Here is a 56,811-nt window from a genome sequence, read left to right as displayed (position 1 = left end):
GCCAAGGGCATCTTCGTCGACCTGCGCGACGACCAGACCGGCACCGCGACCCTCGTGGTCGAGGACGTGACCGTGCGCGGCGTCGCCGGCTACGGCATCCACATTTCCGACTGCACACTGGCCGACGAGTGCGGCGGCGGGCAGACCGGTGACGGCGACGGCTCGGATGCCGGGATTTCCGTGACCCTGCGCGATGTCACGATCAACGACGTGGGCAACGGCACCTTCGACGGCGACGGCCTGCGCGCGGATGAACGCGGGGCGGGCGGCATCTCTGCCCTGATCATCGGCTCGACGGTTTCCATGGCCGGGGCCGATGGGATCGAGCTGGACGAAGGCGGCGCGGGCGACGTGGTCGCCACGATCATCGACACCCGGCTGGTGGAGAACGGCGCCTATTGCACCCCTGCCCTGTTCAAGGACGCGATCCCCGACCCCGACGAGGCCGAGTTCGAGCAAGGTGCCGCGGCCGAGGCCGACATCCCCGGCCCTGTCACCGGCACGCCTGACGACACCTGCATCGAACGCGTCGTGGACCTTCACGATGACGGCAGCGTCGAGGCCTACGAATTCGGCCTGGACCTGGACGACGGTATCGACTTCGACGAAGGCGGCGCCGGGTCGATCCACGCGGTCTTCCTGCGCTCGACCATCTCGAACAACCTCGACGAGGGCGTGGATTTCGACGAGGCCGGCGACGGCGCCATCGACGCCCGGTTCATCGACACGGTCGCCGAGGGCAACACCGATGACGGCTACAAGAGTTCCGAAGAAGATGCCGGGTCGGTCACGGGCCTGATGCTGCGGTCCTCGGCCATGGGCAACGGCGGCAAGGGTGCGGTCTTCGAGGAAGAGGGCGACGGCGACTTGGGCGTTACCGCCGAGGCCTCCTCCACGGCCAACAATGACGACAGCGACGACACCGGCATCGAGGCCGTTCAGGAAGACAGCGGCACCGGAACGCTGAAACTGACCGACAGCGACCTGGTCGACGGCACCGACCTCGACGGTGTGGAACTCCGGTAGCGGGAACGGGGCGGCCCCGGCCTTGACCCCGGGGCCGCCTGCCGCGTCACAACTCGCGGAACCTGTGAACCGGACCCCGATCGTGCGCAGGGGCGGCGCGATGGACGGCCCGACGCAACCGGTTCAGATCGGTCTTCGACAGGTCGGTGACAAAGCGCAGCGCGACGCCCGGCGCCGTCACCCGCACCACCCGTGCCCCAAGCCGCAGCGATGTCGCGACCAGGTCGACCCTGTCGCCCGTGTCCAGCCCCCGCGGGCCTGTCACGAACGCCCCCGTCCGGCTGACGTTGACGACACGTGCCGGGTGACGCGTTCCGCCACGTACGAGCGTGACGCCCAGGTCGCTGGGAAGCCTTGGCGGGCGGTACTTCATGGTGTGGCCTTTCAAGAGAGGAGGCATCTCCACGTCTCGATAGACCGGCGGAGTAACGGCCGGGTTAAGGCACCCGGACCGCCATGGCACACCGCGCGGGATCTGCCCGAAGCCCCTAGAGGAACACCCGCTCGACCACCCAGTAGGCACCGATGAGGGCGATGCCGACGCTGGCCGGCATGGCCACCATGTGGCGGTAGGTCTCGTACCGTTCCACCGCACAGGAGGCCGCCGCCAGCCCGGCCAGGGCCGCCACCATGAACAACAGCGGCACATAGGCCTCGATCGCCGATGGCCCCATGGCGCTGACCGGGATCACGAGGAGCGGGACCAGGACGACAGCAACCAGCAGGTAGACGGCGGCCGCCACCAGGTTGCGCTTGCCATCCTCGGACAGGCGGATCGCCGCGAAGACCAGCACGAAGGCGAGGGCGATTACCAGCAACTGACCCACCTCGACCCCCAGGTTGAAGCCCAGCAACGCCGGAATGAAGGCGCTTTCGGGAATGCCGTACTCGCCCAGGACGCTGGCAAAGCCCAGACCGTGCAAAAGCCCGAAGGCAAAGATGATCGCCGGGCGCCAGGGGTTAAGGCCCCGGCTGAAGATGTTCTCGACCGCCACGTAGACGATCGAGGCGGCGATGATCGGCTCGACCACGCTGCCCGGCACGTTGACGTAGCCCAGCGCCGCCAGGGCAAGGGTGATCGTGTGTGCCGCGGTGAAGGCCGTGACCTGCCAGATCAGCGGTCGCAGGCGCGTGGACAGGAAGAACAAACCGAGCACGAAAAGGATATGGTCCAGCCCCATGGGCACGATATGCTCCACCCCCACGGGGATGTAGCGGGCGAAGGCCTGCCAGCCCGACAACGCTTGGCCGCCCGCCAGGGCGACCTCTTCGGACAGGCCGCCGGAGAGGTAGCCGTCCCAGCCCTCCTCAACACCCATCTGGCGCAGCACCAGCACACCATAGCGGGCTGGCCAGTCGATCTGCACCGCCTCGGCGCCATCGGGCAGCGCCGCCGAGACTGTCAGCGTCGAATTGCGCGGCAGGTCGGGATTGCCGACCTCGGGCACATTGACCCCGTCAAGGCGCAGATCAACCGGCGCACCGTCCACCAAGATGCGCATCTCCTCGGCCATGGTCGGCCAGAAAACCCGCACGCGCTCGGCCATCTCGCCCGGCGGCAGGGCGCGCAGTGTATCGTAGTCATCTGAATTCTCCGCGGCGTTGGTATCTTCGAGCCCCTCCAGGTCGATCCCGGCGACGTAGCTCTCCAGGTTGCCCTCCAGCGCGAAGGTCAGTCGGCCCTCGACCACCTCCATGTCGCCGATGGTCGGCAGAACCTCGTGGGCGCGCGACGGCCCGCCGGCAAACATCACGACGCTTGACACAAGCGCCAGCAGCGTCAGTTTCAACCCAGTCCAAGCGGAGGCTGTTATGCGCATTCTTACCCTCGTTCTTGCCCTTGCGGCGGGCCCGGCCTTCGCTCACGAACTCTGGCTGGAACCTGCTGATTACGCGGTTGAACCCGACGGTATGGTGCGGGCCGAGATTGTCAACGGCGAAAGCTTCGAGGGGGCGCGGCTGGCCTACCTGCCGCGTCGCTTCGACCGCTTCGAGATGGTGCTGGGCGAAGTGGCAGAATCGGTACAGAACCGCCCCGGCGCCCGACCTGCGCTGGACGCGGCCCCCCTGGGCGAAGGGTTGCATATCCTCGCCTACGAGGCCAGCACCGCACGGGTCAGCTACGCTACGCTGGAGGCATTCCGCAGCTTCGCCGAGCACAAGGATTTCGCCGGGGCCATCGCCGCACACCGCGCCCGCGACCTGCCCGAGGAGGACTTCGGCGAGGCCTATTCGCGCCACGTCAAGGCGCTGGTGGCCGTGGGAAGTGGCGCCGGGCAGGATCGGCAGCTGGGCCTCGAGACCGAGATCGTGGCCCTCGAAAATCCCTACATCCATGACGGCGATGCCCTGCCGGTGCAGGTTTTTTACCAGCAGGCCCCCCGGGCCGGGGCGCAGGTGGAACTCTTCGAGAAAGCCCCCGATGGCAGCGTCGAGATCACCTATCACCGTACAGACGCGCGCGGGATCGTTCCCCTGCCCGTCACGCCCGGCCATGCCTACCTGGCCGACGCCGTGGTGTTGCGCGAACCCGACGCGGACCTGGCGCGGGACCGCGACGTGGTCTGGGAAACCCTGTGGGCAGCCCTGACCTTCGCCATCCCCGAGTAGGCGTCTTCTGGCCTCAAATATCCTCGGGGGTGAATTGGCCGCAGGCCAAGAGGGGGCGGACCGCCCCCTGCCCACTTGCCCTGCGTGCGCAGCACACCGCGTGACAACGGTTGACCCCCGGCGCGGCGCGCGCAATAGCTGCGCGCCATGACGACACCCGACATCCTCTGCATCGGTTCCGTCCTGTGGGACATCATAGGGCGCGCGCCCTCCGCGATGCGGGTCGGGTCGGACGTGCCGGGCCGCATCACCCGCATTCCCGGCGGCGTTGCCATGAACATCGCCATGACGCTGGCCCGCTTCGGCCTTCGCCCGGCCCTGCTGTCGACCGTGGGCCGTGATGCCGAGGGCGCCGACCTTGCGCGCGAGGCCGCGCGGCTGGGGCTGGAGACGGGCACGCTCTACCGTTCGGAGGACCTGCCGACGGACAGCTACATGGCCATCGAGGGCGCCAACGGGCTGATCGCCGCCATCGCCGACGCGCATTCCCTGGAACAGGTGGGCGACAAGATCCTGCGCCCGCTCGCCGACGGGCGCCTGGCCAGCGAGGCCGCCCCCTGGGCCGGCCCCGTGGCGCTGGACGGCAACCTCACCCCCGACCTGCTGGCGCGGATCGCGGCCTCGCCCCTGTTCCGGGCCGCCGACCTGCGCGTGGCCCCGGCCAGCCCCGGCAAGGCGGAGCGGTTGCTGGCGCTGGTGGGCCATCCCTCGGCCACCTTCTACGTCAACCGCGAGGAGGCGGGCCTGATCTGCCGGTCGGGCTTCGAGGACGCCGCCGCCGCTGCCCGCGGCCTCGTCGCGCGCGGGGTCAACCGGGCGCTTGTCACCGATGGCGGTGACATGGCCGCCGAGGCGCACGGTGACACCCTGCGCCGTGCCCGCCCGCCCGCGGTACTGGTGACCCGCGTCACGGGCGCGGGCGATACCTTCATGGCCGCCCATATCGCGTCCGAGGTGCAAGGGATGGCCCCCGAGGCCGCCCTTGCCCGGGCGCTGGAGGCCGCCGCCGCCCATGTCTCAGGAGAAAGCCCCCAATGATCGACCTGCAGTCGTCCCCCGAGGTCACCGAGGCCCAGGCCCGTCGCCGGCCCGTCGTGGCGCTCGAAAGCACCATCATCACCCACGGCATGCCGTTTCCGCAGAATGTCGATACCGCGCGACGGGTGGAACAGGACATTCGCGACGCGGGCGCGGTTCCGGCGACAATCGCCGTGCTGGACGGCGTCCTCCATATCGGCCTGACCGACACCGAGCTGGACCGGCTGGCCAATGCGGAGCACGTCGCCAAGCTGTCACGCGCCGATCTGGCCGTCTGCCTCGCGGCGGGCGGCACCGGGGCGACCACCGTCGCAGCGACCATGATCGCCGCGCATCTCGCGGGGATCGCCGTCTTCGCCACCGGCGGGATCGGCGGTGTTCACAAGGGGGCGGAGTCGAGTTTCGACATCTCGGCGGACCTGCAGGAACTGGCGCAGACGCCGGTCACGGTCGTGGCCGCGGGGCCCAAGGCGATCCTCGACATCCACAAGACGCTGGAAGTCCTCGAAACCCTCGGCGTGCCGGTCATCGCCTACGGCCAGGACAGCCTGCCTGCCTTCTGGTCGGCCACCTCGGAGGTTCACGCACCGCTTCGGCTGGACAGGCCCGACAGGATCGCCGCGGCCCATGCCATGCGCGCCGACATGGGCCTGCCGGGCGGCCAACTGGTCGCCAACCCGATCCCGCAAGAGGACGAGATCCCCGCCGCATCCCTCGCGCCGATCATTGCCCGGGCCCAGGCCGAGGCCGAGGCGCAGGGAATCGCGTCCAAATCCGTGACGCCCTTCCTGCTGGACCGCATCTTCGCGCTGACCGACGGCGCCTCGTTGACCGCGAACATCGCGCTGGTGCGCAATAATGCGCGCCTTGCCGCCGAGATCGCCAAATGCCTGTGCAACCCCGGGTCGTGAAGGGGCGGCGGCGTTGTTGGTGCATTGCCGGACCGGGTCTCATCGCCTACATAATGCGCAACCCCTAGCATGAGCGACCGCCAAAGTGACCAAACCGTCAACAGAGCCCCACCGGCCACGCGGCAGCCTGATTACGGGCCTGCGCAACAACTTCATTGCCGGGATCATCGTGATCGCGCCCATCGGGCTGACGGTCTGGCTGATCTGGACGCTGATCGGCTGGGTCGACGGCTTCGTGTGGCCCTTCGTGCCCCAGGCCTACCACCCCGAGGAACTGGTCAACCGGCTGCTGGGCCATGTCAACGATTTCGGCCGCGCCGACCCGACCCATCCCAACTACGTCGAGATCAACGTGCGCGGCGTCGGCGTCGTCATCTTCCTGATCTTCACCTTCATCGTCGGCTGGATCGCCAAGGGGCTGATCGGGCGGTCGTTCCTTGCCTGGGGCGAGGGGCTGGTCTCTCGGATGCCGGTGGTGCGCTCGGTCTACAATGGCGCCAAGCAGATCGCCGAGACCGTGTTCGCCCAGACCGAGACCAGCTTCGACAAGGCCTGCCTGATCGAGTATCCACGCCGTGGCATCTGGGCGGTCGGCTTCATTTCGACGGAAACCAAGGGCGAACTGGTCGACAAGGCGGGCGTCGGTCCGATGATCTCGGTCTTCGTGCCGACCACGCCGAACCCGACGTCCGGGTATCTCCTGTTCTTTCCAAAGCAGGACGTGATCGAGCTTGAGATGACGGTGGAGGACGCCGCCAAGCTGGTGATCTCGGCCGGGCTGGTCTACCCGGGTGAAAAAACCGTCGAAATGCCCGAAGCTCTGGACCAGTTGGCCGACCGCATCGGGCATCACCGCCAGGACGACTGACGGCGGTGCCCGCTCCGACGGCGCAGGGCTTGATTCCTATAGCAAAATCCACAACCCTGCGGGTGCCAATGCAACCTAGAAAGGGGTATAACATGACCTTGTTCAAAAAGACCGCCGCCGTGACGCTTGCCGCCACCCTGAGCGCGAGCACCACTATGGCCGGTGGCATGGCACCTGCAGTCGAGATGGAACCGGTCGAGGTCGTCGAGGAAACCACCGGCGGGTCCAGTTCCAACCTGATCATTCCGCTGATCCTGATTGCCCTGATCGCTGCGGCCGCAGGCGGTTCCGGTTCGGTGCAAGAGTAACCTGGGCGACCGGACAACGATCATTGAACCGCGTTTGGGCTGGTTCGCCGGATGAGCGGGTCAGCCCTTCCGGTCAGTCCTGGCCGAGACACACGCCTTTGGTTTCCCCCGTGGTCAATAAAAGATTTGGAAGATTCCGGTTTCGCGGTAGTATCCCCTATTCTTTACAGATTGAGGGGATAACATGACACACGTAAAGTCGATCGCCGTCGCGGCCATGATGGCCGCAATGACCGCAACCTCTGCCAGCGCGGGCGGCATGGCTCCGGCCATCGAGATGGAACCTGACGAGGTCGTCGCGCAGACCGGCAGTTCCTCGGCCAACCTGATCATCCCGCTGATCCTTATCGCCCTGATCGCTGCGGCAGCCAGCAGCAGCAGCAGCGGCGGGACCAATGGCATGTATTACCCCGGGAACGGAGCATAGACCGCCGGGTACCGATAAATCGGTCACATTGCAGTCGGGCGGGCCGGTTTGCCGAAAGGCGGGCCGGCCTTTCCTTTTCCGGGGGATCTCGAGGCGCGACCCGGCAGCGGGATAGAGCGGCCAGACCATGCAGGAAGGCCCGCCACTGACCCGTCGGACCTGTTTGCGGGAATCGGACACGGAAGATCTCGCGCACCGGGCCGAGCACCTTCCCACAAAGAAAAAAACGCCGGCACAAGGCCGGCGTTCAGTTATTGAGGCAGGTTTCATACAGGCAAGAAACCTATCGAGCAGTGCTCTCTTTATAAGCAATCCGCCGCTCCGATCCAAGCTAAAAGTTTGAAAAGGCAGACTGCGGCCTCTACGCTTTGACCCAAGGCACAAAGGCAGCAGAGGGATTGTCCACGAAATGAGACCAGAGTTTTTCGCGCGGCCCGGCCGAATCCTTGCCATTGTCGCCGCCACGCTGCCGGCCATGATGGCCACCGCCGAGCCCCGGCATGGCATAGCTATGTATGGCGACCCCGACCTGCCCCCAGATTTTGCGCATCTGCCCTATGCCAACCCCGACGCACCGCGCGGCGGCGAACTGGTCACCGCCAACGTCGGCAACTTCGACAGCCTCAATCCCTTCGTCCGCAAGGGCTCGGTTCCCTGGCAACTGCGGTTTCTGGTCGGCGAAAGCCTGATGGCCCGTTCCCTGGACGAACCCTTCTCGCTTTACGGTCTTCTGGCCGAATCGATCGAGACCGGGCCGAATCGGCAATGGGTCGAATTCACCCTGCGCTTGGAAGCGGAATTCTCTGACGGCAGCCCGGTCACGGTCGAGGACGTGATGTGGTCCTACGAGACGCTGGGCACCAAGGGGCATGGTCGCTACGCCGGCTTCTGGTCCAAGGTGGCGTCCATGGAGCAGACCGGGCCACGTTCGGTCCGGTTCACCTTCGAGACCGAGGATCGTGAGCTGGCCCTGCTGGCCGGTATGCGTCCAATCCTGAAAAAGGCGCAATACGAGGGCATCGATTTCGCCGAGACGGACGGGTTCGATCATATACCCGTGACCTCGTCGCCCTACGTCATCAGCGACTTTGAGCAGGGCCGTTTCGTGGAATTCACCCGCGACCCGGACTACTGGGGCGAGGGCGTGGTCCCGTTTCGCACCGGCACGCACAACCTCGAAACCCTGCGGATCGAGTATTTCGGCGATGCCACCGCCGCCTTCGAGGCCTTCAAGGTCGGAACGGTGAACTTCAACCGCGAATTCAACGTGGCCAAGTGGGACAGCCAGTACGACTTCACCGCCATCAAGACCGGCGACGTGGTGCGCGACGTGCTGCCGCATGAACGCCCCTCGGGGATGACCGGCTTCGTGATGAACACCCGCAGCCCGCAGTTCGCCGATATCCGCGTGCGCGATGCCATGCTGCATGCCTTCAATTTCGAATTCATCAACGAGGCGCTGACCGGGGGGGTCCAGCCGCGCATCACATCGTATTTCTCGAACTCGCCGCTGGCGATGCAGGCCGGTCCTGCGACAGGCCGCGTACGCGACTTCCTCGACCCTTTCGCCGATCAGATCCCCCAGGACGCACTGTCGGGCTATGCCCTGCCCGTCTCGGACGGGACCGAGCGCAACCGCGCCGGCATCGCCGCCGCGCTGGACCTGATGCAACAGGCCGGATGGACGGTGCAGGACGGGGTCATGGCCGATGCGTCGGGCGCGCCCTTCACCTTCGAGATCGTGCTGCAATCTGGCAGCGACGAGAACCAGACGATCATCGACATCTACGTCCAGTCGCTTGCCCGGTTGGGGATCACGCCGAAGGTCTCGGTGATCGACAGCGCCCAGTACCGCGAGCGGATCGATGCCTTTGACTTCGACATGACCTACTTCCGGCGCGGCCTGTCGCTCAGCCCCGGCAACGAGCAATACCTCTACTGGGGATCGGATGACGCCGACACGCCGGGCGGGCGCAACCTCATGGGCGTTGAGTCCGAGGCCGTGGACGCGATGATCGACAGGCTTCTGACCTCGGAAAGCCAGCAGGATTTCCGCGCCGCCACGCGGGCGCTGGACCGGCTGCTGACCACGGGACGCTACGCCATCCCGATCTACCAGTGGAACGTGACCCGCATTGCCCATGACAGGCGCCTGCACTACCCCGAGACCATGCCGATCTTCGGCGACTGGCCGGGCTGGCAGCCCGATGTCTGGTGGTGGGAAGCCGAAAGCTGATGGTCACGGGGCGCTCGGAAACGGGCGCCCGTTCCGAGCTCGGGGATCGCGCGGCCTGCCGGAGATTGACTGGCCCGGCGCGTGAACCGGCCCGGTGGCGTGTTCAAGTTGCAGGGCCGGCATCACGCGCGACAGCGAGCGACCCACGCTTGCAACCGCGCCCCGGCGAAGGTAGCGCCAAGCCATGACAGCCGCCGCCTTCCACGGGGCCGCCCGAGACCGACCTGGCCGCTTTTGCGTCCCGGCGACTGGCCCGCTACAAGACCCCAAGGCTATTCATTCACCGTGCCGCCCTGCCGCGGGGGGCCAACAACAAGCTCTTGCGCCACCTACTGCGGCAAGAGCGGGAGAGCGATCATGGTCAAGCTTGATATCTTCTCGGACCCCGTCTGCCCCTGGTGCTACATCGGCAAGACCAACCTGGACAGGGCGCTCGCACAGGTGGGGGACCACCCTTTCGAGATCGAGTACCACCCCTTCCAGCTCAACCCCGACTTCCCGCCCGAGGGGATGGATCGGCGCGCCTACATGGACGCCAAGTTCGGCGGGCGCGAGGGCGCGGTGAAGGCCTATCTGCCGGTTCAGGAGCACGCGGACAAGGCCGGGCTGACGATCGACTTCGAAGCCATCGCGCGCACGCCCAACACACTGGACGCGCATCGCCTGATCCACTGGGCCGGGATCGAACAACGCCAGCAGGTCGTGGTGCAGAGGCTGTTCGAGGCCTATTTCAGGGAGGGCCGCGACATCGGCGACCGGGACGTGCTCTGCGACATCGCCGACAGTGCCGAGATGGACGCGGGCGTCGTCGCCCGGCTGCTGGCCGCCGATGCCGATACCGACACCATCCGGACGCGCGACACCGAGGCCCGCAAGATGGGCGTGCAATCCGTGCCCACCTTCATCGTGGCCGGCCAGCACGCGGTGCCCGGCGCCCAGCCGCCAGACCTGTGGGTGCAGGTCACGGGCGAAATCATGGCCAAACTCGAGGACGCGGGCGATGCGGAATGACGGGCTTTGGATCCTGGTCGGGGCGCTTTCGGTCCTGATCGGGGGCGGCACGGTCTTCTACCACCTGGTCGAGGGCTGGAGCTGGGTCGACAGTTTCTTCTTCACGGTTGTGACGCTCTCGACTGTCGGCTACGGCAGCCTTGTCCCGCAGACGGTGATCGGCAAGCTGGCCACGACCGTATTCATATTCGCGGGTCTTGGCGTCTTTGCCGCCGTGATACGGCAGGTCAGCAACATGACACTGGAAGGCCGGATGCGCGCGCGGGCCGAATTGCGTGCGGCGCGGCGCAAGACCGCCGAAGCGGAGAAACGCCTGCTGGCCGTCGAGGAAAAAGGACCGGACGCATGACCGATACCGCGACGGCCCAGGCCGCCCCTCCCCCGCCGCAGCGCCTCCCGACGCTGGAATTCATCGCGCTGATGGCGATGCTCATGGCCTCGATCGCCTTTTCCATCGACGCCATGCTGCCCGCCCTGCCGCAAATCGGCGCCGAACTGACACCCCAGGCCCCGAACCTCGCGCAGCTTGTCGTGACCAGTTTCGTGCTGGGCATGGGGCTGGGCACGCTGTTCACCGGCCCGCTGTCGGATCGCTTCGGTCGCAAGCCGGTGGTGATCGGCGGGGCGCTGATCTATTGCGCGGCAGCACTGACCGCTTTCCTGGCGCCGACGCTGGAAACCCTGCTGGCCGCGCGGGTGGTGCAGGGACTGGGCGCCTCGGCGCCCCGGGTGGTGGCCCTGGCCCTGGTGCGCGACCTCTATGCGGGGCGCGGCATGGCGCGGATCATGTCCTTCGTGATGATGATCTTTTCGCTGGTGCCCGCGATCGCGCCCAGCCTGGGCGCGGTAATCATCGACATGTCCGGCTGGCGCAGCATTTTCATGGCCTTCGTGATCTTTTCGTTGATCGGGATGACCTGGCTGGGCCTGCGCCAGCCCGAAACGCTTGCCGTCGCGGATCGCCGCCCGCTGCGACTTTCGCTGCTCTGGGCGGCGATCAAGGAAATGGCCGCTCACCCCACTGTGCGGCTTTCGATCGCGGTGCAGACCCTGGCCTTCGGCATGCTTTTTGCCACCATCAGCTCGATCCAGCAGATCTTTGATGAGACCTACGGCCGCGCCGAGAGTTTCCCGCTCTGGTTCGGGGCCATCGCCATTGCCGCCGCGTCGGCCACGGTGTTGAACTCCCAGATCGTGATGCGCGTGGGCATGCGCGCCATCGTCAAGGCCATGTTCACCGTGCAGATCGGGCTGTCGGCGCTGAGCGCGACAGCGATCTGGGCCGGGATTTTCGGCGGGCTGGAATTCTACCTCTACGTTTTCTGGACAACCTCGGTGTTCTTCCAGGCCGGGCTGACCATTGGCAACCTGAACGCGCTTGGGATGGAGCCGATGGGCCATATCGCCGGCATGGCCGCCTCGATCATGGCCTCCATCGGGACCGTGGGCGCCGTTGTCATCGCCGTGCCGGTCGGGCTGGCCTTCGACGGCACGCCGGTACCGCTGGCGATGGCGGTCTGCCTGTGCGCGTCACTGGCGCTGTGGCTGACCACGATGATCCGCCGCGACACGGACTGAGCCGCGCGACGGTACTCCCGGTATCTCCCTCCGCCTAGGCTGCCTGTGCCTCTTTCACCTTCTTCGCCAGGTCCTGCGCGATGGCGAAGGCGCCCTTGATCTTGTCGCTGTCGCGCCGCCAGTCGCGCCGCACGACGATCTTGTTGTCCTTTACCTTTGCCAGTCCATTCTGATCCTTGATGAACTGCACCAGGCCATCGGGCGAGGCGAACTTGTCGTTGTGGAACCGGATCGTCGCCCCCTTGGGCCCGCCATCCAGGTGGCTGATCCCGGCGCGTTTGCACATAGCCTTGATCCGCACCACCAGCATCAGCGTGTTGACCTCCTTGGGCAAGGCGCCGAACCGGTCGATCAGCTCGGCGGCAAAGCCTTCCAGTTCGACCTTGGTCTGCAGCCCTGACAGGCGGCGATAGAGTCCCAGCCGCACGTCCAGGTCGGGCACATAATCCTCGGGGATCAGGACCGGCACGCCAAGGTTGATCTGAGGCGCCCATTGGCCATCCTCGACCAGCGTGGTTTCACCCGACCGGATCTTCGCGATCTGCTCCTCCAGCATGGACTGGTAAAGTTCGTAGCCCACCTCGCGCATCTGGCCCGACTGTTCCTCGCCCAGCAGGTTGCCGGCCCCGCGAATGTCGAGGTCCTGGCTGGCCAGCGCGAACCCGGCCCCCAGCGTGTCGATGGACCCGAGCACGCGCAGGCGCTTTTCGGCCTGTTGGGTCAGGCGCTGGCGCGGGCGGTAGGTCAGGTAGGCATAAGCGCGGGTCTTGGACCGCCCCACCCGGCCCCGGATCTGGTAAAGCTGGCTGAGCCCGAACATGTCGGCGCGATGCACGATCATCGTGTTGGCGGTTGGAATATCCAGCCCCGATTCCACGATGGTCGTGGCCAGCAACACGTCGTACTTGCCATCGTAAAAGGCGTTCATGCGGTCATCCAGTTCGCCCGCCGCCATCTGGCCGTGGGCGGTGACGACGCTGACCTCGGGGACCTCGTCGCGCAGGAAGGCCTGAATCTCGGGCAGGTCGGCGACGCGGGGAACCACGAAGAAGGACTGCCCGCCCCGGTAATGCTCGCGCAGCAGCGCCTCGCGCAGGGTGACGGTATCGAACTCGCTGACGTAGGTCCGGATCGACAGGCGGTCCACGGGCGGCGTGCCGATCACCGACAATTCGCGCACCCCCGACAGCGAAAGTTGCAGCGTGCGCGGAATGGGCGTGGCCGTCAGGGTCATCACGTGGATGTCCGTGCGCAGCTGCTTGAGCCGTTCCTTGTGCTGCACGCCGAAATGCTGCTCCTCGTCGATGATCAGAAGCCCGAGGTTCTGGAACTTCACACTCTTGGCCAGCAGGGCATGGGTGCCCACCACGATATCCGCCGTGCCCTTGGCCATGGCGTCGCGGGTCGCCGCGGCTTCCTTGCTGCCGACGAAGCGCGACAGCGCCCGCACGTTGACCGGGAAACCGCGAAAACGGTCGGCAAAGCTCTGGTAATGCTGGCGCGCCAGCAGCGTCGTGGGCGCGATCACGGCGACCTGCACCCCGGACATGGCCGCCAGGAAAGCGGCACGGATCGCCACCTCGGTCTTGCCGAAGCCCACGTCGCCGCAAATCAGCCTGTCCATGGGGCGGCCCGACTCCAGGTCCTCGGTCACGTCCTCAATGGCCTGCAACTGGTCCTCGGTTTCCTGGTAGGGAAAGCGCGACAAGAACTGGTCCCACATGCCCTCGGGCGGGGTCATGGCCGGGGCGGTGCGCAGCTCGCGTTCGGCGGCGACCCGGATAAGCCGTTCGGCCATCTCGCGGATGCGTTCCTTGAGCCGCGCCTTCTTCGCCTGCCAGGCGCCCCCGCCCAGCTTGTCGAGCAAGCCCTCCTCATGGCCGTATTGCGACAACAGCTCGATGTTCTCGACCGGCAGGTAAAGCTTGGCGCCCTCGGCGTATTCCAGCACCAGGCATTCATGCGCGGCCCCGGCGGCGCTGACCACCTCCAGCCCCAGATACCGCCCGATGCCGTGATCGACATGCACCACCAAGTCACCCGGCGTGAGCGATTGCGTCTCGGTCAGGAAGTTTTCGGCCTTGCGCTTGCGCTTGGTCTGGCGGATCAGCCGGTCGCCCAGAACGTCCTGTTCCGAGATGACAGTGAGGCGACCGTCACCCTCCGGCGCCTCGAAACCGTGCTCCAGCGCCCAGACCACGAGGTGCAGCCCGCGACGGCCGATACGGCCGTAATCCGTCACCGGGATCGCCTCGGCCAGGTCTTCGTCCTCGATCAACCCGGTCAGGCGTTCCCGCGCGCCATCGGAATAGGACGCGATGAGGACCGGGCCCTCTTCGAGTTTCGCACGAATATGATCCGCCAAAGCTCCGAAAAGGCTGACACTTTCCTGCTGACGTTCGGGCAGGAAATTGCGGCCCACGCGGCCCCCCGCGTCGATCACCCCCGGCCCGGTGGCCCGCGGCAGCGCCGAGAACTGCAACCGCCGCATCCCTTTTGTGACGGCCTCCCAGCCATCGGGATCAAGGTAGAGCGTTTCGGGCGGGGCGGGCTTGTAGACGGTATCAACCCGACCCTTGGCACTCATGGCCTCGCGCCGCGCATCGTATTGATCGGCGATCGTGTCCCAGTGCGCCTGGCGCTGCGCCGCGCTATGATCGTCGAGCGTGAGGGTTGCGCCGGGCAGGTAGTCGAAGAGCGTTTCCAGCCGGTCATGGAAAAAGCCCAGCCAGTGTTCCACCCCCTGGTGCTTGCGGCCCGCGCTGACCGCCTCGTAAAGCGGGTCGTCGCTGCCCGCCGCGCCGAATTCCAGCCGGTAGTTCTGCCGGAACCGGGTGATCGCCGCCTCGTCGAGGATCACCTCGGAGACCGGGGCTAGGTCCACCTTGTCCAGCGTCTCGGTCGTGCGCTGGCTGGCGGGGTCGAAGCGGCGCGCACCATCGAGGACGTCGCCGAACAGGTCCAGCCGCACCGGCCCGGCATGGCCCGGGGGATAGATGTCGATGATGCCGCCGCGGATGGCGTAATCGCCCGGTTCGGTCACGGTGGGAGCCTGGGCAAATCCCATCCGCACGAGGAAACCGCGAAGCGCCTCTTCGTCGATCCGCTCGCCAACGCGGGCCGTGAAGGCGGCCTCTTGCAGAACCGCACGCGCGGGAATGCGCTGTGTCGCAGCATTCAGCGTTGTCAGCAGCACGAATCGCGCGGGCATCTCGTGGACGAGCGCGGCCAATGTGGCCATGCGCGCGGCCGAGATATCGGCATTGGGCGACACCCGGTCGAAGGGCAGGCAGTCCCAGCCGGGAAAATGCAGAACCGGCATGGCGGGATCGAAAAAGGCCAGGGCGGCGCGCATGGCCGCAAGCCGCTTGTCGTCGCGGGCGACATGCACAACGGGGCCGCCCCGCCGGGCGACTTCCTGGAGAACCAGGCGGGCATCGAACCCCTCGGGGGCGCCGCCGACAGTGATATGATCGGGTGCAGTCATCAGCGCCTCACCTACCCCGCTGCGGCGCGGTGTCAATTCGCATTGGTCAGAAGCCGGGGCTCACGGCAAGGTTCTGGTACATGCCGAACATGGCGGTGACGAAGATCGACACCATGCCGATGACCTGGGTCTTCAAGCGATGGCGGCCCAGGTGCCGGTGCAGGTCGTCGCCCGCGGGGCGTTCGGCCGCGATCCGGCGCGCCGCCGACAGGCTCAGCCCGCCGACCAAAGACAGCGGCAGCGCCAGAAGCAGCAGCGCCTGCGCGAATTCCACGCCATACCAGAAGCCCAGGATCGTCAGCGATGTCAGAACGAAGGCCAGAAACCCCAGCAGGATGATCCCCGAGACCTGGCCGATATGGAGCAGACGATCGGCGTTGATGCGCACCAGCGCCTCCAGGTCCTCTTGCGCCTTGCCGCCGTAACGCCGGGCCCTGGTGATCATGTCGTAGGGCGCGCCCAGCACATAGTGATTGACCGAGGACCATATCACCGCCAGCCCGATCCAGAACCAGAGGTTCGAGAACGAGCGCATGTCGATCACTTCGAAAAGGGTGGATGTCCAGTTCACGGGGTATGGCAGCCTGTGGTGTTTTGCGGCAACCTAGCGATGCGCCCCGGCAATGCCCAGCCTTGAGCCCGGCAAATTTCGGTGCGATCCCGCAGGTGTGACTGAAAGGCCAAGACCATGACCCAGCCCCGATTTCCCGCTGCCCGGCCGCGCCGGCTGCGCGCCACGCCAGCCCTGCGCGCCATGGTGCGCGAAAGCACCCTTTCGCCGGCCGATTTCATCTGGCCGGTCTTCGTGATGCCCGGCCGCGACGCCGAGGAACCCGTGCCGTCGATGCCCGGTGTCGTCCGCCGCACGGTGGACCGTGTCGCGCAGGCGGCCCGGCAGGCCCAGGCGTTGGGCATTCCAGCCCTCTGCGTCTTTCCCTATACCGCGCTGGAGGACCGGACCGAGGACTGCGCCGTCGCCTGGTCGCCCGACAACATCGCCAACCAGGCGATCCGCGCCATCAAGGAGGCCGCGCCGGACATCGCGGTCATGACGGACATCGCGCTGGACCCCTACAACATCAACGGCCAGGACGGTTATGTCCGCGACGGCGAGGTGCTCAACGACGAGACGGTCGCAGCACTGGTGCGCATGGCCCTGGCCCAGGCCGAGGCGGGCGCCGACATCCTCGGGCCCTCGGACATGATGGACGGCCGCATCGGCGCGATCCGCCAGGCGCTGGAAGCCGAGGGCCACCAGAAGGTCACCATCCTGTCCTACACGGCCAAGTACGCCAGCGGCTTCTACGGCCCCTTCCGCGACGCTGTGGGCGCCTCGGGCGCGCTCAAGGGCGACAAGACCACCTACCAGATGGACCCGGCCAATTCCGAGGAGGCGCTGCGACTGGTGGAGCGCGATCTTGGCGAGGGGGCGGACATGGTCATGGTCAAGCCCGGCATGCCCTACCTGGACATCTGCCGCCGCGTGAAGGACCGTTTCGGCGTGCCCACCTTCGCCTACCAGGTGTCGGGCGAGTACGCGATGCTGCGGGCGGCGGCCCAGAATGGCTGGCTGGATGGTCAGGTGACGATGATGGAAAGCCTCATGTGCTTCAAGCGGGCCGGATGTGACGGGATCCTGACCTACTTCGCCCCCGAAGCCGCCGAGGTGCTGGGCGGCTGATTCCAGCGCAGAGGAGCCTTGGAGCATCTTTGTGCTGACAGACCCGGCCCATCCCCCTATAGTGCGTCCAGAACGAGGCGGACGCCGCCCGACAGGCACGAGGCGACATCATGAGCATCTATTCCCGACGCGGCTTTGCCCTTGGCGCGCTGGCGACAACCACCCTTGCAGCCTGTGGCAACGGCATCGGATCGCGCGGCGGCGACCGGATCGATTCCCGCGTGAACACCACGCTGACATTCATGTACGATCGCTATCCCGGCACGCGCGACCTGGCCGACAAGGCCTCGGGAATGCTCGTCATGCCACTGGTGACCGAGGCTGGTTTCGGCTTCGGCGGGTCCTACGGGCGCGGCGCGCTGCGCATCGGTGACAGCACCGTGGATTACTACGCCATCGCGGGCGGAAGTGCCGGCTTGCAGGTGGGCGCGCAGCAGTATTCCCACGTCCTTTTCTTCATGACCGACGAGGCGCTGATGGAATTTCGCACCTCACCCGGCTGGGCGCTGGGGGCGGATGCGGAATACGCGGTCAGCCGCGAAGGGGGCAACTTGCGGGCCGAGACGACCACATCTCTCGCCCCTGTCATCGCCGTGATCTTCGCCCAGGCGGGTCTGCGTGTCGGTGCCACCCTGGAAGGAACCAAGTACACCCGCATCATCCCCTGATATCAACGGGCCTGGGCGCCGCCTTCACAGGCGCAGCCGCTCCCCACGGGGATCGAACGGCGGTTCGGCCAGCACCACGCCGCGATGCGGCCGACCCAGGATCATGACGTCGACCGCCTGCCCCGGTGCCACGCCACTCAGGTAACCAAGCGCGAGCGACATCCCCACCGAATATCCGTAGGTGCCGCTGGTCACGCGGCCGACGGGGCTGCCGTCGGGCAGGAAGATCGGCTCGCCGCCACTGGCATCAGCCGCCTCGACGTCCTGGACATGCACCAGCATCAGTTCTTCACGCGGCACTTCATCCTTGATCTGCAAATATACGCTCTTGTTCAGGAAATCCTTTTCCAGCTTGACCAGTCGTTCCAACCCGACCTCTTGCGGCCAATATTCCGGGCTGTATTCCCGGCCCCAGCTGCCATAGCCCTTTTCGACCCGCAGAGACATCAGCGCACGGCTGCCCACCGGCCCGCCCCCCTCGGCCGCGGCCGCGGCCAGCAAAGCCCCGTAAAGCCGGGACTGATCCTCGGTCGCGCAGTGCAGTTCCCAGCCAAGATCGCCCGTGAAAGACACGCGCAGCGCCAGGCAAGTCACGCCCGCCACGTCCATCCAGGCCGCGCGCATGAACGGCATCGCCTCGGTTTTCAGAGACGTATTCGTCAGCGTTTGCAGCGCTTTGCGTGACGAAGGTCCGGCGATGTTGAAACCGCAATAGGCCTCGGTCAGAGCCTCGAAAGTCGTCCCCTCGGGCAGGGGCACCATGGCCCAGAACCGTTGGTGATAGCGTTCCGCCATACCCGAACCGATGACCCAGAACTCGTCCGGGGCGAGCCGTGTCACGGTGAAATCCCCCGCGACACCGCCCCGGACCCCGATCAGGGGCGTCAGACAGGACCGGCCAACGGATTTCGGCATGGTGTTCGCGAAGACGGCATTCAGCCAAGCCTCGGCCCCCGGCCCCGTGACCCGGTATTTCGCGAAGTTTGAAATATCAATGACACCAAGGGAGTCCCGCAGCATCTTCGCCTCTTTCCCGACGCTGTCGAACCAGGGCTGGCGGGTGAACCCGGCGCTGTCGGGTGTCCCGGCGTCGAAATAGGCGGGATGTTCCCAGCCGTAATTCAAGCCGAAGACCGCACCCAGTGCTTTCTGGGTCTCGTAGACAGGGCGTGTGCGCACCGGGCGGCCCGCCGCGCGTTCCTCACCCGGGAAATGGACGGCGAAACGATGGGCGTACTGGTCCTCGACCCGCGCCTTGGTAAAGGCCTTGTCCGCCCATTTGCCGAAGCGTGCCACGTCCCAGGCGAACATGTCGTAGCGGCTTTCCCCGGTGGTAATCCAGTCGGCGGCCATCAGCCCCATGCCGCCCGACTGGCTGAAGCCGGGGATGATTCCATTGCAGCAGAAGTAATTGCGCAGGTCCGGGTGGGGGCCGAACAGAACGTTGGCATCGGGCGACCAGATCATCGGCCCGTTGATGACCCGCTTGATCCCCGCCTCGCCCACGGCCGGAACGCGGTCGATGGCGCGCATCATGTTGTCCTCGATGCGGTCGAGATCGTCGGGAAACAGGTCATGCGCAAAATCCAGCGGCGTGCCCTCTTCGGCCCAGAACCGCACGTCGCGTTCATAGGCGCCGATCAGCAGGCCGTGGCCCTCCTGGCGCAGGTAGTATTCGCCGTCACGGTCGGCGACCGAGGGCAGGCGCCGGTCCAGACCGGCGATCTGGGCCATTGTCTCGGTCACGAAATACTGGTGCTCGGTCGGTTGCAGCGGCAGTTCGATACCAGCAAGAGCGGCCACTTCGCGGCCCCAGAGACCGGCGGCGTTCACGACCCAGTCGGTGCGAATCTCGCCCTTCGGGGTCTCGACGATCCAGCTCCCGTCGGGCTGCTGCACCGTTGCCGTCACGGGGGTAAAGCGCAGGATCTCGGCCCCTGCCGCCCGGGCCCCCATGGCATAGGCATTGGTCACGCCCGAGGGGTCCACGTTGCCGCCCTCGGGCTCGAACATGATGCAGCGCACCCCGTCGAAATCCACAAGCGGGTGCAGGCGCTCGGCCTCGTCACGGCTGACCTCGTGGAAGTTCATCCCGTAGTAGCGGGCCTTGGCCTCTTGCAGGCGCAGCTGGTGTTCACGCGCCTCTGTCTGGGCGAGGTAGAGCGAGCCGGGCTGGAACACGCCGCAGCCCTGCCCCGTCTCGGCCTCCAGGTCCTTGTAAAGCTGCATCGTGTAGTGCTGGATGCGGCTGATGTTGGTGCTGTCGTGCAGGCCATGAATATTTGCGGCGGCGTGCCAGGTGGACCCGCTGGTCAGCTCGTCGCGTTCGAGAAGCACGACATCCGTCCAGCCCAGCTTGGTCAGGTGGTAGAGGATGGAACAACCTATGACGCCGCCCCCGATGACGACAGCCCTTGCATGGGTGCGCATTTGATTTCTCCTTCGGTGGACAACCTGCGGGGCGGGCCGGCCGATTCCTTTGCACTTCGCGACAGATCCTGTCGCAACTGGGCTTCCGCGTCGGACCCGGCGCCCCTACGCTGAGGCCAGGCAACGGGAGGCTTCATGAAGACGACAACACAGGTTCTGGTCATCGGCGGCGGGGTCGTCGGCGTGTCCGTGCTCTACCACCTGACCAAGCTGGGCTGGTCGGACGTGATGCTGGTCGAACGGTCGGAGCTGACCAGCGGATCCACCTGGCACGCGGCGGGCGGGTTTCACACGCTCAACGGCGACACCAACATGGCCGCGTTGCAAGGCTACACGATCAAGCTCTACCGCGAGCTGGAAGAGATGACCGGCCTGTCCTGCGGCCTGCACCATGTCGGCGGCGTCACGCTGGCCGACAACCGCGATCGCTTCGACATGCTGGTCGCCGAACGGGCCAAGCACCGTTACATGGGGTTGGAGACCGAGATCATCGGTCCCGAGGAAATCTCGAAGCGCGCGCCTGTCACCAATACCGACGGCATCATCGGCGGGCTTTACGACCCGCTCGACGGCCACCTGGACCCTTCGGGCACCACCCATGCCTATGCCAAGGCCGCGCGGATGGGCGGCGCCGAGATCGTGCTGCACACCAGGGTCACGGCGCTGGACCAGCGCGCCGATGGCACCTGGGACGTGACCACCGACAAGGGCGTGATCCATGCCGAACACGTGGTCAACGCCGCGGGCCTCTGGGCACGCGAGGTCGCGGCGATGGCCGGCGTCTATGCCCCGCTGCACCCGATGGAGCACCAGTATCTGGTGACCGAGGAAATCCCGCAGATCGCCGAGATCATCGACGCGGGCGGCGAACATCCCCATGTCATGGACCCGGCCGGGGAAAGCTACCTGCGCCAAGAAGGCCGCGGGTTGTGCATCGGGTTCTACGAACAGCCCTGCCGCCCCTGGGCGGTCGATGGCACGCCCTGGGACTTCGGGCACGAATTGCTGCCCGACGATTTCGACAAGATCGGCGACAGCGTGGAGTTTGCCTACCGGCGCTTCCCGGTGCTCGAACGTGCCGGGGTGAAGTCGGTGATCCACGGCCCCTTCACCTTTGCCCCCGACGGCAACCCGCTGGTCGGACCGGTGCCGGGGATGCGCAATTTCTGGTCGGCCTGCGGGGTCATGGCCGGGTTCAGCCAGGGCGGCGGTGTCGGCCTGACGCTGGCGCAATGGATGATCGACGGTGAACCGGACCGCGACGTGACGGCCATGGATGTGGCCCGCTACGGCGACTGGATCACACCGGGCTATACCCGGCCCAAGGTGATCGAGAATTACCAGCGGCGGTTTTCCGTCAGCTATCCCAACGAGGAACTGCCCGCCGCCCGACCCTATCGCACGACGCCCATGCATGACATTTTCGAGGAGCTGGGCGCGGTCTGGGGACATCAATACGGGCTGGAGGTGCCCAATTACTTTGCGCAGGGCGACGAGCCGACCTTCGAAACCCCGTCCTTTCGCCGGTCGGATGCCTTCGCGGCGACGGGCCGCGAGGTGCGCGCGGTCCGCGAAGGTGTCGGCATCAACGAGGTGCACAATTTCGGAAAGTTCCGCGTCACCGGCCCGCGGGCACGGGCCTGGCTGGACCGGATCATGGCCGGCCGCATCCCCAAGCGGGGCCGCATCGCGTTGACGCCCATGCTGTCCGAAAAGGGCCGGCTGCTGGGCGATTTCACGGTCTCATGCCTCGACGACACCTGCTTCCAGCTGACGGCTTCCTATGGGGCGCAGGCGCAGCACTGGCGCTGGTTCATACACCATCAGGAACCCGGCGTAACCATCGAGAATATAAGCGACAAACTGACAGGGTTCCAGATCGCGGGGCCGCGGGCGCGCGACCTTCTCGCCGCCTGCACGCGCGACGCAACCGACCTCCGGTTCCTGGACCTTGCGCAGATGACGGTGGGCCAGGCCGCCTGCCTGGTGCAACGGGTCAGTTTCACCGGCGACCTGGGATACGAGATCTACTGCGACCCCATGGACCAGCGCGCCCTGTGGACGCGCCTTTGTGAGGCCGGTCAGCCGATGGGCCTTGCGCCCTTCGGGATGCGGGCCATGATGTCACTGCGGCTGGATCGGTTCTTTGGCGCCTGGATGCGCGAATTCTCGCCCGACTACACGCCTGCCGAGACCGGGATGGCCCGTTTCATCAAGTGGGACAAGGACTTCATCGGCAAGGCTGCGGCAGAGGCGGAACGCGACACGCCACCCGCCCGGACACTGGCCGTTTTCGAGGTGGACGCCGATGACGCCGACGTCGTGGCCTATGAGCCGATCTTCATCGACGGCCGCGTGCAGGGCTTCTGCACCTCGGGTGGCTATTCGCACTGGACCGGGAAATCCATCGCCTACGGGCTGATCCCGCGCGAACAGGCAACGCCGGGACTGGAGGTCGAGATCGAGATCCTGGGCGATCTGCGGCCGGCACGGCTGCTCACCGATCCGATCTTCGATGCCACCGGGGAGCGGATGCGGGCGTGACCGCGGCCATCCTCATACCGGCCGCGGGGGCATCCAGCCGCATGGCCGGGCGCGACAAGCTGCTTGAACTTGTGGACGGGCAGCCACTGCTGCGTCGACTGGTGACACTCTGCCTCCCCCATGGTCCTGTCTTCGTGACCCTGCCCGGTGCGGACCACCCGAGGGCGCAGGTCCTGCCGCGGGCGGCGAACACTGTCGCGGTGCCCGATTGGCAAACGGGCATGTCGGCCAGCCTGCGCGCGGGCAACACCACGATCCCGGGGGCGCATGACCTGATGATCCTGCCTGCCGACATGCCCGAGATCACGGGCAATGATATCGCCCGCATGATCGCGGCGCGGACCGAGGCGCCGGGCGCCCTGATCTGGCAAGCCGCGACAATGGACGGCACACCCGGTCATCCGGTCCTTTTCGCGGCCAAGTTGCGGGATGAGTTCGCGGGGCTGAGCGGTGACGCGGGCGCGCGGCCGATCCTCGCGGCCCATGCCGGCAGGCGTCATCTTGTCCCGCTCCCTGGCCTGCACGCGCGACTTGACCTGGACACCCCCGAGGACTGGGCCCGCTGGCGCGAGTCCCGCAGATGAGATGACCGGGGCACCATGCGGCGCCCCGGCCCTGTTTTGCGGCCCGGGATTGCCCCGGGCGCAGCTGCATATCACTTCACGAGGAGCTTTGCCTCGTGCCGCTTCAAGGAGCGGCGCGCGGACTGGTAGCCGTCCAGCCCCGGCTTGCTGGCCAGTTCGGGGAAAAGCTCGAAGATCTCGTTGCGCTGGCTGTTTCCAAGACCCTTGAGGCTGTAGTCGCCGGGCTGGAAGCTTTCCGTCCAGCAGCCGTTGGACAGCACGACCTCGTGACGGTCGAACATGAAATGGATGTAGCTGGTCTGCATCGCATCCAGTTCATGCACCCCTTCGCTGCCCACCAGGTGCTTGGCCGCGGCCAGAACCTCGCGTTCCTCGAAATAAAGCTGGGTCAGGTCGCTGGCCACCAGCACGCGGTGGTTGGGCGAGACGACCATGTCACGCTCGGGCAAGCCGTTCCCGAGGGCCCCGGCCTTGATCAGGATCGGCTTGAGATGCGGATTGCGCGCCAGCTGCTGGCCCGCCATGTCCTTGCGGCCCGCCCAGCGGATTTCCTGGATGCCGTTGTCGCGGGTGATGATCCGGTCCCCCTCGCGCAGGTCCTCGACCAGCCGCTCGCCGCGCGGGGTGGCAATGGTCGTGCCGGGCGTGAAGCAGGGAATGACATTCTCGATTTCCTCGAAGGTCATCGTGGTGCCGTCCTGGAAGAACACCCGCCCGGATTCGGCATCCCCGGCCCCGCCGCCGACGCCGGGATCGGCATAGTCGATGTTGAGGACATTGGACCCGGTCAGGTCGAGCACGTCCCAATCGTCGGATTCGCCATCGCCATCCAGGTCTGGGTCCTCGCCGCCGACAACCACGTCGCCCGCGCCATCGCCGGGCGTGTCCACGATGAAGAGGTCATCGCCCAGACCGCCATCCTGTTCGTCGGCGCCTTGGCCGCCGATCAGGGTGTCCTCGCCCTCGCCGCCGCTCAGGCTGTCGTCGTCGACCCCACCGTCAAGGTAGTCGTCGCCGGTGCCGCCGAACAGCGTGTCGTCGTCATCGGCCCCGAAGATCGTGTCGTCGCCCGCCCCGCCGAACAACGTGTCGTTGTTGTTGTCGGTGACCAGGTCTTCGCCCGGGTCGTTGCTGTCGCCATCGCCGTCCAGATCGTCGGGCAGGTTGAGCACATCGGCCGGCCCCGGCGGCAGCCCGCCATAGATGGTATCGTCCCCATCCCCGCCGTATATCTCGTCGTTGCCTTCCGACCCGGTGATCGTGTCGTCGCCCGCCCCGGCCTCGACGTAGTCGTCGTCGAACCCGGTGCTGATGTGATCGTCGCCGTCCCCGCCGAAGACCGTGTCGTCGTCATCCCCGGTGATGATGGTGTCATTCCCGGCACCGCCGGTGACAAGGTCCTTGTCGTCGTGCGGGTCGGTATCCGCCGGATAGACCCCGGGGTAGCCGACATCCGGGTTGGGCAGGACCAGATCGGAACTGGTGTCGATGTAATCGTTGCCGTCGCCGCCATCGACCGTATCGCTGCCGTTGCCGCCGAAGATGCTGTCATCCCCGCCGTTGCCCTCGATCACGTCATCACCATCGCCGCCGTAGAGCACGTCATTGCCCTCGGGGCCGTTCCCTGTCACCGGGATGGTCTCGAAGGTCACGTCCGAGACATTGACCTGCTGATCGGTGAATTTGTTGTTGTCGTAATCAATCGAGATGCTCGACACCGGCCCGGCGATCGACACGAGGATCGACCCCTCTTCGGAGGCGGGCGTCACACGGTCGTGACTTTTATCATCGATGTCGCCGGTGGCCTGGTTGTCGTCGATGATCTGGTCGCCGGTTGCCGAGGTGATCTGGACATCGACCGGGTTGCCGTCGGCGTCAAAGGCATTGATCGTCACCCTGTCGACGTGGGTGTCGAGAAGCTGGGTCGCCAGGTCCACATCGTTGATGCGGAAGGCCACGTTCTGGACCTCGTCCTCGAAGGCTGCCGACGTCGACGAGAAGTTCAGAGTGGTCGTGGAGGTGTCGTCCCAGCCGCCTTCTCCGCCCTTGCCGTAAAGCGCAAGGCTCGAGTCCCCGTCGAAGCCCTCGCCCGTCTCGACATACATCTCCTCGTCGGAAATCGTGGCCGTCGCGCCGTGGTCCTGCGGGTTATAGTCGATGTCGACATTGATGCCGCCGGCGTCGTAGGACGTGGTGCCGCTCAACTGGGTGCCATCCGCGGCCACCTCCTCCCAGACCAGCGTCTTTGCCTCTGGCGCGGGGTTCGCCACGCCGTCGGGGCCGTCCCCGACGATCTTGTCGTTGCCGGTTCCGCCGAAGATGGTGTCATCGCCCGATCCGCCGGTCAGGTCGTCGTTGCCAGCCCCGCCGTGGACCTCATCGTCGCCCTTGCCGGCCAGGACGGTATCATCCCCGCCATAGGCCTCGATCAGGTCGTCGTCGCCGACATCCCCGGGCAGGATCGCGTCGTTGTTGTCGACCATGTCGCCTTCGGGATCGCCGGTATAGGCCACGTCGATCACGTCATCGCCAGCGGTGCCTTCGACCGTGCCGTCAAGGCCGGCAGGCGTGTCGAAGTTCACGTTATCCAGCGCGCCCGAGCCGTAGAAGATGACGTCCATGCTCGCGACGCCCACGATGCCGCCGAAATCGACCTCTTTCTGCCCGTTGTTCGGGGTCCAATGGGTCTCGTCGTAGATCACGTCGCCGTGCTCGTCCTTGAGCACGATACGCGCGCATTCCTCGACGTCGAGCAGGACCAGCGAGTTCATCGTAGACGGATTTGCGAAGTCGAAACGCAGCGTGCCGCCACCAGCCCGATCATCGGGTTCTACGTCGCCGTCATCCTCTTCGTCGTCGCCCTCCTCGTCGTCCTCTTCGTCGTCGCCCTCCTCGTCATCCTCTTCGTCGTCGCCCTCCTCGTCATCCTCTTCGTCGTCACCCTCCTCGTCGTCCTCTTCGTCGTCGCCCTCCTCGTCGTCACCCTCCTCGTCGCCCTCTTCGTCGTCACCCTCCTCGTCGTCCTCTTCGTCGTGGCTCTCTTCCTGGATGATCAGGACGTTGCCCAAATTGTCAGTGGCCAGATCGTCGTCGTCACCGGTCGGATCGCTCGTGTCAAAGACCATGGCGGGCGTCTCGTCATCGTTGACTTCGCCGTCCACGATCGAGGAGATCGTGACCCCCTGAGCCTGGTATTCATCGTCCACGACCGTGCCGGCGCCGAGGTCATCGAAGGTCAGGTTCACGTTTGTCATTTCAGCGTCTCCCGATCGGCCAGGCGTGCGGCCAAATTCGCAAAAATACCTCCCGGACAGACCCGGTCGGTGCCGACCCTGACAGGGCCGACTGGTTAATCATTTCTTGTCACGACAGTGGGGTTGTCACCCCAAGCTGCAGACATGCTCGAAACCGATGAGACATCGGCCCGGTGCGCCATGGCACCTCAGCCCCCAAGACTGGAATAAACCCATGCCGCAGTCTGACAAAGGGAAAAATGTCCGAAAGTTGTCGGCAACCGCCTGATTTCGGACGTAATTGGTTAACACAGACCCGCAAGAATCTTATTATTGCGGGAGGATTGTTTCGATTTGTGAAACTGACCCTGTCCTTAAGGAGAGTGAATCTCCGCTTTCGACGCCGAATTTACAACTCTGGGTAGATTTTTGCTTGGAATTCAATGTTTGGCCGAATGCGGCGCGCGGCGCCTTTTTCCCCGCCAAACAGCCGACAATTCCCCCAGGCGACCTGAGCAGTCCGTTACCGGATGCAGATCAATCCCACGGCCGATCCTGTTTCTTTCTCGAAACGAGAACAATTCGATTCGCCTTGCGTGGAGATGGCCCACCGGAATGTGGCAGGATCACGGCGGCGTGCCACAATCCGCCCGGCCCGAGCCGGACGTCATCCTGCCTTCGCCCTGGTACGGATTTGGTGCCGGTGGAGGGATTCGAACCCTCACGATGTTGCCATCGGGGGATTTTGAATCCCCTGCGTCTACCGTTCCGCCACACCGGCTGCCGGGATGCTCGATAGCCCCGCTCCGGCGCGAGGTCAACGCGGAAACGGCGCCCCCGGACCGGACCTCTATTGACCCCGGCGGGGTTCCGTGGCCTAAGGCCCCGCACCGACCCAGCCATCCCGGACCCCAGCATGATCCGCCGCCTCTACGACTGGACCATGTCCATGGCCGACCACCCCCGGGCGCTCTGGGTGCTTGCCGTGGTTGCCTTCGTTGAAAGCTCCGTCTTTCCGATCCCGCCCGATGTCCTGATGATCCCCATGATACTGGCCGCGCCGCGACGGGCCTGGCTGATCGCGGCTGTGTGCCTGGTGTTCTCGGTGCTTGGCGGGATGCTGGGCTATGCCATCGGGGCCTTCGCCTACGACTCCATCGGCCAGCCCATCCTCGAGGCGCTGGGAAAGGGCGACAGCATGGAAGCCTTCAACCAGCGTTTCAACGACGTGGGGTTCTGGGCGGTGCTGGTCGCGGGACTGACGCCCTTTCCCTACAAGGTCATCACGATCATGTCGGGCTGGACGGCCATGCCGGTCGGCACCTTCATCGTGACCTCGATCATCGCGCGGGGGCTGCGCTTTTTCATCGTAGCCGCCCTGTTGTGGCAGTTCGGCGCCCCGATCCGCGATTTCATCGAGCGCCGGCTCGGGCTTGTCTTCGCCGCCTTCTGTGTCCTACTCGTTGGCGGCTTCTACCTGGTGAGCCACCTATGACACGCACCCAGCTGACCTTTCTCGCCGCTGGCGGGTCCTTTGCCCTTCTGGCAGGCGCTTTCCTGTTCCAGGCGCTGGGCTACCCACCCTGTACGATGTGCCTTTGGCAGCGCTGGCCCCATGCGGCAGCCATCGTGATCGGGGCACTGGCCCTGGTGATCTGGCGTCCGGCCACGCCGCTCTTGCTGCTGGGCGCGCTGGCCGCGGCCACGACGGGCGGCATCGGGGTCTTTCATACGGGTGTCGAGCGCGGCTGGTGGGACGGCCCGGCCAGCTGCACCGGGTCGGATGCCGGGCTGGGCAGCGACCTGCTCTCGACCGATATCGCGCCCGTGGTCCTGTGTGACGAGGTCGTCTGGTCTCTCTTGGGCCTGTCCATGGCCAGCTACAACGCGCTGATATCATTCGCACTTGCCGCGCTCTGGGTCTGGGCCGCCCGCCGCTAACCGCGCCGCGTGGACAGCAACAGGTTGGTCTCGGATCGCGTGACCCCTTCCATCCGGCGAATGCGGAACAGCGTGCTGTCCAGGTCCAGCAGTGTCGGCGTGCCGATCTCGGCGATCAGGTCCCAATGGCCGTTGGTCGAATGCACCGCCTGGACCTCGGGCATGGCGGCCAGCAGCCGCATCACCCGTTCGGTGCCACGCCCCTCGATGCCCAGCATCATCAAGCCGCGCACCGGATGGGGCGAGACATCGGCGCGGGTCAGCACGGTGAAGCCCGAAATCTCGCCATTGTCGCGCAGCTTGTCCAGCCGCGCCCGCACCGTGGCGCGCGTGACCTTCAGGTCATGCGCCAGCTCAGACAGGCTGGCGCGGCCGTCGCGTTGCAGGGCGACGATCAGGGCCTTGTCCAATTCGTCCATCATGCTTGTCCATTTTAGGCATTGATAAATCACTTTGCGCAAATTGGCCAGTTCCCGGAGGGGTCGTTCCGGGCGATGACACTGGTATGAACCAAACGCATTGCATTCTCATTGGCGCCCCGGTGGACAGCGGCAAGCGCCGCGACGGTTGCCTGATGGGACCCGACGCCCTTCGCGTGGCGGGGCTGATCGACCAGCTGACCGCCCTCGGGCACACTGTCGCGGACCTGGGCAACCTTGCCCCCGAGCCGGTCGATATCCCCGCCGATGCGCATCTGCACGACCTGCCCACCACTGTCGGCTGGACCCGCACCCTGGCGCGTGCCGCGCGGCAGGCCGCGCCCCAAGGCCTGCCGATCTTCCTTGGCGGCGATCATGCACTGTCGCTGGGATCGGTCGCGGGCATGGCCGCGCACGCCGCGGAACAGGGCCGGCCGCTGTTCCTGCTCTGGCTCGATGCCCATTCCGATTTCAACACGCCGCAGACAACCCGATCCGGCCACCTTCACGGCACGCCGGTCGCCTACGTCACGGGCCAACCTGGGTTCGAAGCCTTTCCGCCGCTCGCAGCCCCCATTCCTTCCGACCGCGTTGCCATGATCGGCCTGCGGTCTGTCGATCCGGCCGAGCGGACCATGCTGGCGGAGACGGACATTGCGTTGACCGACATGCGCATGATCGACGAACACGGCATCGCCGGACCACTGGCGGCCTTCCTTGACCGGATCCGGGCGGCGGACGGGCTGTTGCATGTTTCGCTCGACGTCGATTTCCTCGACCCTGGGCTGGCCCCGGCCGTCGGCACCACCGTGCCCGGCGGGGCCAGTTTCCGCGAGGCGCACCTGGTCATGGAAATGCTGCACGACAGCGGCTGCCTCGCGGCGCTGGACCTGGTGGAACTCAACCCCTTCCTGGACGAACGCGGCCGCACGGCCTCGGCCATGGTCGACCTGGCTGCCTCTCTCATGGGCCGCCGGATATTTGACCGCCCGACACGGAGTTACGCATGACCGATCCTTCCGAACGGGCCCTCGTGCCCTTCGTTTCCGTCGAGAACATGATGCGCCTGGTGCACGAGATCGGGCTGGAAGAGATGCTGCGCCGCCTGGCCGGGACCATCGAGGCCGATTTCCTGCGCTGGGAAAGCTTCGACAAGACCCCGCGCGTCGCCAGCCACAGCCCCTTGGGCGTGATCGAGCTGATGCCGACCTCGGATGGCGAGCTTTACGGTTTCAAATACGTCAACGGGCATCCCCGCAACACCTATACCGGGCTGCAGACCGTCACCGCCTTCGGTCTGCTGGCCTCGGTCGAGACGGGCTACCCGGTGCTGCTGACGGAAATGACCCTGCTGACCGCGCTGCGCACCGCGGCGATGTCGGCGCTGGCGGGCAAACACCTCGCGCCGCCGGGCGCGACGACCATGGCGATGATCGGAAACGGCGCGCAATCGGAATTCCAGTGCCGCGCCTTCCAGGCGATCTGCGGCATCGACACGGTGCGGCTCTGGGACAAGGACCCGGCTGCGACCGAGAAATGCGCCCGCAACCTGGCCGGCAGCGAACTGACCGTGGTGCCCTGCTCCAGCGCCGAAGAGGCGATCGAAGGCGCCCAGATCCTGACAACCTGCACCGCCGACAAGCAATATGCCACGATCCTGTCTGACAACATGGTCGGCCCCGGCGTGCACATCAATGCCATCGGTGGAGACTGTCCCGGCAAGACCGAACTGGCGCCGGGCATCCTCAACCGGGCCTCGGTCTTCGTGGAATACCCGCCCCAGACCCGCGTCGAGGGCGAGATCCAGCAAATGGCGGAGGATCACCCTGTGGCCGAGCTGTGGGAGGTCTTCGCCGGCAAGGCCCCGGGGCGCCGGGATGCCGCCCAGATCACCCTTTTCGACAGCGTCGGCTTCGCGATCGAGGATTTCTCGGCGCTCAAGGTGATCCATGACAGCATCGCGGGCCGCGCCCATTACCAGTTGCTGGACCTGCTGGCCGACCCGGATGATCCCCGCGACCTTTACGGGATGCTGAACCGGGCGAAATGAGCTGCCCTAGTGATAGGTCAGCTCACCCACGACGTTGCGCCATTGGCCCGGCGCGATCAGCTTGCGGTGGGTGAAGCGGACCGAGTGCAACTGCCCCTCGATCTCGGCCTTCCAGAAGTCAATGAATCCCATCAGCCGGTCATGGTCGGGCGCCCGGTCGTAGTCCTGCCAGATGAAGCTGTTCAGCACGCTGGGATAGTCGGGCATACGGTAAAAAAACTCCGCCGTGGTCAGCCCGTAGCCCCGCAGCATCATTTCCGTTTCCTGTGTCATCACCCGCTCCGTTGTGGACCTTGCGTCCATGTGACGTCCGGAATGGTTAAGAAGTCAACAAAAACAGTTTGTTGGCAGACACCGCCCCTGGCTGCCAACGGACATTCACGGCGCCCATTGCACCCCATCCCTCGGGGGTGATATACCCTGCCCAACAATATCTAGACGTGCCCGGCCGATGCCCGGCACCAACAGGCGGCAAGCATGAGCGATACCCCGGAAACCCCTGGAAGCGAAGATGAAAATCGGCCCGACGGGTCCGGTTACGATGGCCCGTCCATCTCGATCTCGGACGAGATGAAGGCCTCTTACCTGGATTACGCCATGAGCGTGATCGTCAGCCGCGCGATCCCCGATCTGCGCGACGGCCTGAAGCCCGTTCACAGGCGCATTCTCTATGCCATGCACGAGGCGGGCAACACCCACGACAAGCCCTATCGCAAATCCGCGCGCGCCGTGGGCGACGTGATGGGGACCTACCACCCCCACGGCGACTCGGCGATCTACGACGCGCTGGTGCGCATGGCCCAGCCCTTTTCAATGTCGCTGCCGCTGCTGGATGGCCAGGGCAATTTCGGCTCGATGGACGGCGACAACCCGGCGGCCATGCGCTACACCGAAGTGCGCATGGACAAGCCCGCCAGCGCCCTGCTGGCCGATATCGACAAGGACACGGTCGATTTCCAGGACAACTACGATGGCCGTGACCGCGAGCCGACGGTCCTGCCCGCGCGGTTCCCGAACATGCTGGTCAACGGGGCGGGCGGCATCGCCGTGGGCATGGCCACGAACATCCCGCCGCACAACCTGGGCGAGGTCTGCGACGCGACGCTGGCGCTGATCGAGACCCCCGACCTGTCCAGCGAGGACCTGATCCAGTATGTCCCGGGCCCCGATTTCCCCACCGGCGGGGTGATGCTGGGCCGCTCGGGCGCCCGCAAGGCCTATCTGGAGGGGCGCGGCTCGGTCGTGGTGCGTGCCAAGGCCCAGGTCGAGGAGCTGCGCAAGGACCGCTGGGCCATCGTGGTGAACGAGATCCCCTACCAGGTGAACAAGGCCACGATGATCGACCGCATCGCCGAGGCGGCCCGCGACCGCAGGATCGAGGGCATCGCCCACGTGCAGGACGAGAGTGACCGGTCGGGCGTGCGCGTGGTGGTCGAGCTCAAGCGCGACGCCACCGCCGAGGTGGTTCTGAACCAGCTTTATCGCTTCACCCCGATGCAGACCTCCTTCGGGTGCAACATGCTGGCGCTCAACGGCGGTCGGCCCGAGACGTTGACCCTGCGCAAGTTCCTGAGCTATTTCATTGATTTCCGAGAAGACGTTGTGGCGCGCCGCACGGCCTACCTGCTGCGCAAGGCGCGCGAGCGCAGCCACGTGCTGTGCGGACTCGCCGTCGCCGTGTCCAACGTGGACGAGGTCGTTGCCACGATCCGGTCCTCGGCCGACGCGCCCGAGGCGCGGCGCCGGCTGATGGAGCGCCGCTGGCCTGCGGGCGACATCGTCGAATACCTGCGCCTGATCGACGACCCACTGCACCCGGTCAACGAGGACGGCACCTACAACCTGTCCGAGACGCAGGCCCGTGCCATCCTCGACCTGCGCCTGCAACGCCTCACCCAGCTCGGCGTGCAGGAGGTCACCGACGAACTCGAAGACCTGGCCGGCAAGATCAAGGAATACCTCGAAATTCTGGGGTCGCGCGAAAGGATCATGGGCATCATCGCGGACGAGCTGCGCGAGGTGAAAGAGCAATTCGCCGTGCCGCGCCGGACCAAGATCGTCGACTGGTCGGGCGACATGGACGACGAGGACCTCATTGAGCGCGAGGACATGGTCGTCACCGTTACCCAGGGCGGTTACATCAAGCGCACCGCGCTGGCCGATTTCCGCGCCCAGAAACGGGGCGGCAAAGGGCTTTCCGGCGGCAGCCTGAAAGAGGACGACGTGGTCACCACGCTCTTCGTGGCCAACACCCACACGCAGCTGCTGTTCTTCACCACGGATGGCATGGTCTACAAGCTCAAGACGTGGCGCCTCCCGCAGGGCGGGCGCACCTCCAAGGGCAAGGCCATCGTCAACATCCTGCCGATCCCCACGGGGGTATCCATCGCAGCGATCATGCCGGTGGACCGGGACGAAAAGGACTGGGATGACCTGCAGATCGTCTTCGCCACCAGCGCGGGCGACGTGCGGCGCAACCGGCTGTCGGACTTCACCAATGTCAAATCCAACGGCAAGATTGCCATGAAACTGCCTGAAGATGGCTCCGTAAGTCTTGTGAATGCAAGGATTTGCTCCGAGGGTGACGACGTGATGCTGACCACCAATGCGGGCCGGGCGATCCGGTTTCCGACCACCGATGTGCGGGTCTTCGCGGGCCGCAACTCCACCGGTGTGCGCGGCATCAAGCTGTCGGGGTCGGACCATGTCGTGTCGATGTCCGTGATCCGCCATTTCGAGGCCGAGGCCGAGGAACGTGCGGCCTACCTGAAGATGCGCCGTGCCATGGCCGGCATCACCGAAGAGGCCGAGAACGAGGATGACGAGGCCCCCGCCGGCGAACTCGGCCCCGCGCGTTATGCCGAGATGTCGGCCGCCGAGAACCTGATCCTGACGATCACCGCGGGTGGGTCCGGCAAGCTGTCGTCGTCGCATGATTACCCGGTGCGCGGGCGTGGCGGCATGGGTGTCGCGGCGATGGACAAGGCCATGCGCGGCGGCAGGATCGTGGCCTCCTTCCCGGTGGAGCTGGACGACCAGATCATGCTGGCCACGTCCAAGGGCCAATCGATCCGCGTGCCCGTGGAAGGCATTTCCTTCCGCTCGCGCAGCGCCGGCGGCGTCAAGGTATTCAACACCGGCAAAGGCGAGGAAGTGGTCAGCGTCGCATGGATCGCCGATCAGGGCGACGAGGATGCCGACCAGGACTGAGCGCGGAGCCCGGGGTTTTCTCTGGGCCCGTGACACACTATCTGGACTGCCATGACACAGATACTTCACATCGTCGGCGGCGGTATGGCCGGGTCAGAGGCCGCATGGCAGGCCGCCAACGCGGGGTGTCACGTGGTCATCCACGAAATGCGCCCCGGGGTCGAGACCTTTGCCCATCGCACCGGCAACCTGGCCGAAATGGTCTGTTCCAACTCCTTCCGCTCGGATGACGACGAACAGAACGCGGTGGGGCTGCTCCACTGGGAGATGCGTCAGGCGGGTGGTATCATCATGGCTACAGCCGATGCCCACAAGCTGCCCGCTGGCGGCGCGCTGGCCGTCGACCGCGATCCATTCGCCGCGGCCGTCACGGAAACGCTGACCGCGCATCCGAAGATCAGCGTGTCGTACGAGGAAATCGACGCCCTGCCCGACGACGGTCACTGGATCATTGCCACCGGGCCGCTGACCTCGGGACCGCTGGCCGAGGCGATCCGGGCAGAGACCGGCGCCGAGGCGCTCGCCTTCTTCGATGCCATCGCACCCATCGTCTATGCCGAGACCATCGACATGGGGCAGGCCTGGGAACAATCGCGCTATGACAAGGGCGAGACCGAGGAAGAACAGAAGGCCTACATCAACTGCCCGATGACCAGGGACCAGTACGAGGCCTTCATCGACGCCCTGCTGGCCGCAGACAAGACCGAGTTCAAGGACGGCGAAACCGCCGGCTACTTCGACGGTTGCCTGCCCATCGAGGTCATGGCCGCGCGCGGTCGCGAGACCCTGCGCCACGGCCCCATGAAGCCCATCGGCCTGACGAACCCCCATTTCCCCGAAGACAAACCTCATGCAGTGGTTCAACTTCGTCGAGACAACGCATTGGGAACGCTTTATAATATAGTCGGCTTCCAGACCAAGATGAAGTATGGCGCGCAAACGGAGGTCTTTCGCATGATCCCCGGGTTGCAGGACGCGACCTTCGCCCGACTCGGTGGCATACACCGCAACACCTTTCTGAATGCGCCCACCCTGCTCGACGGTCAGATGCGCCTGAGAACGAAGCCGAACATCCGCTTTGCGGGTCAGATCACTGGCGTCGAGGGCTATGTCGAAAGCGCCGCCATGGGTCTTCTGGCCGGACGGCTGGCCGTGGCCGAGATCACGGGCACGCCTTTGCCACCGGTTCCGCAGACCACCGCCATGGGCGCGCTTGTCACGCATATCACCGGCGGGGCCGAGGCCAAGACCTTCCAGCCCATGAACGTCAACTTCGGGCTGTTTCCCCCCGTCGAAGGACTCAGGCCCGGGCGCCGCGGCCGCAAGGACCGCTACCGCGCCTACACGGACCGCGCCAAGACCGACTGGCAGGCATGGCTGGCCGCCACAGCACTGGACGCCGCCTGACCCGGCCACTAGCCTGTCCGCCATGACAGACGACAATTCAACCCCCGCCAACCTCTGGACCCCACGCCCGGTCGAGGAGACGATCGACGTCTACCGCGACTGGGCCGGGGCCTACGACGCCGACCTTGAAACCTACGGCTATCACACCCCGACCCGGCTGGCGGCGGCGCTGGCTCGCCATGTCGCCCCCGAGACCACGGTTCTGGACTTCGGCTGCGGCACCGGGATTTCCGGCGCCGCGCTGCTGCAGCAAGGGTTCAACCACCTGCATGGCACCGATGTGACGGCAGAAATGGTCGATATCGCCCGCGGGAAGTCACTTTACGAAAAGCTCTGGGTCGGCGAACCCGGTGCGGACCTGCCGCGCAGCTATGACGCCATCGTCGCTGTGGGGGTGGTCAGCCTCGGCGCCGCGCCGCCGGAAACCCTGAGCCTGTTGATCGCGCATCTCTCGCCGGGCGGGGTCCTGGCCCTGTCCTTCAACGATCCCACGGTCGAGAACGGCAGTTATGACGCCGTGCTGGAGGGCCATGTCGCCGCCGCCGACGTGACCGTGCTCTCGCGCGAACATGGTCCCCACCTGGAGGCCAAGGAGATGGGCTCGGACGTGATCGTTCTCCGACGGGAATGATAACTCGCTTCGCGCCCTCGCCCACGGGGCGACTGCACCTTGGTCATGCCTATTCGGCGCTGACCGTCTGGCGGGTGGCGCGGGACCTGGGCGGCATGGCCCTGTTGCGGATCGAGGATACCGACAGCACCCGCTGTCGCGCCGAATTCGAGGCTGCAATTCTGGATGATCTGCGCTGGCTCGGGCTGGACTGGCCCCGGCCGGTGCGGCGCCAATCCGAGCACCTGGCGGACTATGCGCGCGCGCTTGACGATCTCGCCGCGCGCGGGCTGCTCTACCCGTGTTCCTGTTCGCGCTCGGCCATCAAGACGGCAGGCGCGCGCCCCGGCTGGGACGGGCTGGTCTATCCCGGAACCTGCCGCCATCGGCCCATGAAGGATACCGGGGCCGGCGATGCCCTGCGCCTGGACCTGGGCCGCGCCCTTGAGCAGGTCGGCCCGCTGCCCGCCTTCACCGAGATCGGGCCACTGCATCGCGGCACCCACCGGCCTGACCCCGACCAGCTGATCGGCTTGATCGGCGACCCGGTGCTGCGCCGCAAGGAAACCGGCGATCCAGCCTATCACCTGGCCTGCCCCCTTGACGATGGCATCCAGGGCATCACCCACGTGGTGCGTGGAGCCGACCTGTGGCACGCCACCTTCCTGCACGTCTTGATCCAGCGGCTGATGGACTGGCCGGTGCCGATCTATCACCATCACGACCTGATCCGCGACGCGGCGGGACAGCGCCTGGCAAAGATCGACGCCTCCAGGGCGCTGGCGGCCTATCGCGCCGACGGCGTGGACCCTGCCGGGATTCGCGCCATGGTCGGGCTCTAGTCCGTCATGGGGTGCATCAGCTCGACCTCGTCCCCGCCAGTCACCGAGGTGTAGAAACACGAGCGCCGGTTGGTATGGCAGGCCGGGCCGGTCTGGCGCACCACGGCCAGCAGGCAATCACGGTCGCAATCGACGCGCAGATCGACAAGGGCCTGCACGTGGCCGCTGCTCTCACCCTTGACCCAGAAGGCCTGCCGCGAGCGCGACCAGTAGGTGACGCGACCGGTTTCGAGCGTTTTCTCGACGGCCTGGCGGGTCATCCAGGCCATCATAAGCACGGTGCCATCGGCGGCATCCTGGGCGATGCAGGGCACGAGACCATCCGCATCATAGGTCAAACTCGCGGGATCGAAGGCCATGTCAGATTTCCTTTGGCATCGGGGATCGGCAGGCCTATTTATTGGGCAGGACAGCCGAAGGCAAACTCATGAGCACAGAGACCGACCTGATCAAGCTCTATTCCACCCGGATTCTCGGCCTGGCGGCGGAGATCCCGCGGCTGGGGCGGCTTGACGCCCCGGACGGCACCGGACGGGTGCGCTCGCCGCTCTGTGGCTCCACCGTCTCGGTTGACCTGCGGGTCGAGGATGGCAAGATCACCGACTATGGGCAGGACGTGAAGGCCTGTGCGCTGGGTCAAGCCTCGGCGGCCGTGGTGGCCGCCAATGTCATCGGCACCACCGAACCCCAGGTGCAGGCCGCCCGCGACCAGCTGTATGCCATGCTCAAACAGGACGGCCCCGCGCCCGAGGCGCCTTTCGACGGGCTTGAGGTGCTGCAACCGGCCAGAGACTACAAGAACCGCCACGCCTCTATCCTGCTGGCCCTGGACGCGACACTGGAAGCCTTCAAGGCCGCGCGCGAGGCCCATTGCGCCTGATCCGCTCCGCGGATTGCAGCGCGTATCCCTTCACCCCCGAGCCGGGTGGCACCGCGCCTGCCCTGACAAGAAAAAACCGCCGCGCCCCGGGACAGGGAACGCGGCGGCAGGTTTGCGCCCCGGGTCCGGCCGCGATCGGGAGAGGCAGGTCCCGGGCGGTGTGATGGCGGACGGCAGGTCCGTCCTGGACAGGCAGTGTCAGGTCGTCAGTGCATCGAAGGTGGGACAGGCGATGCAGAACGTCCGGACCGGGGCGCGAGGCAGATCACAAAAGCGTGGGCAGGTGCAGCGCGACCACCAGCAGAATCATCAGCGCGGCGGCGCCGAAGGCATCGGCCACCAGCGTGTCGCGCGACCGGGCAATCGCCTGTCTGATCTCATTGGCCATATCGCTGCTCCTTTCCGTTCTCCTGTTGCCACTTTGTTCTCATTAACCAAGTCTTAATGCAAGAACTTTTTAGGAACATTAGTGAACAAAATTGATCGGAAGCAATTAACCCACTGATATCAAACGAATTGCCCGGTCCTGCTCCATCAGCCAGAGCAGCACGCGCGCCGCCTGGCCGCGGTCCGACGTCAGGTCGGCATCATCGGCCAGCAGCTTGCGCGCGTCCTGCTGGGCCAGGGCCATGAGGGCCGACTGCCGCTCGATATCCGCGATGCGAAAGCGCGGCAGCCCCGATTGCGCAGTGCCGATCACGTCGCCCGCACCGCGCATGGCCAGGTCTTCCTCGGAAATACGGAACCCGTCCTCGGTCTCGCGCAGGATCTCCAGGCGCCGCCGCCCGGTGTCGGACAGTGGAGCTTGATACATGAGCAGGCAGGTGGACTGCGCGGCGCCGCGCCCCACCCGGCCGCGCAGCTGGTGCAACTGGGCCAGCCCGAAGCTCTCGGCGCGCTCGATCACCATGATCGAGGCATTGGGCACGTTCACTCCCACCTCGATCACCGTGGTGGCCACCAACACGCCGGTCTCGCCGGTCACGAAACGGGCCATGGCGGCATCCTTGTCCGCCGGGTCCATGCGGCCATGTACCAGCCCGACAACCCCCTCGCCCAGCGTCGCACGCAATCTCTTGAAACGGTCCTCGGCGGCGGTCAGCTCGCTGACCTCGGACTCCTCGACCAGCGGGCAGACCCAGTAGGCCTGGCGGCCCTCGGCCACGGCCCTGCGCAGGTGCTCGGTCACTTCGTCAAGGCGACCGGTGCTGACCACGCTTGTCGTGACCGGCGTGCGCCCGGGCGGTTTTTCATCCAGGACCGAAACATCCATGTCCCCGAATTGCGCCAATGCCAGCGACCGCGGGATCGGCGTCGCGGTCATGACCAGAACGTCGACCGCAGCCCCCTTGGCGCCCAGTTGCATCCGCTGCGAGACACCGAAGCGGTGCTGTTCGTCGACGATGGCCAGCCGCAGGTCGTGAAAGGCGACATCCTGCTGGAACACCGCGTGGGTGCCGACCAGGATGCCGATGTCGCCGCGTTCAAGTGCGGCCAGCTTGGCGCGGCGCTCGGCCCCCTTGTCGCGGCCCGTGAGCAGCTCGAGCCGCACGCCCGCCGACGCCGCCAGGGGCGCCAGCCCCTCCATGTGCTGGCGCGCGAGGATCTCGGTCGGCGCCATCATGACGCCCTGCCCGCCCGCCTCGACCGCGGCGAGCAGCACCAGAAGGGCGACCAGTGTCTTGCCCGCGCCGACGTCGCCCTGAAGCAGGCGATTCATCCGCTTGGGCGCGGCCATGTCGGCAGTGATCTCCTCGACCGCGCGGGTCTGTGCGCCGGTGGGCGCATAGGGCAGACCGGCCAGAACCCCGGCACGCAACCGGCCATCGCCCCGCGTCGCCTGCCCCTTGCCGCGCCGTTGGGTCGCGCGCGCCAGCGCCAGCGTCAACTGATGGGCCAGCAATTCGTCATAGGCCAGTCTTTGCCGCGCGGGCGAGGTCGGCGCCAGTTCGGCCCCCGACAGCGGCGCATGGGCGGTGTCCAGCGCGGCCTTCCATTCGGGCCAACCCTCGCGCGCGCGCAGGGCCGGGTCGATCCATTCCGGCAAATCCGGCGCCCGCGCCAGCGCCGCCCGGGTCGCCTTGAACATGACCCGTTGCGTGACCGAGCCGGTCAGCGGGTAGACCGGCTCGTAGGGCGGGATCTGCCCGGCCTCGTCGGGCCGCAGGACATGATCGGGGTGCACCATCTGCGCGATGCCGTCGAACAGCTCGACCTTGCCGGAAATCACGCGCCGCTGGCCACTGGGCAGGATGCGGCGCAGGTAGTCGCCACGGGCATGAAAAAAGACCAGCTGGAAACTGGTCTGCGCATCTTCCACGATAACGCGGTAGGGTCGGCCGCGCTGCGCGGGCGGGCGGTGCTCGCCCACGACCACCTCGACCGTGCAATGGGCCGGCGGGACAAGGTCGCGCACCGTCGCCCGGCGCGACCGGTCCACGCCGCTGTACGGCAGCGTGAAGACCATGTCGCGCGGCTTTTCGATGCCGCCCGCGGCAAGCTGCTGGGCCAGTTTCGGACCGACCCCGTCCAGGGTCGTCAGGTCAGCGAAGAGCGGAAACAGGACTTCCGGCCGGGTGCTCATGGCGCACCGATCAGCGACAGCCAGCCGTCCTCGTCGAGGGTCTCGATGCCCAGCTCGGCGGCCTTTTTCGCCTTGGACCCGGCCCCCGGCCCGGCAACCAGTAGGTCGGTCCTGGCGCTGACCGACCCTGCGACCTTGGCCCCCAGAGCCTCGGCCCGAGCCTTGGCCTCGGCCCGGGTCATCTTTTCCAGGCTGCCGGTAAAGACCACCGTCTTGCCTGCGACCGGACTGTCACCGGCGCGGGAGTCCGGCGGCCTGATGTCGGTCAGTTCGGCGGTCAGCCGGTCAATGGCGGCGCGTTCGTGATCGTTGGCAAAGGCATCGGACAGCGACAGCGCCAACACCGGGCCGATGCCGTCGGCGCCGATCAGGTCGTCCCAGGCTTCTTGCGCGGCGGCGCGGATGTCCTGCTTTTCCAGCGCCGCCTTGCGGGCCTCGGCGATGCGGGCGCGGCGCCCCTCCTCGGATGCGCGCCGCCGTTCCGTCTCGGCGGCTTCATCCGCCGCGCGATGGGCCAGCGCGGCGGGCCGGGCCCTGTCCAGCGCGCGCACCATGGCATCCCAGCCGCCGTAATGGCGCGCCAGATCCTGGGCGGCGACCTCGCCCGCGTGCCGGATGCCCAGCCCGAACAGAAGCCGCGCCATGGGAATGGCACGCTTGTCCTCGATGGCCTGGAACAGGTTGCTCGCACTGGTCTCGCCCCAGCCCTCGCGATTGGCCAGCTTCGACAGGTTCTCCGCATCCCGGCGTTGCAGCGTGAAGATATCCGCCGGCTCGCGCAGCGGCAGCTGGTCGTCGTGGTAAAAGGCCTCGACTTGCTTGGCACCCAGCCCCTCTATGTCCATGGCCCCGCGCGAGACGAAGTGCTTGAGCTTTTCCACGGCCTGGGCGGGGCAGATCAAGCCGCCAGTGCAGCGGCGCACCGCGTCGCCCTCTTCACGGATCGCCGGGGAGCCGCATTCCGGGCAGGTATCGGGAAACCGGTAGGCTTGGGCATCTTCCGACCGCTTCGCCAGGTCCACATCTGCCACCTTGGGGATCACGTCGCCCGCGCGATACACCTGCACCCAATCGCCCGGGCGGATATCCTTGCCGCCGCGAATGTCCTCGCCCGAGGCACCGCGTCCGGCGATGTAATCCTCGTTGTGCAAGGTGGCATTGGAGACGACGACCCCGCCAACCGTGACAGGACGCAAGCGGGCGACGGGGCTGAGCGCCCCGGTCCGGCCGACCTGGATGTCGATTCCCTCTAGCCGGGTCCAGGCGAGCTCGGCCGGAAACTTGTGGGCGATGGCCCATCGCGGTGTTGTCGAACGGTAGCCCAGACGCTGTTGCAGCGCGAGGTCGTCCACCTTGTAGACGACCCCGTCGATGTCATACCCCAGCGTGGCGCGCCGGTCTTCGATGCGGCGATAATGGGCCAGCATATCCTCCACCGACCCGCAGACCCGGGTCAGTGGGTTGGTGGTGAAGCCGAGCGCGTCGAGCCGGTCGAGCGCACCCATTTGGGTCTTGGCCAGCGGCGCGGACAGCGCCCCCCAGGCATAGGCAAAGAAGCGCAGCGGGCGGGATTTCGTGATGCTGGCGTCCAGTTGCCGCAGCGACCCGGCGGCGGCGTTGCGCGGGTTGGCGAAGGTCTTGGCGCCCTTTTCCGCCTGCCGCGCATTCAACGCCTCGAAGTCGGCATGAGACATGTAGACCTCGCCGCGCACTTCCAGCACGTCGGGGGCATCGGTCAGCCGCGTCGGAATTGCGTCGATGGTGCGCGCATTGGCGGTGACGTTCTCGCCGGTCTCACCGTCGCCACGGGTCGCGGCATGGACCAGCGCGCCGCCCTCGTAACGCAGCGACAGGCTCAGCCCGTCGATCTTGGGCTCGGCGGTATAGGTCAGCGGGGCCTCGGGGCCGAGGTTCAGGTAACTGCGAATCGACTGGTCGAAATCGGCCACGTCCTGTGCGTCGAAAGCATTGGCCAGGGACAGCATCCGCACCGCGTGGGTGATCTTGCCGAAGGCTTCGACCGGGGCGGCGCCGACCCGGTCCGAGGGGCTGTCGGCGCGTTTGAGGTCCGGGAAGCGGGCCTCGATCTCCGCGTTGCGCCGCTTGAGCGCGTCATACTCTGCGTCGCTCATCTCGGGGGCGTCGTCGCCGTGATAAGCGGCTTCGGCGCGGGCCAGAACCCCGGCCAGCCGCGCCAGTTCCCGGGCTGCCTGCGCCTCGGTCAGGGCCTCTGTCGCGATATCTTCGGTCACCGCTGGTCCCCCTTCGCTCACCATGGCTCAAGTGATAGGGGGCCGCCCCGGTGTCGTCCAGCCCGCCGCCGCACGCACCGGGCCGAAGGGGGCGGGTCGCGGACTTCGCCGCCCGGCAGGTCAGGCCCCGACGGCGACCCGTTCGGCCTCGACGCCCTGCTCGGGGTCGCGCAGCACATACCCGCGGCCCCAGACGGTCTCGATGTAGCTGTCCCCGCCCGTGGCCTCGGAGAGTTTCTTGCGCAGCTTGCAGATGAAGACGTCGATGATCTTCAGTTCCGGCTCGTCCATGCCACCGTAGAGGTGGTTGAGAAACATCTCCTTGGTCAGCGTGGTGCCCTTGCGCAACGACAGCAGCTCCAGCATCTGGTATTCCTTTCCGGTCAGGTGAACGGGCTCTCCCGCGGCCTCGACCGTCTTGGCGTCCAGGTTCACCGAGACCTTGCCGGTTCGGATGATCGACTGTGCATGTCCCTTGGACCGGCGGATGATCGCGTGGATGCGGGCGATCAGTTCCTCGCGGTGAAAGGGCTTGGTCAGGTAGTCGTCGGCCCCGAAGCCAAACCCCTTGAGCTTGGAATCGGTTGCATCCTCGCCCGAGAGAATCAGGATCGGCGTCTCGACCCGCGCCATCCGAAGCTGGCGCAGCACGTCGTGCCCCGACATGTCCGGCAGGTTGAGATCCAGCAGGATCAGGTCGTAGTCGTAGAGCTTGGCCAGGTCGATCCCCTCCTCACCCAGCTCGGTCGTGTAGACGTTGAGGTTGGCGTGGCCCAGCATCAACTCGATGCTCTTGGCAGTTGTCGGATCATCCTCGACGAGCAAGACGCGCATTACTGTTCTCCGTTCGTTCGTGCGTTAACCAACCCTAGGTGACGGAAGGTTAACCGCACGTTACCGTCCGGTTGCCAGTTTACGAATCTACCTAAGGTTGTCTATATTTCCGGAGTGCGGTGGCCCTGAGAGCCGCTTCCCCATGTCTGAGAACAGCCGATTCCCACTCGGCCAGTTCCTCTTCGGACAGGCCGTAGGTCGATTTCGCCCACTCCCGCGTGATCAGCCCATGGGCCACCGCACGCACCACCGCCGCCTTGCGGGACGCCACCCAACGCCGCGTCGTCGGCTCGGGCAGGTCCGCGCGTGTCATCACCGTGCCGTCGGGCAAGGTGACCGACCGCGGCCCCTCGATCTTGCGCAAATACATGTCCTCACCCCTCTTTCGTGATTGAACATGCCCCTCAAGTGGCGGCATGTCCTCTAAGGACGGGTAAAGCGGCCCCTTGAGAGTATCTTGCATTTTCCTATATTGCGCCCGTCTCCGGCAAAGGTTGTTACAATGTCCCTCGACACCGCGCTCAATTCCCTCGGCCTGCCCAAGGCCCCCGCCGATACACGTGTCGTCGTGGCCATGTCCGGCGGCGTCGATTCCTCGGTCGTGGCGGCCATGCTCGCCGACGAGGGCTATGACGTCGTCGGCGTGACGCTGCAGCTTTACGATCACGGCGCGGCGCTGGCCAAGAAGGGCGCCTGCTGCGCGGGCCGCGACATCCACGATGCCCGGCGCGTGGCCGAGGAGATGGGCTTTCCGCACTACGTTCTGGATTACGAGAACATCTTTCGCGAAGCGGTCATCGACGAATTTGCCGACAGCTATCTGGGCGGGGCCACCCCGGTGCCCTGCATCCGCTGCAACGAGCGTGTCAAGTTCAAGGACCTGCTGGAAACGGCAAAGGACCTGGAGGCCGACTGCATGGCCACCGGCCACTACATCCAGCGCAAGTTGGGCGCGCGCGGGGCAGAATTGCACAGCGCGGCCGACGCCAATCGCGACCAGTCCTACTTCCTGTTCTCGACCACGCAGGCGCAGCTTGATTTCCTGCGTTTCCCGCTGGGCCATCTGGCCAGCAAGGACGAGACCCGAAAACTGGCGGCGAAATACGGGTTGCGGGTGGCCGACAAGCCCGACAGCCAGGACATCTGTTTCGTCCCCAACGGTGACTATGCCAGTGTCATCGAGAAACTGCGCCCCGGCGCTGCCGAACCGGGGGAGATCGTCGATCACGAGGGCAATACGTTGGGCACGCACAAGGGCGTCATCCACTACACGATCGGGCAGCGCAGGGGACTGGGCATCGGAGGGCTGGCCGATCCGCTTTACGTGGTCAAGCTGGACGTCGAGAACCGCCGGGTGATCGTCGGCCCCAAGGCGATGCTTGCGACCCGAACCGTGCCCGTGCGCGAGATCAACTGGCTGGGCGACGGCGACCTCATGGACGCGGGCGAACGCGAGATCGCGGTCAAGGTCCGCTCGACCCGTCCTCCGGCCCCGGCGATCCTGCGGCCGCTGTCCGAGACCGAGGCCGAGGTCGAATTGCTGACCCCCGAGGAGGGCGTCAGCCCCGGCCAGGCCTGCGTGTTCTACGACACCGAGAGCACCCGCATCCTTGGCGGCGGCTGGATCTGGAAGGGGTAGCCTGCAGAGGACTAGGCTGAAGCGACCCTGACATGAACTGATGAGCGCTCGATGTCAGGAACGCGGATAAGGCATTGGGTCCCTGGAGTCGTGACCCGCGGATACTCCGTTCTGTGCATGCACGTGTCATGCGACACCCCGATGAAGATGAACGCGGATGTGCGGCAAAGCATTCCAGGTTGGAAAGCCCCGCGCGCACGCGGGGCTTCCTGGCCGGTGGGCGGCGTTTTGGAACGCCTCGCGGCCTGTGCTGCGCCCGGTTCAGAACCTGACCTCATAGCCGAGCCGCAGGTTGACCGAAGGGGTGTCCGTCCAGGCTTGCTGCGCAGTGCCGAAACTCGCAGTCACCGCTTGCGCGGCATCGAGCTCGTGCCGGTAACTCACGAAACCGAAGGCGCGCGTCTCGTTCACAACCGCGGGCGCCTCGGCCGAGAATGTCGCCATCCCCGGGATCGCTGACGTACCGGTGATCGGGTTCTGATCACGGTTGATGTCACGGGTCACGCCCGCCGAGAGACGCAGCGTCCCGGCCTCGCTGACCTTGATGCGGCTGTCGACGCCGAGGGTGGCTGTGCTGACGGTCTCCCGGTGGCTGTCATAGCTGAGCGGGAAGGCCGTCGCCGTGGTTTCGGTGTAGGCGTCGCGCGTTGTCCGCGCGGCGGCCAGGCGCGCGAACGGGATCACCGCGCCCCGGGCCACCGGCTGACCCCAGCCCAGCTCCGCGCTGAGCGCGCCAGAGTCGTGCGCCGCCTCGCCGCTCCCGGCGAATGTTCCGGGCAGGATCGCGCCGCGGTCGATGGTGCTGTCACCGGTGCCGAACTGGCCCGCGATCCGCCAGGTCAGGCCGGTGAAATCGGCACTGTCACGGTAACGCACGGAGACGCCGCCAGAGACATGGCTGCCCGAGAGTGTGACGGGACCGTAGGTCTTGTGTTGATTGGCGACCTCGATGAAACCGCCCAGGACGTAGCCATCACCAAGGCCGATGGCGCCGGTCACGTCGGCGCGGCCATAGCTGCCGACGTCCGAGTTGCGGCTCAGCCCCGCGCCGAAGCTCAGTGCCATAGGCGGACGGGTCCTGGCTTTCCCACGCGTCGACAGCGTGCCATCGCCATCGCTGCCACCGGGCAGGTCAAGTTCGCGGTCGAGCTGGCGCATGGCGTTGGCGTTGTACTCGGCGCTTGCCGCGGCCATGCCGCCTGCCGCCTGCCGCACGGTCGCCTGGGTGTTGGCAAGGTCCACCATCGCTCCGCGCCAGGCGAAGGCGCGGTTGGTGCCGTCATCGGCTGCGGCGGTACCGACAATCACCGATCCGTCGTCTGTCATATCCATGACATAGGAATAGCCGGTGTTGTCGGTGCGGAGTGACCCGAGGCCCTCCATGCCGTCGGTAGCGGTCCAGCGGAAGGCTTGGGGCGCCGAATGGTTGGTGTCCGAGCTGCCGGCGACGACAGCGCCATCAGGGGTGACCAGTTGGGCTTGGGACTCCCCGGCGTTGCCGGTGCGCAATGTGCCGAGATCCTGCATGACGCCCCCGGCGTCATCGCCGACCCAGCGAAAGGCGTGGTTTGCGCCGCTGTCCAGTCGGGCGTGACCGACGACCACCGTGCCATCGGCGTTTACGTCTCTCGCCCGGGACGAACCAATGCCGGTGCTGAAAAAGGTGCCAAGCAACTGCATGCCGCCCGCTTGTGTCCAGCGGAACGCCCGACCAAGGTTTATGGAATCCTCGCCGACGACCGTGCTGCCATCCGCGCTGATCGCGCGTGCATAGGTGGCGCCGCCCGCAATCGTGCCGAGGTTCTCCATCCCGCCGGTTTCGGTCCAGCGGAACGCGCGCCAGTCTCCCCCCGCGGTAACCGAGCTGCCGGCGATCGCACTGCCATCGTTGTTGATATCGGCCGCGTCGGAGCGGGAGCCGCCCAGTGTCCCGAGATCTTCGATGCCGGTGTATGCATTCCAGCGATAGGCACGGCTATTCAGTTGGTTCGTGTCCGACGTCCCGGTAATAGCCAAGCCGTCGTCGCTCATGGCGACGAAGGAACTGTTTCCCGGCGATGTGGTGCGCAGGGTGCCGACATCGGTCATGACGCCGGATTGCAGATCATAGTGGAAGGCGCGGTTACGGTTATCATCCGTGGCCGCACGCCCGCCAACGAAAAGGCCACTATCACTGATCGCCAGGCCGACCGAATACCCTGCGCCGTTGGTTGTCAGAGCGTCGATCTCGCGCATGCCGTCCGCGTCGGTCCAGTAGAAACCCCGGCTAGCAGCCGACTGCAATCCGACAAGCCCGACAATGACGGTACCGTCGCCGCTTACCCCGTAAGCTTCTGAATATTGGAGCGTTTCGGAGGTGGGAAACAGGCCGAGATCCTGCATTTCGCCAATTGTGGTGGGGCTGGCCTGCGCATGCAGTGCCAGCGGCACCCCCATCAGCACGGTGCTCAGAAGGAATGCTCGGGTTGGGCGGGATGATGTCATTTCAGGAACTCCGAAAAATATATCTAGTATTTTTCATATACAGGTTGGCGCCGGGGTGACCTGATATGAATCAAACCGTTGCGAATATCGATATCTGGGCCGACAGTCCGCCCTTGCTTCGCGGCTGACAGCGGGCAGTCCGCCGATGGCCGCAAACGGCATGTTCGCAGGCCCACCAAGCAGGAAACGCCGCCCGGTGTCCCGCGCGGCGTTTCCTTGTTCCGTGACAAGCTGTCCTAGCTGGCGCGGCGACGCCGCCCGCCGGCGCGACCGCCCCGGCCCCGGGCCTCTTCCCCCGGCTTCAGGGGCGCCTTGTTGAAACGAATCCACGCCGCCCCGCCGTCGTCCTGGTTCATCAGGAAGTTGGCGGCACGGATCGCCTCCATCTCCTTGCCCGCGCGCGGCTTGGTCGAGCCCAGGCCGAACATCTGGCAGAACGTCTCGTCGTCCATCTCGGGCGGCAGCGTGATGCCGGCGGCGGCGACCTCGGCCTTCTTGGCCTCGATTTCCGCGGCCCGCACCGGCAGTGCCACCGGGTTCATGATGGCGCTGGTCATCCCCGTGGCCATGGCCATGGGCAAAAAGGCGTTGTTGATGCCGTGCCGGTTGGGCAAGCCGAAGGAAATGTTCGACGCACCACAGGTGGTGTTCACGCCCAGCTCGTCGCGCAGACGGCGCACCAACGTGAAGACCTGCAACCCGGCGGTGCCCATGGCGCCGATCGGCATGACCAGCGGATCGACCACGATGTCATGGGCAGGGATACCGTAATCGGCAGCCCGTTCGACGATCTTCTTTGCCACGGCGAAGCGGACCTCGGGGTCCTCGGAGATGCCGGTATCGTCGTTCGAGATCGCCACGACCGGCACGTTGTATTTCTTGACCAGCGGCAACACCATTTCCAGCCGCTCTTCCTCGCCCGTGACCGAGTTGAGCAGGGGGCGCCCCTCGGCGGTGGCCAGGCCGTTTTCCAGCGCACCGGGCACGGAACTGTCGATGCACAGCGGCACGTCCACGATCTTCTGCACCACCTCGACGAGCTGGGTCATCAACGTCGGCTCGACGAAGTTGTTGTCGGCATAGCGCGGGTCCTCGGCCATCTTGTTGGTGAAAACCGCGCCCGAGTTGATGTCCAGCACCGTGGCTCCGGCCGCGACCTGGGCGATGGCATCGGCCTCGACCCGGCTGAAATCGTTTTGTTCCAGTTCGGCGGCCAGGATCTTGCGCCCGGTGGGATTGATGCGCTCGCCGATCACGCAGAACGGTTCGTCAAAGCCGATAACGGCCGTCTTGGTCTTCGATTCGACAACGGTGCGGGTCATGATCGGTCCTTAGGATTGAGAAGCTGGGACGGCAGAGGCGCCGCCGTGGTCGATGGCCCATTGGGCGCTGGTCTTGATGCCGCCCAGCGGGAAGAAATGGACATTGGTGACGTTGAAATCGGGGTTGGCGGCCTTGTGGGCGGCCAGCCGGGTCACGACCTCGGTGGGCTCGAACGGCAGCAGCAGCTTTGAGACATCCTTGGCCCGCTTCTGCAGCACCCGGATCGAGGGCCCCACGCCGCAGGCCATGGCAAACTTGATCATGGTCTGCAGCTTGGCCGGCCCCGCGATCCCGATGTGGATGGGCAGGTCGATACCCCCGGCCTTGAGGCTGTCAGCCCAGTCGATGATCGGCTGCGCCTCGAAGGCGAACTGCGTGGCGATGGCCATCTTCGCATCCGTCGTCTCGGAAAAGCGCTGCTTCCAGCGCAGGGCCGCGTCGACATTGGCATTGCCCCCCTTGGGGTCGATGTCCTTGTTGCCCTCGGGGTGGCCGGCCACGTGCAGGCGCTTGAAATCGCCGAAGAGGCCAGTGTCCAGCAGTTGCATGGAACTGTCGAAATCGCCATGGGGCCTGTCAACGCCACCGGCCAGCATCAGCGCCTGGTCGACGCCCGCCTCGCCCTGGTACCGGGTGATCCAGTCTTGCAGCATGGCGCGGTCCTTGATGATACGCGCCGGGAAATGCGGCATCACCGGGTAGCCCTCGCGCGCCAGGCGCCGGGCGGTTGCGACCATGTCCTCGATCGGGGTGCCCTCGATATGGGCGATATAGACGCGGCTGCCCGCGGGCAGCCAGTCGCGGAAATTCTCCACTTTCTCGGCGGTGCGCGGCATCACCTCGATCGAGTAATCTTCCAGGAACGCCTCGACACGCGGATCGACCTTCTGCCCCTGGACGGGGCCGGCTTCGGCGGGTTTCTTCTTGAACTGCAACAGCGCCATGAGAGCCTCCTTCAGGCGGGAAACGGGGAGTGGGCCGGTCACGCGCGGCCGTGGTTTTCGATGAGGGCCTTGAGCCGGGCCGTGTCGAACTCGGTCTCGATCCGTGCCGCCTCGTCACGGGCCACCCGCGCTGCATCACCCTCGATCGTGTAGGGGGTCCCGCGGTGCCACTCGGCCAGGTAATCGTCAGTCTCGGCAGCGCCGGATTTCATCGCGGCGCGGTCGATGGCCTGCTCGAAACGCTCGCTCAGCGGCAGTTTCGACGCCCGGCGCCCCTTGCCGACGATGACCTGTGCCGGAATGTCCCGCCAATAAACGATGGTGACCTCGGCCATCTGCGCGATTCCCTCTCGCTGGGGTGGTTTTCCCTTTCCTATCCCCCTGCGCCCCATATGCGGCGCTTGTTTTCGACATGAAACCCCCGCTGAACGACGCCGTCTGATCAATCCGTCGCCAAACGGACCCGCCGCGCGGCAGACACCTGCCCTGCACGCGCGGCGGGAGGCTTGCGCATGTCACTCCGCAGCCCTACCTTGAGACCAACTCGAAATCGGAGGGCGTGACGATGGCGCCCAAGCGTCCCAATGGTGCGGGCGCTGTCCCGTACCCGGTCGAAAGCCCCGCGCCGACCCCGCCCGATCCGTCAGAGCTCTATGCAGCCCTGGATCTGGGCACAAACAGCTGTCGAATGCTGATTGCCCAGCCAAGGGGCAGCCAGTTCGACGTGATCGACAGTTTCTCGAAGTCCGTCCAGCTTGGGCAGGGCCTCGAGTCGAGCGGGAAACTCTCGCGCGCGTCGATCTGGCGCACGATCAATGCCATGCGCGTCTGCCGGCAGAAGCTCCAGCGGCACAAGGTCCGCCGGATGCGTCTCGTCGCCACAGAGGCCTGCCGTCGGGCCACCAACTCGCGCCAGTTCATCAAGCAGGTCCGCCGCGAGACCGGCCTGCGGCTGGACATCATCCAGCCCGAGGAAGAGGCCCGCCTGGCCGTGATCTCCTGCGCGCCCCTGGTTTCCAGCAGGACGGAACAGCTGCTGGTTGTCGACATCGGCGGCGGCTCGACGGAGTTGGTCTGGATCGACCTGACCAAGGTGCCCCCGCGCGACCGGCCCCGCGCCATCATGCGGCTGCATTCGGGGTTCCGCCAGACCGAGGGCCCAGTCCCGGCCGCCAATGTCGTGGACTGGATCTCGGTGCCGCTGGGCGTTGCCACGCTGCGCGACCAATTCTCGGACGTGGAGGACGATTCGGCCCGTTTCGCGCTGATGAGCTGGTATTTCGAGGAATCGCTCGAGAAATTCGCACCCTCGACCCTGGAACAATCGCGCGAAGGGTTCCAGATCATCGGCACCAGCGGCACGGTCACGACGGTGGCGGCCAGTCACCTGGGCCTGCGCCGCTACGACCGTACCAAGGTCGACGGGTTGCGGATGAGCTCCGACGAGATCGATTCGGTGATCCGGCGGTACCTGTCGCTGGGTCCCGAGGGACGGCGCAGCGATCCGCGCATCGGCAAGGACCGCCAAGCCCTGATCATGTCCGGCTCGGCGATCCTGCAGGCGCTGATGCGGCTCTGGCCCACCGACCGGCTGTCGGTGGCCGACCGCGGCCTGCGTGAGGGGTTGCTCTATCAGCAGATGAGCCTTGATGGGGTGCTCGACGAGGCCCCCTACTGAAGGCGGGCAGCCGCCCGGCGCGGCCGGGCGTCTTGTGGTCGAACCTGTGAAGGGCGGTCAGCGGTGGCGGCGTCCGCCGCTTTCCAGCTCCGGCTGCGGCCGCTGATCCCAGAGCGCGACCAGCGCCCTGCGCAGCACGTGCACGTCACCACCCAACCCGAGGAACCGCACCCCCTGCGCGGCCAGGCCGTCAAACTCGGCGGCGTCGAAGGTGATCGTTCCGGCGAACTTGCCTGCGTCATCGGCAGCCGCGTAGGCCCGCGCGATGGCCGCCTGCACCTCCGGATGGTGCGGCGCGCCGACATGACCCATATCCGCCGAGAGGTCCGCTGGCCCGACGAAGAGCCCGTCCACACCCTCCACGGCGGCGATCTCGGCCACGTTGGCCACGGCCTCGGCACTTTCGATCTGCACGAACAGGCAGATCTCGTCGTTGGCGGAGGTGACGTAGTCGACGATCTCGCCATAGCCCGAGGCACGGCTCAGAACCGCGCCCATGCCGCGCACGCCCTGCCCCGGATAGCGGACCGCCGCCGCGACCTGCCGGGCTTGATCGGCGCTGTTGACCATGGGCACCACCAGCGTCTGGACCCCGAGGTCCAGCACCTGCTTGAGGATCCAGTCCTCGCCGTAGGGCACGCGTACCACGGGCTGGGCCCGGGTGCCGGCCAGCGACTGGAGCTGGGCCATGATGGTTGTCAGGGTGTTGGGCCCGTGTTCGGCATCGATCAGGCACCAATCGAACCCCGCGTTGCCCGCCAGTTCCGCGCCGACGGGGCTTGCCATGGCCAGCCAGAGGCCGGATTGCATCTCGCCCCGGGTCAGGGCGGCCTTCAAGGTGTTGCGCGGCGCGGGCATGGGACGGTCTCCTTCGCGGGGAACAGTGCGGCAAGCCGCCGCGGACAGCAAGTCAATGCAGACGGTCGAGCACCGCGCGCGCCGCGCGCAGGCCCGGGGGCTCGGCGCCCCGTCCCAGGCGCTCCATCGTCAGGTCAAGCGCCTGCAATTGCGCGCCCGGCGCGGCCCGGACCGCGCGCAGGCCCTCGGCGATCCGCTCGGGGCGGCAGGCCTTGCCGATGAATTCCGGCACCACGCGGGTCTCGGACACCAGGTTGACCAGCGTCACCGTGTCGGTGCGCAGCAGTCGCGCGATGATCTGGCGGCTGAGCCATGCCATGTCATAGGCGATCACCATGGGCGTGCGCGCCGCCGCCAGTTCCAGCGAGACAGTGCCGGATGCTGCCAGCGCCAGGTCGGCACTGGCCATGGCAACCAGCCTCTCCCGCGCTGCCCTGCCCGCCGACAGCCCGGCGCCATCGAAGACCACGCCGCCGATCCCCGAAAAACGCGCTGCAACCGTGTCGCGCAGGTGCGGCAGGGTCGGCAGGACCACCTGCATTCCCTCCAGCCCCGCCAGCGCATGGGCGGAGACGAATGGTGACGCCAGCCGCTCCACCTCGGACCGGCGCGACCCGGGCAGGACCATCAGGGTCTCGCGCCCGGCCTCCAGCCCGTGACGGGCGCGGAAATCGTCGATCTCGTCCCCGGTCACGGGCGGCTCGGTGGCGATGGGGTGGCCCACGAAATCGCAGTCCATGCCCGCGGCTTCCATGTAGGGCGGCTCGAAGGGAAACAGCGCCAGCACCTGGTCGATCACCCCCGCCATCCTGTCGGCCCGCCCGGGCCGCCAGGCCCAAACCGTGGGCGCGACGTAATGCACCGTCCGAATGTCGGACCCTGCCTTGACCAGCCGCGCCACCCTCAGGCAGAAATCGGGGCTGTCGATGCCGATCACCACATCGGGCCGCGCGGCGATGGCAGCCTTGGCCGTCTGCCGGATGCGGCGCTTGAGGTGACGGTATTTCGGCAGGATCTCGGCCAGCCCCATCACCGACAGCTCTTCCATGGGAAAGAGGCTTTCCAGCCCCTCGGCCTGCATCATCGGGCCACCGACGCCCTCGAAACGCGCACCGGGCGCCAGCGTCTTCAGCCCCGCCAGAAGCGCCCCGCCCAACCGATCGCCCGACGGTTCGCCCGCGATGACAAAGACCTTCACGGCGCCACCCGCAGGAACAGCCCCGCCTCGGCCAGCGTGGCGATGACGCGCGGCCGGTCGAGGACCATGACCCCTCCGGCCTGAAGCTGGATGCCCACCAATCCGGCGCGCACCGCCTGGACGGCGGTGTCGGGACCGATCAGGGGCATGTCCGCGCGCAGCTCCTGGCCCGGTTTCGCGGCCTTGAACAGCACCCCGCCGGCCGGATCGGAGCGTGGTGCCTGCTGGCCCGTGAACCAGTCGGCCACGCTGGTGAACGGGGTAGCCAGCGTATCCCAGGCATCCGGGTCCTGCGGCGGCATCGGCGTCCCGGTGGCCAGGTCGGCCAGCATCGCGGCCGTGCCGCGATCATCCTCGCGCGCGATCACCTGTCCGCCGGCCACCACCACCGCCTGGCCTGCATCCGCCCGGCCCATCTGCGCCAGGGCGGTGCGAGCGGCCGCGGCATCGGCCTCCAATCCGCCGGGCAGGCTCCCACAGAGAAGACCCCCGGGGGGCAGCAAGTCCGGGTCGATCTGGTGGGCGCCCACCACCGCAAGGCCATGTTCCTCGATGATCGCGATGATCTCGCGCAGGGCACCGTCGTCGCCAAGCGCCATGGCCGCCGTCAGTCGTGGCACCAACGGCGCGGTTGACGGGTCGATGCGCGCGGGGTCCACCTCGGGGCGGCGCACGGCCCCGGCCAGGCAGATCTGCGTCACGCCCCTGTCCACCAGCGTCTCCAGGAATCGGCCCAGGGTTTCGAGCCGGAAGGTCAGGCGCGGGAAATCAGGCCCGACCTCGGAGGGAAACTGCTCCATCTCGCAGATCAGCGGCATCGCGCCCCGGTCTGCCAGGACCCGGGCCAGGTGGGGCGGCAACCCGCCCTGCCCTGCGACCAGCGCCAGCATCAGGGCGTCAGGAAGTTGCGGTCGCTTTCGCCCAGGATGAAGGCGACCATCTCGGTCACGTAGGCGCTGTCGCTTTCCTCGGACAGGCGCCGGGCGCGGTCCATGAAGCTGCCCTCGCCATCACGTAGCGTCTGGAAGGCCGCGCGCAGGGCTGTAATATCGTCGCGCTTCACCCCCTTGCGCTTGAGCCCCACCAGGTTGAGCCCGTCCAGTTCGCCCCGCGGCCCCTGCACAAGGCCGTGCGGAATCACGTCGTTCGTGACCATGGAAAGCGCACCGATGATCGCGCCCTTGCCGATGCGCACGAATTGGTGAACGCCGCACAGCCCGCCCACGATCACGTCATCCTCGATGACGACATGCCCGGCGATGGCGCTCTGGTTGACGATGATGACATTGTCGCCGACCTGTGCGTCATGGGCGATATGGCAGCCCGCCATGAACAGGCCGTCGTCACCGACGCGGGTGATGCCGCCGCCGCCCGCGGTGCCGGGGTTCATCGTGACATGTTCGCGAATGCGGTTGCGCGCGCCGATGCGCAGCTTGGTGTCCTCGCCGCCGAACTTGAGGTCCTGGGGGATTTCGCCGATCACCGAGAAGGGAAAGACGGTGGTGTCCTCGCCGATGTGGGTGTCACCGGTGACGACGACATGGGATTTCAGCTCGGCGCCCGCGCCCAGCCGGACCCGTGGCCCGACAAGGCAGAACGGCCCGACCCGGCAGCCGTCGGCAAGTTCGGCACCGGGCTCGATGATGGCGCTGGGATGAATTTCCACACTCACCCGGACATGTCCATCATGGCTGTGAAATCGGCCTCGGCGGCCATCTCGTCCTCGACGGTGGCGCGCCCCCGGAACTTCCAGACCTTGCCGCCGGGCTTGCCGCGCAGGGTTTCGACCCGCATTTCCAGCACGTCGCCCGGAACCACCTTGCGGCGGAATTTGCCGTTGTCGATACCCATGAAATAGATCAGCATGTTCTTGTCGGCCAGGCCCATCGTGGTGCCGACCATGACGGCGGCGGTCTGGGCCATGGCCTCGATGATGGTCACGCCCGGCATGATCGGGGTGCCGGGGAAATGGCCCTGGAAATGCGGCTCGTTCATGGTGACGTTCTTGAGGCCGCGCGCCGAGGAGGTGCCGTCGATATCCTCTACCCTGTCCACCAGCAGGAAGGGGTAGCGATGCGGCAGGATACGCTGGATAAGCTGGATGTCGGCGGATGTGACGGGCTCTGTCATGGAAACTCCTGCGGGATGGCCGGACAGGGGGTAGCAACTGGACTTGGCGGGGGCAAGCGGGCTCAGTCCTGCCGGAAGGCGGCGCCATCGCCGATCTGCGCATCGATGCGCGCAATGGCGGCCTCGGTTATGTCGATCCGGTCAAGCGACAGCAGAACCGACTGCTGGTGCATGATGACCGAAGCTCCCCGGTCTGTCAGGATCTCGCCCAGGATGGGCTGGATCACGCGCACGAATTCGTCCTGGGCACTGGCCAGACTGTCCTCGATCGCGGCTTCCTTGGCGTCCTGTGCATCGCGGATGCCGCGCGCCTTCTCGTCGAATTCGGCGGCCTCCTCTCGAAAGACCTCCGGGGCCATGTCCGGACGGCGCTCGGTCAGCTCAAGTTCCTCCGCGCGCAGGTCCTCGGCGATGTTGCGGTTCTCGTTGGCAAGGGCCCGGCGCTCGGCGTTGTAGTCGGAGACCACCGCCTTGCCGAATTCGGACTCCTGGAACAGGCTTTCCAGGTCGATGGTCAGGATCGGCGTATCCGCGGTGGCAACGGGGAAATCGCCGCCAGCTGGCCCCTGGGGAACGTCCTGTGCGGCCGCGGCCTGTCCCAGAATCCCCGCCAGCACGAGTACAACCAGCAAACGCCCGGGGCGGGCCATCAGAACTCCGTCGAGATGGTCAGGTCGAAGCCTTGGGTCTTGTCGCGGGGCTGCACGTCGATCGGTTCGGAGAAGTTGAAGCGCAGCGGCCCGATGGGCGTGGTCCAGAAGATCGAGACGCCGGCAATGGTCCGGGGCGTGTAGTCGTTGTACTCCACGGTCCCGCCCGTTGGACGCCCGATGTCCCAGACCGACCCGTGGTCAAGAAAGACGCCCCCGGAAATCCCGTATTCCTCGG

50 protein-coding genes, 1 tRNA gene and 1 pseudogene (2 of these 52 only partly in view) are annotated in these 56,811 nt (G+C 66.4%); 26 read left to right on the top strand and 26 right to left on the bottom strand.

The features are described 5' to 3' along the window. Window positions 1-1,026, top strand: partial view of a hypothetical protein gene (locus tag VJ897_RS12860; RefSeq protein ID WP_324056088.1) — the 3' portion only. Its footprint begins 378 nt before the window's first position; the window shows 1,026 of its 1,404 coding nt (coding positions 379-1,404); its start codon lies off the left edge, out of view; it ends in the stop codon at window positions 1,024-1,026. Between the two features lie 46 nt (window positions 1,027-1,072). Here VJ897_RS12860 and VJ897_RS12855 read toward each other — a convergent pair whose 3' ends face one another. Then, entirely contained in the window at window positions 1,073-1,399 is a 327-nt protein-coding gene (locus VJ897_RS12855; protein ID WP_324056087.1) for a PilZ domain-containing protein, read from the bottom strand. A 115-nt stretch (window positions 1,400-1,514) separates the two neighbouring features. After that, window positions 1,515-2,810 (bottom strand): HupE/UreJ family protein, encoded by a 1,296-nt coding sequence (locus VJ897_RS12850; RefSeq protein WP_527251210.1) that lies wholly within the window; start codon window positions 2,808-2,810, stop codon window positions 1,515-1,517. A 28-nt stretch (window positions 2,811-2,838) separates the two neighbouring features. Between VJ897_RS12850 and VJ897_RS12845 the strand changes: the two genes are divergently transcribed. From VJ897_RS12845 to VJ897_RS12800, 10 genes are all read left to right on the top strand, one after another. After that, window positions 2,839-3,636 (top strand): DUF4198 domain-containing protein, encoded by a 798-nt coding sequence (locus tag VJ897_RS12845; RefSeq protein WP_324056085.1) that lies wholly within the window; start codon window positions 2,839-2,841, stop codon window positions 3,634-3,636. Window positions 3,637-3,783: 147 nt separating this feature from the next. Beyond that, window positions 3,784-4,674 (top strand): PfkB family carbohydrate kinase, encoded by an 891-nt coding sequence (locus VJ897_RS12840; RefSeq protein WP_324056084.1) that lies wholly within the window; start codon window positions 3,784-3,786, stop codon window positions 4,672-4,674. Then, window positions 4,671-5,585 carry a pseudouridine-5'-phosphate glycosidase gene (locus VJ897_RS12835; protein ID WP_324056083.1) on the top strand — a complete coding sequence of 305 codons (915 nt, stop codon included), beginning with the start codon at window positions 4,671-4,673 and terminating at the stop codon, window positions 5,583-5,585. The genes VJ897_RS12840 and VJ897_RS12835 overlap by 4 nt, the downstream gene beginning before the upstream one ends. 85 nt (window positions 5,586-5,670) lie before the next feature. Continuing rightward, on the top strand, window positions 5,671-6,453 hold the full coding sequence (locus VJ897_RS12830; protein WP_324056082.1) for a DUF502 domain-containing protein: 783 nt from the start codon (window positions 5,671-5,673) through the stop codon (window positions 6,451-6,453). A gap of 92 nt (window positions 6,454-6,545) precedes the next feature. Continuing rightward, a complete protein-coding gene (locus tag VJ897_RS12825; RefSeq protein WP_324056081.1) occupies window positions 6,546-6,761 on the top strand; it encodes a ferrochelatase in 216 nt (71 codons plus the stop codon). A gap of 184 nt (window positions 6,762-6,945) precedes the next feature. Continuing rightward, on the top strand, window positions 6,946-7,188 hold the full coding sequence (locus tag VJ897_RS12820) for a hypothetical protein (RefSeq protein WP_324056080.1): 243 nt from the start codon (window positions 6,946-6,948) through the stop codon (window positions 7,186-7,188). A gap of 409 nt (window positions 7,189-7,597) precedes the next feature. Beyond that, window positions 7,598-9,424 (top strand): extracellular solute-binding protein, encoded by a 1,827-nt coding sequence (locus tag VJ897_RS12815; RefSeq protein ID WP_414706746.1) that lies wholly within the window; start codon window positions 7,598-7,600, stop codon window positions 9,422-9,424. A 357-nt stretch (window positions 9,425-9,781) separates the two neighbouring features. Next, on the top strand, window positions 9,782-10,435 hold the full coding sequence (locus tag VJ897_RS12810; protein WP_324056079.1) for a DsbA family oxidoreductase: 654 nt from the start codon (window positions 9,782-9,784) through the stop codon (window positions 10,433-10,435). After that, window positions 10,425-10,784, top strand: coding sequence for a potassium channel family protein (locus tag VJ897_RS12805; protein ID WP_324056078.1), 360 nt, complete (start codon window positions 10,425-10,427; stop codon window positions 10,782-10,784). The genes VJ897_RS12810 and VJ897_RS12805 overlap by 11 nt, the downstream gene beginning before the upstream one ends. Continuing rightward, on the top strand, window positions 10,781-12,013 hold the full coding sequence (locus tag VJ897_RS12800; protein ID WP_324056077.1) for a multidrug effflux MFS transporter: 1,233 nt from the start codon (window positions 10,781-10,783) through the stop codon (window positions 12,011-12,013). Before VJ897_RS12805 ends, VJ897_RS12800 begins: the two co-directional genes overlap by 4 nt. Window positions 12,014-12,047: 34 nt before the next feature. On the opposite strand, the gene mfd is transcribed toward VJ897_RS12800, so the two are convergent. Further along, window positions 12,048-15,500 carry a transcription-repair coupling factor gene (gene mfd / locus VJ897_RS12795; protein ID WP_324056076.1) on the bottom strand — a complete coding sequence of 1,151 codons (3,453 nt, stop codon included), beginning with the start codon at window positions 15,498-15,500 and terminating at the stop codon, window positions 12,048-12,050. 46 nt (window positions 15,501-15,546) lie between these two features. Further along, on the bottom strand, window positions 15,547-16,071 hold the full coding sequence (locus tag VJ897_RS12790; RefSeq protein WP_324056075.1) for a component of SufBCD complex: 525 nt from the start codon (window positions 16,069-16,071) through the stop codon (window positions 15,547-15,549). 117 nt (window positions 16,072-16,188) lie between these two features. On the opposite strand from VJ897_RS12790, the gene hemB reads away from it, so the two are divergent. Both hemB and VJ897_RS12780 read left to right on the top strand, forming a co-directional pair. After that, the gene (gene hemB / locus VJ897_RS12785; protein ID WP_324056074.1) at window positions 16,189-17,181 is read left to right on the top strand and encodes a porphobilinogen synthase; all 993 of its coding nucleotides are present in this window, start codon (window positions 16,189-16,191) and stop codon (window positions 17,179-17,181) included. A gap of 110 nt (window positions 17,182-17,291) precedes the next feature. Next, window positions 17,292-17,849: a lipid-binding SYLF domain-containing protein gene (locus VJ897_RS12780; RefSeq protein WP_324056073.1), complete on the top strand. Its 558-nt coding sequence runs from the start codon at window positions 17,292-17,294 to the stop codon at window positions 17,847-17,849. Between the two features lie 24 nt (window positions 17,850-17,873). On the opposite strand, the gene VJ897_RS12775 is transcribed toward VJ897_RS12780, so the two are convergent. Then, window positions 17,874-20,279, bottom strand: coding sequence for a GcvT family protein (locus VJ897_RS12775; protein WP_324056072.1), 2,406 nt, complete (start codon window positions 20,277-20,279; stop codon window positions 17,874-17,876). A 135-nt stretch (window positions 20,280-20,414) separates the two neighbouring features. On the opposite strand from VJ897_RS12775, the gene VJ897_RS12770 reads away from it, so the two are divergent. Both VJ897_RS12770 and VJ897_RS12765 read left to right on the top strand, forming a co-directional pair. Further along, complete coding sequence (locus VJ897_RS12770) at window positions 20,415-22,823, top strand: GcvT family protein (RefSeq protein ID WP_324056071.1); 2,409 nt, start codon at window positions 20,415-20,417, stop codon at window positions 22,821-22,823. Continuing rightward, window positions 22,820-23,407, top strand: coding sequence for a nucleotidyltransferase family protein (locus VJ897_RS12765; protein ID WP_324056070.1), 588 nt, complete (start codon window positions 22,820-22,822; stop codon window positions 23,405-23,407). The genes VJ897_RS12770 and VJ897_RS12765 overlap by 4 nt, the downstream gene beginning before the upstream one ends. 71 nt (window positions 23,408-23,478) lie before the next feature. On the opposite strand, the gene VJ897_RS12760 is transcribed toward VJ897_RS12765, so the two are convergent. Together VJ897_RS12760 and VJ897_RS12755 are read right to left on the bottom strand one after the other, a co-directional pair. Continuing rightward, window positions 23,479-26,661: a Hint domain-containing protein gene (locus tag VJ897_RS12760; RefSeq protein ID WP_324056069.1), complete on the bottom strand. Its 3,183-nt coding sequence runs from the start codon at window positions 26,659-26,661 to the stop codon at window positions 23,479-23,481. Window positions 26,662-27,335: 674 nt separating this feature from the next. Continuing rightward, a tRNA-Leu gene (locus VJ897_RS12755) sits at window positions 27,336-27,421 on the bottom strand. A gap of 135 nt (window positions 27,422-27,556) precedes the next feature. Between VJ897_RS12755 and VJ897_RS12750 the strand changes: the two genes are divergently transcribed. Then, complete coding sequence (locus VJ897_RS12750; RefSeq protein WP_324056068.1) at window positions 27,557-28,135, top strand: YqaA family protein; 579 nt, start codon at window positions 27,557-27,559, stop codon at window positions 28,133-28,135. Further along, window positions 28,132-28,581 carry a disulfide bond formation protein B gene (locus tag VJ897_RS12745; protein ID WP_324056067.1) on the top strand — a complete coding sequence of 150 codons (450 nt, stop codon included), beginning with the start codon at window positions 28,132-28,134 and terminating at the stop codon, window positions 28,579-28,581. Before VJ897_RS12750 ends, VJ897_RS12745 begins: the two co-directional genes overlap by 4 nt. Here VJ897_RS12745 and VJ897_RS12740 read toward each other — a convergent pair. After that, window positions 28,578-29,000: an Lrp/AsnC family transcriptional regulator gene (locus VJ897_RS12740; RefSeq protein WP_324056138.1), complete on the bottom strand. Its 423-nt coding sequence runs from the start codon at window positions 28,998-29,000 to the stop codon at window positions 28,578-28,580. The genes VJ897_RS12745 and VJ897_RS12740 overlap by 4 nt on opposite strands. Window positions 29,001-29,086: 86 nt before the next feature. On the opposite strand from VJ897_RS12740, the gene rocF reads away from it, so the two are divergent. Both rocF and ocd read left to right on the top strand, forming a co-directional pair. Beyond that, on the top strand, window positions 29,087-30,010 hold the full coding sequence (rocF, locus tag VJ897_RS12735) for an arginase (RefSeq protein WP_324056066.1): 924 nt from the start codon (window positions 29,087-29,089) through the stop codon (window positions 30,008-30,010). Then, on the top strand, window positions 30,007-31,050 hold the full coding sequence (gene ocd, locus VJ897_RS12730; RefSeq protein ID WP_324056065.1) for an ornithine cyclodeaminase: 1,044 nt from the start codon (window positions 30,007-30,009) through the stop codon (window positions 31,048-31,050). The genes rocF and ocd overlap by 4 nt, the downstream gene beginning before the upstream one ends. A 6-nt stretch (window positions 31,051-31,056) precedes the next feature. On the opposite strand, the gene VJ897_RS12725 is transcribed toward ocd, so the two are convergent. Beyond that, complete coding sequence (locus VJ897_RS12725; protein WP_324056137.1) at window positions 31,057-31,326, bottom strand: usg protein; 270 nt, start codon at window positions 31,324-31,326, stop codon at window positions 31,057-31,059. Window positions 31,327-31,527: 201 nt separating this feature from the next. Between VJ897_RS12725 and gyrA the strand changes: the two genes are divergently transcribed. Genes gyrA through gluQRS form a run of 4 tightly spaced genes read left to right on the top strand, consistent with a single transcriptional unit; the run spans window position 31,528 to window position 37,119 of the window. Next, a complete protein-coding gene (gene gyrA, locus VJ897_RS12720) occupies window positions 31,528-34,260 on the top strand; it encodes a DNA gyrase subunit A (RefSeq protein WP_324056064.1) in 2,733 nt (910 codons plus the stop codon). A gap of 51 nt (window positions 34,261-34,311) precedes the next feature. Beyond that, window positions 34,312-35,667: a methylenetetrahydrofolate--tRNA-(uracil(54)-C(5))-methyltransferase (FADH(2)-oxidizing) TrmFO gene (trmFO, locus tag VJ897_RS12715; RefSeq protein WP_324056063.1), complete on the top strand. Its 1,356-nt coding sequence runs from the start codon at window positions 34,312-34,314 to the stop codon at window positions 35,665-35,667. Between the two features lie 22 nt (window positions 35,668-35,689). Then, window positions 35,690-36,298 (top strand): class I SAM-dependent DNA methyltransferase, encoded by a 609-nt coding sequence (locus tag VJ897_RS12710; protein ID WP_324056062.1) that lies wholly within the window; start codon window positions 35,690-35,692, stop codon window positions 36,296-36,298. Next, complete coding sequence (gene gluQRS / locus VJ897_RS12705; RefSeq protein ID WP_324056061.1) at window positions 36,295-37,119, top strand: tRNA glutamyl-Q(34) synthetase GluQRS; 825 nt, start codon at window positions 36,295-36,297, stop codon at window positions 37,117-37,119. Before VJ897_RS12710 ends, gluQRS begins: the two co-directional genes overlap by 4 nt. Here gluQRS and hisI read toward each other — a convergent pair. Further along, window positions 37,116-37,478, bottom strand: a complete 363-nt coding sequence (hisI, locus tag VJ897_RS12700; RefSeq protein WP_324056060.1) for a phosphoribosyl-AMP cyclohydrolase — start codon at window positions 37,476-37,478, stop codon at window positions 37,116-37,118. The two genes, gluQRS and hisI, sit on opposite strands and share 4 nt — an antisense overlap. Window positions 37,479-37,546: 68 nt before the next feature. Here hisI and VJ897_RS12695 point away from each other — a divergent pair, with 68 nt between their 5' ends. Further along, entirely contained in the window at window positions 37,547-37,999 is a 453-nt protein-coding gene (locus tag VJ897_RS12695; protein WP_324056059.1) for an iron-sulfur cluster assembly scaffold protein, read from the top strand. 265 nt (window positions 38,000-38,264) lie between these two features. Here the strand turns inward: VJ897_RS12695 and VJ897_RS12690 are convergent, their stop codons facing one another. The 5 genes from VJ897_RS12690 to sciP all read right to left on the bottom strand — a co-directional run bounded on the left by VJ897_RS12690 (window position 38,265) and on the right by sciP (window position 44,039). Next, a complete protein-coding gene (locus VJ897_RS12690) occupies window positions 38,265-38,387 on the bottom strand; it encodes a hypothetical protein (protein ID WP_324056058.1) in 123 nt (40 codons plus the stop codon). 105 nt (window positions 38,388-38,492) lie between these two features. Next, a complete protein-coding gene (gene recG / locus VJ897_RS12685) occupies window positions 38,493-40,583 on the bottom strand; it encodes an ATP-dependent DNA helicase RecG (RefSeq protein ID WP_324056057.1) in 2,091 nt (696 codons plus the stop codon). After that, window positions 40,580-42,859, bottom strand: coding sequence for an NAD-dependent DNA ligase LigA (gene ligA / locus VJ897_RS12680; RefSeq protein WP_324056056.1), 2,280 nt, complete (start codon window positions 42,857-42,859; stop codon window positions 40,580-40,582). Before ligA ends, recG begins: the two co-directional genes overlap by 4 nt. A gap of 96 nt (window positions 42,860-42,955) precedes the next feature. Then, on the bottom strand, window positions 42,956-43,669 hold the full coding sequence (gene ctrA / locus VJ897_RS12675) for a response regulator transcription factor CtrA (protein WP_324056055.1): 714 nt from the start codon (window positions 43,667-43,669) through the stop codon (window positions 42,956-42,958). A gap of 91 nt (window positions 43,670-43,760) precedes the next feature. Then, window positions 43,761-44,039 (bottom strand): CtrA inhibitor SciP, encoded by a 279-nt coding sequence (gene sciP / locus VJ897_RS12670; protein WP_324056054.1) that lies wholly within the window; start codon window positions 44,037-44,039, stop codon window positions 43,761-43,763. Between the two features lie 132 nt (window positions 44,040-44,171). On the opposite strand from sciP, the gene mnmA reads away from it, so the two are divergent. Then, window positions 44,172-45,308 (top strand): tRNA 2-thiouridine(34) synthase MnmA, encoded by a 1,137-nt coding sequence (gene mnmA, locus VJ897_RS12665; RefSeq protein WP_324056053.1) that lies wholly within the window; start codon window positions 44,172-44,174, stop codon window positions 45,306-45,308. Window positions 45,309-46,826: 1,518 nt separating this feature from the next. Here the strand turns inward: mnmA and VJ897_RS15250 are convergent. The 4 genes and pseudogenes from VJ897_RS15250 to VJ897_RS12645 all read right to left on the bottom strand — a co-directional run. After that, window positions 46,827-47,543, bottom strand: a pseudogene (locus VJ897_RS15250) (hypothetical protein); the annotation flags it as partial. 485 nt (window positions 47,544-48,028) lie between these two features. Beyond that, entirely contained in the window at window positions 48,029-49,114 is a 1,086-nt protein-coding gene (locus VJ897_RS12655) for a methyltetrahydrofolate cobalamin methyltransferase (protein ID WP_324056051.1), read from the bottom strand. A gap of 9 nt (window positions 49,115-49,123) precedes the next feature. Beyond that, a complete protein-coding gene (locus VJ897_RS12650; protein WP_324056050.1) occupies window positions 49,124-50,059 on the bottom strand; it encodes a methylenetetrahydrofolate reductase in 936 nt (311 codons plus the stop codon). 38 nt (window positions 50,060-50,097) lie between these two features. Beyond that, on the bottom strand, window positions 50,098-50,394 hold the full coding sequence (locus VJ897_RS12645; RefSeq protein WP_324056049.1) for a virulence factor: 297 nt from the start codon (window positions 50,392-50,394) through the stop codon (window positions 50,098-50,100). 230 nt (window positions 50,395-50,624) lie between these two features. Between VJ897_RS12645 and VJ897_RS12640 the strand changes: the two genes are divergently transcribed. Further along, the gene (locus VJ897_RS12640; protein WP_324056048.1) at window positions 50,625-51,737 is read left to right on the top strand and encodes a Ppx/GppA phosphatase family protein; all 1,113 of its coding nucleotides are present in this window, start codon (window positions 50,625-50,627) and stop codon (window positions 51,735-51,737) included. Window positions 51,738-51,794: 57 nt separating this feature from the next. Here the strand turns inward: VJ897_RS12640 and VJ897_RS12635 are convergent, their stop codons facing one another. From VJ897_RS12635 to bamA, 7 genes are all read right to left on the bottom strand, one after another. Further along, complete coding sequence (locus tag VJ897_RS12635) at window positions 51,795-52,595, bottom strand: HpcH/HpaI aldolase family protein (RefSeq protein ID WP_324056047.1); 801 nt, start codon at window positions 52,593-52,595, stop codon at window positions 51,795-51,797. Between the two features lie 52 nt (window positions 52,596-52,647). Beyond that, on the bottom strand, window positions 52,648-53,793 hold the full coding sequence (gene lpxB / locus VJ897_RS12630; protein ID WP_324056046.1) for a lipid-A-disaccharide synthase: 1,146 nt from the start codon (window positions 53,791-53,793) through the stop codon (window positions 52,648-52,650). Beyond that, complete coding sequence (lpxI, locus tag VJ897_RS12625) at window positions 53,790-54,683, bottom strand: LpxI family protein (protein ID WP_324056045.1); 894 nt, start codon at window positions 54,681-54,683, stop codon at window positions 53,790-53,792. The genes lpxB and lpxI overlap by 4 nt, the downstream gene beginning before the upstream one ends. Beyond that, on the bottom strand, window positions 54,683-55,459 hold the full coding sequence (gene lpxA / locus VJ897_RS12620; protein ID WP_324056136.1) for an acyl-ACP--UDP-N-acetylglucosamine O-acyltransferase: 777 nt from the start codon (window positions 55,457-55,459) through the stop codon (window positions 54,683-54,685). The genes lpxI and lpxA overlap by 1 nt, the downstream gene beginning before the upstream one ends. 2 nt (window positions 55,460-55,461) lie before the next feature. Next, on the bottom strand, window positions 55,462-55,923 hold the full coding sequence (gene fabZ, locus VJ897_RS12615; protein WP_324056044.1) for a 3-hydroxyacyl-ACP dehydratase FabZ: 462 nt from the start codon (window positions 55,921-55,923) through the stop codon (window positions 55,462-55,464). Window positions 55,924-55,985: 62 nt separating this feature from the next. Continuing rightward, entirely contained in the window at window positions 55,986-56,573 is a 588-nt protein-coding gene (locus VJ897_RS12610; protein ID WP_324056043.1) for an OmpH/Skp family outer membrane protein, read from the bottom strand. Then, window positions 56,573-56,811: the final stretch of an outer membrane protein assembly factor BamA gene (gene bamA, locus VJ897_RS12605; RefSeq protein ID WP_414706744.1), read on the bottom strand. The gene runs 2,086 nt beyond the window's last position; 239 of the gene's 2,325 nt are visible here — the last part of the coding sequence; its start codon lies off the right edge, out of view; it ends in the stop codon at window positions 56,573-56,575. The genes VJ897_RS12610 and bamA overlap by 1 nt, the downstream gene beginning before the upstream one ends.

This window comes from Salibaculum sp. (assembly GCF_035270045.1).
Taxonomy (GTDB): domain Bacteria; phylum Pseudomonadota; class Alphaproteobacteria; order Rhodobacterales; family Rhodobacteraceae; genus Salibaculum.
Note: the sequence above shows the minus strand (reverse complement) of the source record. Positions and strands in the feature narration are given on the sequence as shown.

Bases quoted from the DNA above. Each gene is read 5' to 3' on its own strand.
- VJ897_RS12770 (WP_324056071.1), top strand. From the start codon at position 20,415: ATGAAGACGACAACACAGGTTCTGGTCATCGGCGGCGGGGTCGTCGGC.
- lpxI (WP_324056045.1), bottom strand. From the start codon at position 54,683: ATGCTGGCGCTGGTCGCAGGGCAGGGCGGGTTGCCGCCCCACCTGGCC.
- rocF (WP_324056066.1), top strand. From the start codon at position 29,087: ATGAACCAAACGCATTGCATTCTCATTGGCGCCCCGGTGGACAGCGGC.
- VJ897_RS12800 (WP_324056077.1), top strand. From the start codon at position 10,781: ATGACCGATACCGCGACGGCCCAGGCCGCCCCTCCCCCGCCGCAGCGC.
- sciP (WP_324056054.1), bottom strand. From the start codon at position 44,039: ATGTATTTGCGCAAGATCGAGGGGCCGCGGTCGGTCACCTTGCCCGAC.
- fabZ (WP_324056044.1), bottom strand. From the start codon at position 55,923: ATGACAGAGCCCGTCACATCCGCCGACATCCAGCTTATCCAGCGTATC.
- ligA (WP_324056056.1), bottom strand. From the start codon at position 42,859: ATGGTGAGCGAAGGGGGACCAGCGGTGACCGAAGATATCGCGACAGAG.
- VJ897_RS12745 (WP_324056067.1), top strand. From the start codon at position 28,132: ATGACACGCACCCAGCTGACCTTTCTCGCCGCTGGCGGGTCCTTTGCC.
- VJ897_RS12815 (WP_414706746.1), top strand. From the start codon at position 7,598: ATGAGACCAGAGTTTTTCGCGCGGCCCGGCCGAATCCTTGCCATTGTC.
- VJ897_RS12780 (WP_324056073.1), top strand. From the start codon at position 17,292: ATGAGCATCTATTCCCGACGCGGCTTTGCCCTTGGCGCGCTGGCGACA.
- trmFO (WP_324056063.1), top strand. From the start codon at position 34,312: ATGACACAGATACTTCACATCGTCGGCGGCGGTATGGCCGGGTCAGAG.
- VJ897_RS12810 (WP_324056079.1), top strand. From the start codon at position 9,782: ATGGTCAAGCTTGATATCTTCTCGGACCCCGTCTGCCCCTGGTGCTAC.
- gluQRS (WP_324056061.1), top strand. From the start codon at position 36,295: ATGATAACTCGCTTCGCGCCCTCGCCCACGGGGCGACTGCACCTTGGT.
- VJ897_RS12820 (WP_324056080.1), top strand. From the start codon at position 6,946: ATGACACACGTAAAGTCGATCGCCGTCGCGGCCATGATGGCCGCAATG.
- ocd (WP_324056065.1), top strand. From the start codon at position 30,007: ATGACCGATCCTTCCGAACGGGCCCTCGTGCCCTTCGTTTCCGTCGAG.
- ctrA (WP_324056055.1), bottom strand. From the start codon at position 43,669: ATGCGCGTCTTGCTCGTCGAGGATGATCCGACAACTGCCAAGAGCATC.
- VJ897_RS12835 (WP_324056083.1), top strand. From the start codon at position 4,671: ATGATCGACCTGCAGTCGTCCCCCGAGGTCACCGAGGCCCAGGCCCGT.
- hemB (WP_324056074.1), top strand. From the start codon at position 16,189: ATGACCCAGCCCCGATTTCCCGCTGCCCGGCCGCGCCGGCTGCGCGCC.
- VJ897_RS12655 (WP_324056051.1), bottom strand. From the start codon at position 49,114: ATGACCCGCACCGTTGTCGAATCGAAGACCAAGACGGCCGTTATCGGC.
- VJ897_RS12710 (WP_324056062.1), top strand. From the start codon at position 35,690: ATGACAGACGACAATTCAACCCCCGCCAACCTCTGGACCCCACGCCCG.
- VJ897_RS12760 (WP_324056069.1), bottom strand. From the start codon at position 26,661: ATGACAAACGTGAACCTGACCTTCGATGACCTCGGCGCCGGCACGGTC.
- VJ897_RS12775 (WP_324056072.1), bottom strand. From the start codon at position 20,279: ATGCGCACCCATGCAAGGGCTGTCGTCATCGGGGGCGGCGTCATAGGT.
- VJ897_RS12845 (WP_324056085.1), top strand. From the start codon at position 2,839: ATGCGCATTCTTACCCTCGTTCTTGCCCTTGCGGCGGGCCCGGCCTTC.
- VJ897_RS12740 (WP_324056138.1), bottom strand. From the start codon at position 29,000: ATGGACGAATTGGACAAGGCCCTGATCGTCGCCCTGCAACGCGACGGC.
- mnmA (WP_324056053.1), top strand. From the start codon at position 44,172: ATGTCCCTCGACACCGCGCTCAATTCCCTCGGCCTGCCCAAGGCCCCC.
- VJ897_RS12635 (WP_324056047.1), bottom strand. From the start codon at position 52,595: ATGCCCGCGCCGCGCAACACCTTGAAGGCCGCCCTGACCCGGGGCGAG.
- VJ897_RS12805 (WP_324056078.1), top strand. From the start codon at position 10,425: ATGCGGAATGACGGGCTTTGGATCCTGGTCGGGGCGCTTTCGGTCCTG.
- mfd (WP_324056076.1), bottom strand. From the start codon at position 15,500: ATGACTGCACCCGATCATATCACTGTCGGCGGCGCCCCCGAGGGGTTC.
- hisI (WP_324056060.1), bottom strand. From the start codon at position 37,478: ATGGCCTTCGATCCCGCGAGTTTGACCTATGATGCGGATGGTCTCGTG.
- VJ897_RS12690 (WP_324056058.1), bottom strand. From the start codon at position 38,387: ATGGCCAATGAGATCAGACAGGCGATTGCCCGGTCGCGCGACACGCTG.
- VJ897_RS12825 (WP_324056081.1), top strand. From the start codon at position 6,546: ATGACCTTGTTCAAAAAGACCGCCGCCGTGACGCTTGCCGCCACCCTG.
- VJ897_RS12855 (WP_324056087.1), bottom strand. From the start codon at position 1,399: ATGAAGTACCGCCCGCCAAGGCTTCCCAGCGACCTGGGCGTCACGCTC.
- VJ897_RS12840 (WP_324056084.1), top strand. From the start codon at position 3,784: ATGACGACACCCGACATCCTCTGCATCGGTTCCGTCCTGTGGGACATC.
- VJ897_RS12695 (WP_324056059.1), top strand. From the start codon at position 37,547: ATGAGCACAGAGACCGACCTGATCAAGCTCTATTCCACCCGGATTCTC.
- recG (WP_324056057.1), bottom strand. From the start codon at position 40,583: ATGAGCACCCGGCCGGAAGTCCTGTTTCCGCTCTTCGCTGACCTGACG.
- VJ897_RS12650 (WP_324056050.1), bottom strand. From the start codon at position 50,059: ATGGCGCTGTTGCAGTTCAAGAAGAAACCCGCCGAAGCCGGCCCCGTC.
- VJ897_RS12640 (WP_324056048.1), top strand. From the start codon at position 50,625: ATGGCGCCCAAGCGTCCCAATGGTGCGGGCGCTGTCCCGTACCCGGTC.
- VJ897_RS12610 (WP_324056043.1), bottom strand. From the start codon at position 56,573: ATGGCCCGCCCCGGGCGTTTGCTGGTTGTACTCGTGCTGGCGGGGATT.
- VJ897_RS12750 (WP_324056068.1), top strand. From the start codon at position 27,557: ATGATCCGCCGCCTCTACGACTGGACCATGTCCATGGCCGACCACCCC.
- gyrA (WP_324056064.1), top strand. From the start codon at position 31,528: ATGAGCGATACCCCGGAAACCCCTGGAAGCGAAGATGAAAATCGGCCC.
- VJ897_RS12645 (WP_324056049.1), bottom strand. From the start codon at position 50,394: ATGGCCGAGGTCACCATCGTTTATTGGCGGGACATTCCGGCACAGGTC.